Raw genomic sequence first — 57,671 nt, 5'->3', positions numbered from 1 at the left:
ATTGGTATCATTAAACGTGATTATCCCCCTGAAGCACCATTTATTACAGCAACCATGCGGGAAGTTGATGAACTAGTAGCCACAGGGGTTGAAGTTATCGCTTTGGATTGTACTTTACGCAAACGCCACGATGGTCTGAACATCAATGAATTCATTGCTAAAGTCAAAGAAAAATATCCACAGCAATTATTGATGGCTGATATCGCCACTTTTGAAGAAGGAAAGAATGCTTACGAAGCAGGAGTTGATTTTGTGGGGACAACTTTAAGCGGCTATACAGAAGAAAGTGTGAAACAAGCTGGTCCTGATCTCCCACTCATCCAAGAACTGATCCAAGCTGATATATGCGTTATTGCAGAAGGTCGGATCCACACGCCACAACAAGCCAAACAAGTCAAAGATTTAGGCGTAGCTGGCATCGTTGTAGGTGGCGCGATCACACGCCCTCAAGAAATTACTCAACGCTTTATCGAAGCATTAGATTAAGAGACTCCTTCATTTTTTCAGGAGAAATGCTTTTTCGTCCTTCTAACTAAATCAGCTAAATAGAACTAACCAAAAACAGCCAGAACGAGACTGAGCCAAACCTTGCCTCAACCTCATCCTGGCTGTTTTTCAGTTTATTATTCCAACTTTATTCACAGCCTCTGTCTCACCAGATTCTCAGATCCGCTTAAAATCGACATCAGATGACAGGGGGACCTACTGTTCAAAACAAAGACTATGACTCAGATCAACAGCTTAGAAAGATGATCCTCCCCCTCGTTTCTCAACAATAAATCATCAGATGTGAAGGAAGAACTTTTAGTGTGACAGGCAGCTTGACACCTTCATCACCATCCACATTTGTTGCCAATTCTTGGTCTTCATTCAAAGCAATCTGGATCGTTTCACAGGTTTGATAAGCCAGATGATCGGTAGAAGAATCAACACCTTTTAACAAATCAGGCAATGTTTTTAACGTATCTAACAATGAAGTGTCTTTTAAATAAACCAAGTGCAATTTGCCATCATTTACTTTAGCATTAGGTATCAACGTTTCAAAACCACCAATTGAATTAGTTAATCCTACCAGCAATGTACTACTTTCAATTTGTTTTTCCTGCCCATCAATGACTAACTGGAATTTATAAGATTGGGTTCCAGCCAATTGCTTGATTCCTGAGATAAAGTAAGCAAACTTACCATATTTTGTTTTCTTTTCTGGATCTACATCATTGATTGACTCAGGAATGGTTCCAATCGCCACGACATTCATAAAATATTGGTCATTGATTTTCCCAATATCTAATGGTTGCAACGCATCCATTGAAAGATGAGCGATAGCTTCTTCGGGTTCTAACGGTATGCCTAAAGCACGGGCTAAGTCGTTGACTGTCCCTAACGGAATAAAACCAAAATTTGGACGATGTGCTTGTTCAGCGATCCCATTGATTCCTTCATTAACAGTACCATCTCCACCCATAACAAACACGCTGTGGTATCTATCCACTGCTGCTTCTCGAGTAAAATTCTTGGCATCTCCAGCTTTTTTCGTATGAAGAACAACGACTTCATCAAACATCGTGGTTAACTTTTGATGGGCCAGTTTTTCATATTCTTGTGCTTGTTCTCCTCCAGAACTTGGATTAACGACCAACAACGCTTTTTTCATCCTGTTTCCCCCTTCGTTTCACAACATGACTTTGACTAAACTATAGCACAAAAAAACTCAGAACATCTAGTTTCAGACATTCTGAGCTACACCAGCTGATTGGCTATCTTATTTTACGAATCAAATAATAACCCACCGATCCGACGATCATCGTTCCCAGAAAGACCAGAATGGATGAGGAATGTTCATTTGTTTTTGGTAACTGTTCCGCTTCAGAATCAGTCGAAGATTCAGAAGCAATCTGGAGCATCGCCTCTTTTTTAGTTGTACTTGGTCCAGAGTTTCTTAAGTCGATGGCGCTTGATTCGGTCATACTTGATTCTGTGGTGCTTGGTTCCGTTGTGCTTGGTTCCGTTGTGCTTGGTTCCGTTGTGCTTGGTTCGGTCGTTTTTTTCGTATTCGTGATCACAAAAGAATTGCCATTATTGGTTACGGTACTCTCAAACTCATCAGGTACATTCACTTCCGCTACTTGATAAGTAAAGTCTTCTCCTTGATTATTGTATTTTGGTAAGACCGCTTTTTCGTTGCCCACTGGCAGTTCCTTGATCGTCGCTTGATAATTATCTTGTTTTCTTAAAGAAAGCACCGCTGAACTTTGCCAACTCGTAGGATCAACGACCGAACTCCTGCTAATCACATAGTCAATAGTCTCTGGGATCTCGGATGCCGCTACATTTTTCCATTTTTTTGCTACTTGGATTGTGGTTGTCGGTGCCTTGATTGAAGGGATTGGAAAATCAAGTAATTCACTTTCATTTGTTGGTGCTAACGTTGTCCGTCCATTACACAAATACCAAGTTTCGCCTTTAAAATGAGTATTTTCAGTGTTTAAACGGACTTGATAGGTACACGTAAGCCGTTCATTTTCCCCTAATGCAATATTTGCAATCGTAATCGTTTGGTTCGCTTCCGATACAACTACATCAGCCACTACATCATTGGCTTGTTCCCAATTTCCTTGTTCATTTTTTCGCCAACCGACTAATTGATAGGAGCGTTCATTAAACTCACCCGCTCCTTGGAGTAAAATGTCTTGCCCCATAGGATCAGTGATCGTACCATTAGGAATCGTTTTATCAATTTGGTTGGCGATCTCTGTTAAGGCAGAACCCAAACCGCTTAGATTTTCATCGGTTGTAAGGTATTGTTGCGGTTTAGAAGCTAAGTTTCGCCCAATATATTCCCCTCGAGCAGAAGGTGCTGTCGCTATCGAATAACAGGTAAAACCCGAATGCTTGAGAGAAACAATCGTTCCTAAGGTCGCATCTGTCACAATTGAACTACTAACAGAAATTGCATTGGGATCAGAAGGGTTACTGTTCGTCGTATAGTATTTGTCAGAATCAGTTTGAAAATCTTGAATATAACGATCGGTATGGTAGCCATTATAATCAATGATCTCTCCCTCATTTGGATACTCTTTCGCTCCTTGTACTGGAAGATAACTACGATTGGCACTGTCATCACCAATATGAATAAATAGTTTTTCCGCTTCTGGCCGACTTTTCTCCAATAATAACCGTTGCCCTGCTAATAATCCTTTTTGCATAAATGTTCCCGAATGTGACTCAGCGGTATATTTCAAGAAGTTCTCTAAGTCATTCATATTACTTGAAAAACCATTTGTTGAATAAACCTCTCGATTGTATGCTACAATCCCCACGCGGATATTCCCATTAGCTAACGAATCCGCTAATTCATTGCCAAATTGTTGTAATCCGATTAAAGCATTGGTTAATTTTTCGCCAGTCATGGAGGAAGAATAATCGATCACCAAAACTAAATCAATCGGTGTTCCGATCTGGTTGCCTTTCACATCTAACGTGACATCAAATAAACCTTGTGTCTCGCTATCTTCTTTGACACTCTTTTTTAAATATGCACGGTCGGCGTAATTAACATAATTTTCTTCGTCAAATACGGCTTCTGGTGCATGGCCATAATCATAATTATAGGTATTCCCTACTGCTGTTCCATTTGTTAAACGTTGTCCCGTAGAATCGGTATAAGCAAAATCAACCGTCTCCGCAAATGATTTTTGCATCCCTATTCCCAGTAAAATACTCATTAATCCTACGAATAAAATCACTATCTTGAAATAGCTGTCTTTTCTCGTTCTCATCATTTCTCTCCTTTTCTACCAACAGATTTCCCCATCCTTATTAAAACCCTAGAATTTTTTCAACAATTGCTAGTATAAATTTTCTGGAATCTTTTCTGAGCTAAAAAAATGTACATTTGGAATACATTAAAATCCTCTTTTTATGATAAGATGGCATCAAGTAACAGCTAAGAATCGAGGGGAATCTTTGGTTAGGAGTTATTTTATGGAAATATTCAATGATTTTTTTGGAAATGATGTCAAAAAAGAAATCGAACTTTTGCATTTTTTATATCATCAAAAGCGCTTTGTAACGATTGAAGAAATGAGCCAAGCCCTCAATATGGATCGGCGTTCGATCTACAAATATTACGATGTTCTAAGCAATCATTCCCTAATGACAGATGAAAGTCGTGAACCAATTTTTCATACAAAACATGGTCTCGGCTATAAATTCACAGGAACCAAAACAGACTATAAAACGTTGATTCGTAAAATATTACAAGAAAATCCTTTTTTCAATTTATTTGAAACTTTATTGTTGGAAAATGAAGTGAATCTAGTCAAATTCGCCTACGAGAATTATTTATCCGAATCTACTGTACGAAAGCGAAGCTATGAACTAGAAACGCTACTACAGCCATTGGGGTTTACCGTAAAAAAAAATAAAGGAACGCTCTATTTAGTCGGCGATGAACCTCGTATTCGCTATTTTATGGTTGCTTTTTTTTGGAAAAATTTTTCTGGTCTTCACTGGCCATTTCCAGGTATTTCTCAACAAAAATGTGAAATGCTCGCCCGACACTTTTATGAAATCAATGAAATTCCTTTCAATGAGATTGAACTAAAAATTACTACTTATGTACTAGCCGTGACGATTATTCGGTTTAGAAAAGGCAAAAAAATAACAGCTGAAATGATCACTTTAGCTCCTGATCTACCGCCTAAAGACCAAGAAATCTTCCAACAATTGACGGACCAGCATTCATCACTCTTAAAAAAACTGACAGATGAGTTGAGTGAACACTTCTTACTCGAAACAAAGGAGAGCCACTTTATTTTCTTGTGGCTACGATCAAATCTGGATCTCACTTTTTCTAAAGAGCAGTTAGCTAATTATTTTACCGCTCAAGAAGAAGGCGTACAAAATCGGTCTTACTTGCAAGCAATCATCCATTTGTTACTGAAAGATACAGACTCTCAACAATTGTCTACCAGAAAAAAGAACTTGATTTTGCGAACGATTCTTTCTGGAATTTTGTCCGTCGAACTATTTGGAGAGACGATCCATACCTTGACCGGCTATAATCTACAGCACTATGTCTCGCAGAATTTCCCCAACCTTTTGATGCGTTCTGAACAATTGTTAGATCAAATTGATCTTTACTCATCCTCAGATAGCAAACGAAAAGGACTTGCGTTACATGTAGCGGTTGCTTGGACCTTGGTTTCACCACCATCCACCTTTATGAAAAAAATCAACCTTAAACTCGAAACAGATTTACCTTTGGCACTTTCTTTAACAATCAAAGAACGTATCGAGTCTTCTTTTCAAAGCTACTACCATCTGGATATTCGCAGCCATTTCGAAAACGAAGACTATGATCTCTGCCTTAGTACCGCTCCTTTAACAGAAAGTTTTGAAACCGTCCCCGTTTTACTGATCAATGCCCAAGTCACATTAGCCGATCTGCTGGCAATCAAACAAGTACTTGAAGAGCTGGTGTAGTAAGAGCAGAAGAAATGGAATGTTCATTAATTGATCGGCGAATAACACTTCTTCGTTCGTATTTATACTTTTTAGATTCATAAAAATAGTCTAAGATTAGCGGAAAATAAAAACAAAAACTGGGACATTCTTCAGATTTATTTCTGATGAATGTCCCAGACTCTTAGTCAGTACTATATTTCTAAAGTTAAAGATCTTATTTTTTTAAAGCCAGACTAGGTGATAGGTTGACCAATCGATAATTAACAAAACCAGTTATGCCAAAAACTAATCCAATATTTACTAACAACAAAAGCATCCCTAGTTGGAAATTAAACTCTAGATTATAACCAAAGTTCTGGCTATATACAGTATTAAAAATAAGAAGCCATATACTACTAAATAAGACGGATAGTAGACAAAATAGAACGGTTTCTCTTCTCAATATCTTAGAGATATTTCTGGTACTATATCCTAAGCAACTTAGTATACCAACTTCAGAATATCTAGTGATAGAAATTCGATAGATTATAATAAAACTAACAGAGATAAATAGGAGTAAAAGTAAATTGGATAATATGGTAAACAACTTTATAGTATCAGCAAAACTATTTTTAAAAGCACGAATGTCTTTTTCCTTAGTGTATATATCGTACCCCTTACTTTTCAGCAGGCGATGAATTTTGGGAATGTCCTCAAAATTTTTCACACTAAACGCTATAGCAGAAGCCTCACCTCTAGCTACTTCTTTATAAATTTTCTTTTCCAGCTTCGTACTCATTGTAAAGTTATCAAACGTATCGTTTGAGATACCACTCACTTTCATTTTTATTTTATGTTTTTGTCCCTCCTTATCAAAGTATTCAAAGTCAACGTACTTTCCAACTAATTGATTAATATTCTTACTCAAAGACGAGGCAACACTTAAAGATAGACTGATTTCATTCCTATTATCTTTAGGCATGTCCCCATAAATCATCGAAAGATTGGAAGAAATCAACGTTGGCGATTTAATATCTAAGTGTTTAGTTGGTTCATCTGCTATGATTATTTCTGGATCTTTTACTAATGCTCTAGCTATCGCTACTCGTTGTTTTTGTTCGCCAGATAATTTTGCCACTTTCATTTTAGCTAATCCAGATATTCCTAGTTCCTCTAATACCTTTGCTACTTTCATTTTTCGTTCTGCTTTATTTAAGTTCGATAGGCTTAGAACTAAATCAATGTTACATTCTACACTTAAGTATTCTATCAATTGGTAATCTTGCCAGATAAAACCGATTGAATTGTAATAATAGTCGGATAGTTCTTTTTTCGTAAAACGTTTCATCGACTGATTGTTAAAATAAACATCTCCTTCAAAATTTTGATCCATACCACTAATGATATTTAATAGCGTTGTCTTCCCACTACCCGATGGACCGTAAATAAAATTGAGGCCTTTTTGGAAATCTCCTGATAAATGATTCAATACTATTTCATTTCCAAATACTTTTTTTATTTCGATTAAACTTAACATAAGAATCTCCTTTTATAACGAATTTGGGTTATTGCTCTGCTAGAATAAACTGTAACGTTACGTTATATTCAAGGAGGTAATTATGAATAATTATTTAACAATCAGTGAATTTGCAAAATACGTCAATTTAAGTAGAAGAACCTTAATTTATTATGATCAAATTGATTTATTCAAACCAAAAAAAATATCTACTCATGGTTATAGATATTATACTTGTGACCAATGCTTTGAATTAGACGTTATACTCACCTTGAAATTTCTTGATGTACCTTTAGAACAGATTAAATATTTTCTCGATAATCGAAACATGGATGACACGCTGACAGAATTTAAAAAGCGAAAAGAAATTTTAGATGAAAAAATCAATGACTTAAAACATATGCAGACGTTTTTAGAAAATTATATCGATCGGTATACAACATTGAAAAATATAAATTTTGATATAATTACTCATTCTTATAGAGAAGAAGAATCTTTTATTTGTTCTGATTTAATGCATTCTCATTACTACGACTCCATCGATTCTTTATCTAGTTATAGTGATTTTTATTTATCCTTAGATCAAAAAGATTTATTTAATGGCTATCCTATAAATTTTTTAGTAGAAGATTCTATTTTTTCTGACATTCAAAAAACTCCTTTTAGGTCACTAATTAAAATAAACAAGGAACAAAGTCATCTTTACGACGCAGAGAAAATTATAACCAGATCGAATGGAACATATGTCTCTTTCTTCATAGAAGATTCAAATTATAATAAGCAAGAAATCAATCAGAAACTACTGAACTATTTTCAAAAAAATAAATTTATTCCAGAAAGATTTTTTTGGAAAATATTATGGCAAGATGAAATTACTACCACGATTCCTGAAAAACGTGTATTTGAAATCTTGATACCTGTAAAAAAGAATTAATTGTTTACTGAAACTAAGAAAGTTCCTTATTTCCCCTTCTTAAAACAACCTCTTAAAAATGATTAAATTTGTATATATATGCATTATTGTTTTAAAATATACTTAAAAGGTACCTAGGAGAGATTTTTATGGGTTTGGGAAAACTATGAAAAGATCTCACCCACATCTGGCTTCCTCTAATGGTTGAATCACCAAGCTGATCGTCAGCTAATGATAGACAATGAAACAAAAAAAAAGAGATTGGGACAAAAGTTGTCTCAGTCTCTTCTAGTATCTCTAAAAACGAATAAACGGCCGTCATTGATCAGGTCAGTAATCGAATTTGCTGCTTTGGGCTTTGGTCAATTGTTCATGAGCAGCGTCGTCTAAAATTCCACCCAATGCGATGACAATTTTTAAGATAAGCCTCTACCTATCTTTGCGGTTGTTGTTGTGTGATACAGTGAATATTTCCACCACCGTATACGATCTCAACTGTATTTACGCCTACGACTTCTTTATCTGGAAAGAATTCTGCTATTTCCTCAAGTGCCAGCTCATCATTTTTATCTCCATACTGAGGAACGATCACACCGTTGTTCGTGATCAGAAAATTCATATAAGAAGCAATACAAATGTCGCCATCTTCACGTGGCATCGTTCCTTCTACGTAATCGATCTTGAAATCCCCATTGATCGTGACATTCTCTACTGGGCAACAAAGCTTATGAACTTTTAATTTGCGACCTTTGGCATCGGTCATTTCATTCAAACGCTTGTAAGCAGCTTGAGCCGCTTCATAAAATGGGCTGTTTTGATCTTCAGTATAGATACAAGCCACTTCTCCGGGACGAACAAAACATGCCACGTCATCCACATGCCCATTGGTTTCTTCCGGATCGATCCCGTCACCTAACCAAAGTACTTTCTCACAGTTTAAGTAGTCGCATAATTTTTGTTCGATCTCTTCTTTTGTCATATGAGGATTCCGACCTTCACTCAATAAACACATCTCAGTCGTTAGAACAGTGCCTTCTCCATCAACATGAAAGGAGCCCCCTTCTAAAATAAAATCCTCCGTTCGATACGAATCCACGTGCTCGATTTCACAGATCTTTTGTGCAATCAAATCGTCTTGATCCCAAGGGAAATACAAGCCATCGACTAATCCGCCCCAAGCATTGAATCCCCAGTCATTGCCTCGTAATTCACCATTGTCGTTGATGACAAATCTAGGACCACAGTCACGAATCCAAGCATCGTTGTTCGACATTTCATAGACAGTGATGTCGGCAGGCAATTGACGACGGCAGTTTTGATATTGCTGTTGCGACACGACCACATTCATTGGCGTGAATTTGCTGATCGCTTTTGCGACTTCGGCAAATGCTTCTTGAGCTGGTTTGCCTCCATCACGCCAGTTATCTGGACGCTCTGGCCAAATCATCCATACTTTCTCTTGTGGTTCAAACTCTCCAGGCATTCTAAACCCGTCTTGTTTCGGTGTGGTCTTTTCGATTCGCTTTGCCATGATACAGTACTCCTTCTTTTTTGATTTTTTTGATCCAGATAATGATTTCACCAACGAGGGCAAATATAATTGCTCCAATCGTGATTGGTAATTGCTGACTCAGCGATTCAGCATCAAACTGCAAAGGAATCGCTGTGAAAATCAATGAGATCACGATCATGATCATCGGTAGTGCGACTAATACCTTCAAGAACAAGTCGCTGCCGCTCACCTTGAAAGGTCGAGGTGTTTCTGGATCGATTTTGCGCAATTTATAAAACGCAGGAAAAACAGGTACATATGATAGTAGGAACATTACTAGATTCAACGAGAAAAATGCCCAAAATAAATCTTGATTTGGTAAAATTGGTGCGATGATGACAACGATAGAAGCAACAATACCATTCATAATCGCCGCACCAGTAGGCATGCCGTTTTTTTGCTGCGTTTGGCAAATACTTTCGGCATATCGTCATTTTCGGCTGCATAACAAGCAGTATTGTTAACCCCTAACGACCAAGAAATCATATTGCCAAACAATGTCAGTAAGAATAAAAAGGCCATCGAAATAATGAACCAGCCGCCTGTTGATCCTGTCAATAACTTAAAACTATCCATCAATCCGCTGCCTGTACTAATCTGATCCGTAGGAATTGCTACACCGATCCCGAATGCAGAAAAAATGTAAATGGCTGCAATCACCAGTCCACCGGCAATGATCGATTGAGGGATTTGCTTTTTAGGATTTTCCATATCATTCGCGAATGTACAAATCACTTCGAATCCTAATAAGTTAAAAATGATTACTGAAATAAAGGACAAACTATTTAAATTGAAACTTGGCAGCATGGAAGAAAGAGTAAACTCATTCGCCACACCTTTAGTAAGCGCAGTATAGAGACCTAAGCCACCGATCAAGATTGCCAGCAGCATTTTGATGACAGCTGCTCCATTCAAAATCCACACGCTGTCACTGACCGGATAAAAACTAATCCAAACGATGATCCATATAAAGATCAGTTCGATCACGATAGCAGCCGCTGTTGAAAATTCGCTGCCTGTGATCGTCATCAATAAATCAGGGCAGACTACTGCTAGAGAAGCTAACCACAGTGGATAATTGATCCAGTAATACCAAGAAACGCGAGATCCCCAGCGATGTCCGAAGGCTTGTGTCACCCAATCATAGATACCGCCATCACCGATATAAGTTGTTCCTAACTCTGACGAGATCAATCCATAGGGCAAAAGGAATGCAATCAATAAAAAGATCCACCAAAAAAATTGTGAATTTCCGATTGCTGCTACCGGTGCAGCCGCTTCTGCCACAAATACAACACAAATAACAGATAATATAGCACTCATCAAACTAAATTTTTTCTTTTCTCCCATTGTTTTCTTCCTTTCCGGTACAAGGAAATAAGGTTGGACCAACGATTGAACGATTCTTGTAACCTGCGGACTCACCTCGTATGATTCCTAGTGCGGCATAAAAGCTGCATTAGTGTGAGATCAAGATTCTGCTAGAAAGAATCGATTTTCAGATCGTTAGCCCCTCCTCTAGAACAGAGACAATCCTCACGCATCGTCATGATACGCAGATTATTTCCTTTCCTCATCTCTTGCGTCTAAAATGTTTCACCTAGCAAAGCTTCCAAGTCTTTTTTAGCCGCTGCTTTTTTGGTCTCATCGATTGGATTTTTTTCCGCATAATCCCGCATCAAGTACACTAAGAGACCGCGAATCGAAGTCAACCGATTTTCTGCTTCATCAAAACAGATCGAGTTCGGTCCATCCATGACTTCATCTGTGACTTCTTCCCCACGAGTGGCAGGCAAGCAGTGCATAAATTTCGCTTGTTCCCCAGCACGTTTCATCAAGTCCGTATTCACTTGGTATTTAGGATAAAAAATACGCATGCGTTCCTCTTCTGATAATTCAGCTTCATACAGTCCATACCAAACATCTGTATAAACAAAATCCGAACCTTCGATAACATCGATTTGATCGGATATCGTATAGGAGCCGCCAGAATCTTTGCAAATTGCGTCTAGTCGTGCGCGATGGTCTTCGTTTAACTGGAACCCTTCTGGTCCAAATTGAACGAATTCCATTCCCATTTTTGTTGCAATCAATCCTAAAGAGAAACAGACTTGTGTGGCATCTCCAATAAAGGAAACCTTGCAGTCTTCAATTTTTTTGCCTGCTGGAAGATGTTCGATCATGGTGCAAAGATCGCCAATTTCTTGCGTTGGGTGGTTGAAGTCAGACATCCCGTTAATAACTGGGATCGTGGCATTCGTTGCTAAGTCATACACACTATGATGACGTTCCACACGAGCCATCAAAATATCAACTAAACGAGAAAGAACTCGGCTCGTGTCTTCTATCGTTTCATGACCACCCAATTGAATTTGCCCTGGTGCTAGATATTCTGCGTGCCCCCCTAATTGTGTCATTGCTGTTTCAAACGAAACCCGCGTTCTGGTAGAAGACTGTTGGAAGATCATCCCTAACACTTTGTTCTTTAGCAAAGGAGGATAAAAACCATTCTTGATGGCCGCTTTGATTTTCAATGACAGGTCAACAATTTGTTGGATCTCTTCCTTCGTGTAATTTTCAGTTGTAATAAAATCTTTTTTTCCCATAATGAAACCTCCTAAGTAATTTGTTTGCTTTGCATCTTCACTTTAGGAAAAAAAGTGAGAGTTTACGATAAGCTATAAGTTGTAAACGTTATCATTATCATTTTATATGTGATACAGGCTGGTTTATTTTTGGATATAAACCATTTATTTTCCAAGGGTTTACAAAAGTTTAGAAGGAAGTTTATAGGAATTAAAAGTAAAGATAAAAAAAACGGTGTTATAATTAAGATAAGAAATTTAAGGTAAGGAAAAAAATGAAAGGGGATTCAATATGATAGCTATTTTTGTTTACAACATTCTATTGATCATTTTATATTCAATCACGATGACTTTTGCTATTTATGCTTATTTAAAAGAAAAAAACAACTTATTTCTCTGGATCAGTTTGTATTTGGCATTCTTCATTTTTGATAACACGATTATTTATATGACGGAGTTCCTCAATTCCTTTGCACAAAGTTATGATCAAGCATTTATGAGTGCGTCAGCAGTTAAAACGATTATTTTTATGGGAAACGCCTTTTTTTCCATTTCTATTCTTGCCGAACTACAAAAAGAAAAACTTTCCCCTCTCCATTATGCTTTACTGCTTGCTTTGGCTGCATGGATGATTACCATCCCATTGATGGATAATTCAGCCTTTAAAGTCTGGCTCTATTATCTGGGCAATCAACTCTTCCTGTTTTACCTAGGAATTTATTGTTGGCGAGGAACAAAAAAGGATGTACCTTTGCTGAACAAACACTATTTAAAGCAATTGATGTTCATCAATCTCTTCTTTAGTATTTTGATCATTATTGAAGATAGTTTCGTGATTTTCAATGTCGATCAATATAGCTCCTTAGTAACAAAAATTTATAATCGTAGTGTCTCAGAGGATATTTTTTCGATTGTTATATGTGTTTTATTACTGCACTTCTTTATCAAAAAATATCAACCTCAGAAAGAAAAAACACAAAATCAAGACACCTCTCTCTTGATTCAAGACTTTTGTCAGGATCACCAGTTTACTCAACGAGAAACGGAAATTTTTATATTGCTACTGTCACATCGAACCAATCAGGAAATTGCTGACCAGCTCTTTCTCTCATTAGGAACGGTTAAAACTCATGTCCACAATATTTTTATTAAACTTGACATTAAAAAGCGCACGCAAATTATCCCCCTTTTTTGAGAAGTATAAAGAAGCCATTGAGTCAACCGTTTAAAAAAGTCCTGGAAGTATCCCTTCCAAGTTCTCAGTCTGTAGACGAGTCTGGGACATTAATCAGAAAAAATCTAATGAATGTCCCACTTTTTTATGAGGTTAATCATAAAATAAAAAAATGGAGAATGAGACAAAAGCGGCATCCTCAAAAATTCGCTGAAATTTATAAAAAATTTGAGACACACCAAGTAGATAATAATCAACACCAAAAACAAGTATTTATGTTTCTTGTCAAATTTCGAAAATTCCTTCTTATTCCTTGATGCTGAACACTTTTTTCTCAATCTTTCACCAATCATTCTAGAATTTCTCTTTACCAACATCATTGGACAAAGGGTCTCTTTTTTGTCCAAAATTTTGAACAAAACTAGATAAAAAGACATTCCAAACTCAAATTACAAGTTTGAAATGTCTTTTATCTATAGTCTGATCAGAGAAATATTTCTTTGGCTTCATCACTCATATATTTTATCTTACTCATCTTCATCATCGTCATCACTGAAAATCCGTCCATTCACATAACAAATGTTACTTGTAGCAGATTCGATTAATGAAAGTTCTGTTCCAATTAATTGACTGTTAATGAAGTCAATCACCATTGGCATGTTCATGCCTGCGTATAAGTCAATTACTTGACCCTCGAGAATTATTTTTGAAACTACATTACACGGAGTGCCACCCATTAAATCTGCTAATACTACGAAATCATCTAAATTGGCAATTACTGTTTCAAACTTTTCACGAAAATCTTCCGCTGATTCAGAAGGAAGAAGGCTTACTGTGTGAATACTTTCCTGAGGCCCCATTATCATTTCTGTACTTTTTTTCAATTCTTCACAGAAAAGTCCATGACTAATTAAAACTAATTGTTTTCCCATTGAACCACTCCTCATCACTAATTGGAATCAGCCTGACTTATTTTGAAATCACGCCTAAAGCTGATAATGCTACACAAACCACTAATACTATGAAAATTGCCTTAGTAGAAGTCATATTCTTTTTGCCAAGCATCCAATAAATTGCTGCAACGATACCGGCTGGTAATAATCGTGGTAAAATCATATCCAGGTTGTTTTGCATGTTTAACGTCACATCACCAATACTTGGTGCCCAAGACAATTTTACATTAATCATGGTAGCGACCAACGCTCCAACCATGAAGACCCCTAACAAAGTTGCAGCATCTGTCAAGGCAGTTAAGCGATGTTGCATCGTGGTAACTAAAGAGATTCCTTCACGATAAGCAAATTCTAATTGTTTCCAACGGAAAATCATAACAGCGATTTGTGCGATAATCCAAATAAAAATTCCAGTTGGGTTGCCATTAATTGCCATATTGGCTGCTAAGGCTCCAAAAATTGTTGGAATTAACGCTGCGAAAATCGAATCCCCAATTGCTGCAAAAGGCCCCATCAACCCAGCTTTTAAACCTGAGACAGTGTCTTTACCATCAATACCTTCCTTTTCCTCAATAGCCAAGTCAATCCCGGTAACGATAGTATTGAAGAAGTTTGATGTATTAAAGAATTGTGTATGAGTTTTCATCATTTCTTTTAATTCAGGAGAATTATCACCATAAAGCTTGCGTAATTGCGGCAGAATTGTATAAAGATAGCCTGATCCTTGCATCCGTTCATAGTTCCAGCCTAATTGGAAAGTAAACAAGCTTCTGCGATTGATCTGCTTAAAGTCTTCCTTCGTTAACTTATAATTAGATTTCGTCATCTTCAATCTCTCCTTCATCTGAATCATTCGATGTAACATCTTTAGGGGCTGGCGAATGTGGTATCAGCTGTCCATTTTTGTAACTGATGGCTGCTAAAGAAAATCCAACTAGGGCAATTGCTAACATTGGAAGTGAATTAAATATTCCTTCGAAATTCTTCACAACTCCTGCAACACCCGTTCCTAAAACCTGCATGTTAGTAAAGACGGTTCCTAGTAATGCCGTTAATGTAAATCCTAAAATTAGGTAAGGGAAATGCTTTTTAACTGGCAAGTAACGTAGTAGAATAGCAAAACCGACAGCTGGTAAAACTGCTCCAGCTACTGATAATCCATCGCCTAACCACTTCAAATCACCATTTAGCACGGCTACCACTTGTTCTACTAGTCCTCCTCCAAATGCTAATGCTAGAAAAACGGGAATCATACGAGAAAGTGACCAAGAGAGGGCTCCCATTAAGAAATTACGTTCGATCCCTTTATAGTTCATATCTTCAACTAATTTATCAATGCGATGCGCAAAATACGTATTCGCAAAACGGGCTAATATATCTAATTGAATCATCAAGCTAGCTACTGGTACCGCAATTACGGCAATTGCTTGCTCTGGGTTCATTCCTAGCGCTACTGAGAAAGCTGTCGCTAAAATCGTTCCAGAGTTGGCATCAATTTTTGATGCCCCCCCAAAGGTACCAACACCAAGTACAGTCAATTGCATACTACCACCAATAATAAGTCCTGCTTTTAGATCTCCCATCACTAGACCAGCAAATAATCCGGCAAAAACGGGTGCACTCAACGATGAATAAATTTGTAACTCATCTAAAATTTGATACCCTGCGTATAATGTTAATAATAAGATCTGCCACCATAAGATATCCATTTATTTATCCTCCTATTTCGCTAATAAAGCCATAAAATTTTCTGCTTTATCACTTGGAACCATCTGCGCTACTAAGCGAACACCTTTAGCCTGTAATTTGTTAAATACTTCTACATCTTGATCAACCACATTGATTGATTTAGTAATGGACCGTGTTTCATTTGTCTGTGACATATTCCCAACATTAATTTCTTCAATTGGGACTCCTAATTCTACCAACTTCAATAAACGATCCGGCTCCCGAGCAATAATCAATAATCGTTGAGAATCATATTTTCCTGCTAAAATATTATTAGCAGCTTTTTCAATCGGCAATACACTTAATTTAACTCCTGGTGGAGTTGCCAGCTTTAATCCACTTTTTTCAATATCATTTTTTGCAACTTCATCATCTACAACCATAATCCGTGTGATGTTCAACTTGGTTGTCCATAAGTTGGCTACTTGTCCATGAATTAAACGTCCATCAATTCTTACTCCGATAATACTCATTGTTTATCCTTCTTTCATTTCTTTATATAGTGGTGCTTTTACTAATTGGATCTCTGGTTGGAAAGTTCCTTCTGTTTCAAAAATCACTATTTCATTGTTTCCTTTTTTAAATAAGCTTTTCGGAATATATAGCGAAAGTGTTGGCCCAACTTCCCAAAAACGTCCAATATTGGTCTGATTAACAAATACGACACCTTTCCCAAATTTTGATAGATCAATGAAGCTATCCTCCACTTCATCAAGTGTTACTTCATAGCGATAAAAACTTGGCTGGTTAGGATGCCATTCCTTTGAAAAATCAACTTTCTCACATGACTCTAGTGGTAAACAATACTGATTCCAATCAGTGATAAAATGTAGATCAGCCATGACCCCTGTACGAATTCCCTTTTTTTGTGTATCGGCTAATAATTTATGACCATAATTAACACGCCCCATATTTTCAATTAGAATATCTAATTGATTGTCTTCCTGAGGCATTGGAACAATGATATCTTCACCAATTTCTGTCTGATATTGTGTAGCTTGCAGTTTTTGATTTAAAAATAGTTGGCTACGGTCTCTTCCATCGATTACTCTCAGTCTTTCATGTTCTGCATCTTTTTTTATTGAGGTGCGATACAGAATATAACCTGTATTTTGTCCTAACATTTCCATCGTTTCTGGATATTTCATTTTTACTGATTGACTAATTGTATCTAATGTTGAAAATAAACTGACTTTATCAATTAATGGAATATCTTTCATTTCCATTGTGTCTTTTGTCAAAGGTTCCATTTGTTGGATATCAGGGAACGTTTCATGAATCATTGTCTGGATTGCATAATATTTTTCGGTTGGATTTCCTTGCTCGTCTAAGGGTGCTCCGTAATCATAAGAAGTAATCTGTGGCAAATCAATCACTCCTCTAGCTGAGCAACCATTCATAAATCCAAAATTTGTTCCTCCATGGAACATATACAGGTTAATACTTCCTCTCAGCACGACCTCTTTGATTGCCTCAGCTAATTCTTTTGCATCACGTTGTACAATCGGTTCCTTCCAACGATTAAACCAACCATCCCAAAATTCCATACACATTAAAGGCCATTTTTTCCCATGCTCATTGAAGAAAGCTTCCATTGAAGAAAAATTTTCTTCAGCCTTTGAACCAAAATTTCCAGTAACTAAAATATCTTCATCAATCATGCTGCCTGCTCTGAGTGTCGCACGCCATGGTCCATCCGAAGTGAAAAATGGCACTGTTATTCCTCTGTCCAACATTAAATCACGTATCGAACGTAAATAGTCTTTTTCTTCTCCATAAGAACCGTATTCATTCTCAATTTGAATCATTAAAATATTTCCACCATTTGTCAGCTGATGCGGCACGATTTTTTTTATTAAAACATCATAATAATCTGCCACATGGTTCAAATAAACGGTTTCATTTGTTCGGATCCGAGTTCCCTCATTAAGTAACCAAGCAGGAAAACCACCAAACTCCCATTCTGCACAAATATATGGAGATGGTCTAACAATCGCGTATAGTCCTAATTCCTCAGCAATGGACAAAAAATGTTCTAAGTCCAAAATTCCCTCAAAATGGAAATCTCCTTTTTTAGGTTCATGTAGATTCCATGGTACATAAGTTTCAACTGTATTAAATCCCAATGCTTTCAGATTATATAACGAGTGATACCAATCGGCTGAATCCACTCTAAAATAGTGGATAGCTCCTGAGAGTATCTTAAAGGGCTTACCGTTTAGAAGAAAATCTTCTTTAATCTCAAATGTGTTCAAAAGCTCCCTCCTTTAATAAAAGCGTTTTCAATATATTGATATATCAAATAATTTGAAATAGAAAGTCAACCCTATCCAACATAACAGAACGTGTTAAAATCAAATTATACATACAAAACCAAAGACTCTAACGAAAAGTTTAATTCTTTGATGTTGTTTGAAGGGTTAATTTAGACATCCCAAAATGGCAATAAACTTTATACAGAAGCAGAATTAATATAAATTTTTAACGTAAGCTCTATTACAGTCATTCGCTCCCTGAATGAATAAAGGATGGATTCATAATTCGTCATCAAGGTCGTGACTCATTTGTTTCACGTAAAGAAAAACTGGTCTGGTTTTCTGACATTGAATTATTCACTATCAGTAATGATCAAGTCCAAGTTTTATCAATCGCTCGAGGGAATGATCCACACTATTTAAACAAGCTTAAACTGCCAGCCTTAGCATTTTATGATTACATCAGACATTTACGAAAAACTAAAAAACTGCATATATCTATCAGCAAACTTATTTGCCCGAACAATATGTGGATCCTAATTCTCAAGAATTGTGTTATTACAATTCCAGCTGTCAGCGCTTTAAACAAGACTACAATATCCACATGAATGAGGAATATTTTACGGAAACAAATAAAATTATATTTCCAACTCCTTTAAATGTTGCGAAATTATTAAAGATTCTTACCGATGAAACGACCGTTCTGCAAGTCCGAGTGACGAAACGTAGAGGTTCACAACAACTACTGGAGTACGTTGAATCCTACAAAAAATGGAACTTCTACCAAATTGAGTTGGTCTCAAAAAATCATTGATTTTATCTAGATCGATTTTTTCACTCAATCTTTTTTACAGTTATTTTTTCAATATGCGATTGAATATTCACCGGTGAAACATGACCTGTTTGTCCTTCTTGTGCATTAGCCATACCAGTAGCCATACAAAACTTCAAAAGTTCTATTTCATCCATTTCTTGTGATAGGCCGTAGGCAAATCCAGCGACTGTAGCATCTCCTGAACCAACTGGGTTGACTGCTTTTATCGTAGGGAGCGTAACTCGATAAAAACAATCTTTATGTTTTGCGAGAGCTCCAGCTTTTCCTAGAGAAACAATGATCCATTCAATACCTGCGAAGATAGGTTGAATCAATTCTTCCTGGACTTCTTCTAATCGATCAATCGAAAATGAATGTCTCAGTAGTGTCGATAATTCCTCAAGATTTGGTTTGATTAAAAATGGCTTCTGTTTGCCAGCTAAAACCTGATGCAATCTTTCCCCAGAGGTATCGACAAGAACCTTTGCGGACTGCTCTTCTGTCAATTGGACCAACGTTTGGTAAAAATTTGATGGCAATCCTTTTGCAAGACTACCTGAGATTGTGACAATCTTTGCTTTTTTTATTAGCTCCTTGAAGTTTTCTAGGAAATTCTGCTGTTCTTCATAGGAAACTGTTGGTCCCGCTTCCAAAATCTCAGTTTGATTTCCTTCATGCAAAATAGCGATTGAATCCCGGCTTTCTTCTTTGATCTCTGTAAATTTCTGCTTAATACCGGCATGCTTTAATTCATCTGCAATAAACGCCCCATGATACCCACCGAGAACTCCTGTAGCGAGTACATTCCCCTTTAGTTCATGGATTACTCGGGTTACATTAAGTCCTTTTCCACCTGCTGTTTTACTAACTTGATCTGTTCGATTGACAGTATCCACATTCAAGGAAGCAAGCGGATAGGAAATATCAATTGACGGGTTCATCGTTACAGTTACTATCACGAGCTCTCCTCCTAGTTCACAGCTACTTCTTTTTCAACTTGGACTTTGTCATACCAAGAACTGGCTGTTTGTGCCAAAACGTTGTTCAAGCTTTCGATATTTTCACGACCTTCACTTTTCAGCCAGGCACGAGCAGATTCCTCACCTGATTTGATAAACGGCTTCACACCATTTTTCCAAGTAGCTCTGCCACAAAGCACACCATTAAAGGTCGAACCTGAATCTTTAGCAAAAAACAATGTTTGTTGGAATAGCTTCGTAGAAACACCGGCACTCAAGAAAATAAAAGGCAAATCTGTCGCTTGACTTTGTTCCAAGAAGTACTTTGCCGCCTCCTCTTTGGTATACGCTACTTCATCTGTACTGAAACCCTCTACAAAATTCATATTGACAGGAACTTCTACCTTTAAAACATCTACTTTGTACTGTGGTTTCGAAAATTCCTTCATCATGCTATTGACTTTATGCGGTTTTACTTTGGCATATTCAAGTGAATGAACATCTGAAATTTGGGTATCATATGATAGCAATTCTAAATAGAATGGCAAATCTTCTTCGGCACACTCGCTACCTAAACGTTCTACGAAGACATGCTTCTGATGATTGATTTCCGGATCTTCATCTACGTCATAATAAAGTAGAAACTTAATCGAATCGGCTCCTTGCTCTTTTAATCGTAAAACTGACCAATCTGCTAATAAATCAGGCAAGCGTCCTGGTGTTGTTACATCATAGCCGGTTTTTTCATAGGCCAACAACAAACCAGCATCTTCATGTCGTGCACTTGCAGCAGGAAGACCATATTCTGGGTCCAATAAAATAGAAGATGCATAAGGGGTTAATTCACTAGAAACTAACTCCTTGAAACGCTCAATCTGTTCATCATTTAATTCTACATTTAAGGCTTTGATCATTTTTTTTAATGCTCCGCGTTGATCAATCGCTAAGGCACTGATAATACCATCTTTTGTCGATAAACGATCCATTGCTGCTTTTTTTCCTCTGGTTAATGTAATCATGGTTCTTCCTCCCAGTTTATTTTTACTTATATTTGTGAATCGTTACACCTTTTACAACTCGGTTAACTGTTCCTGTTGGTGACGGTGTATCTGGTTTATTATTCACTTTAATCGATGATAACAAAGCGACTATTTGGGCAACCATGATATAGCTTAGTGCTAAATAGCCATCTGGCAGTAATTCGGCCTCAGTTGTAAACTCGAATTTATCGCCAGTGAAATTCCGTTGCCCTGGTTGAGTAATGGCGAACACTCCGGAAGCGATTTCATCTCCACGCACTTCTTCTAAGACATCCAAGTCGTAATCACGCGTGTAAGGATTATTATTAACAAAACCGAACATGATTGTTTTTTGATTAATAAACGACTTTGGACCATGGCGAAAGCCCATTGATGAATCAAAGATGGTAGCAATTTTTCCGGCTGTCAATTCCAGAATCTTCAATTGCGCTTCCCTTGTTAATCCAGCTAGACTTCCTGAACCAACATAAACAATGCGTTCAAAATCAAGCTGAACGATTTTTTCAATTTCATTTACTCGGGTAATTACTTCATTTCCTAAATTATTTAAAACCTTCAGGTATTGTTGTTTCTTCACTAATACTGTTTGATCGAATGTCAACAAAGCTCCTAAAGTCATGCAGGAAAAGCTACCAGTCATAGCAAAGCCACTATCATTGGAACGTGCTGGCATCAAGAATAAAAAACTATTGGAATCGGATTGACTAATTTGAGCTAGTTTTCCTTCTACAGCACACGTAATTGATAAATGATAGATCGTATCAACCACCTGATTTGCAATTTCAACTGCTGCCAAGCTTTCAGGACTGTTTCCACTCCTCGCAAATGATACAAGTAAAGTTGGTTCTTCTTTAATTAAATACTCTTCAGGTTCTGCGACAATATCAGTCGTTCCAATACTTTCAAAGCTAAATGCTTGGCGATCACCGTTCTTGCGCAAATAAGGAACTAATGTGTCTCCTACATATTGAGATGTTCCTGCACCAGTGAAGATTACACGTGTTCGCTGACCATTTGCCTTTTCTTTAACTATTGCAAGAAAATTATCTAATTCCTTTTGAACTGTTTGATAGTGATCAAGGGTTTCTTCCCAAAGTTCAGGCTGTTGGCGTATTTCGCGAGTCGTGATCTCAGCACCCAGCTGATCCAGTTTTTCTTTTCCTACTGTAAACATGTTTCGATTCTCCTAACTATTTCGAATATGGCGGATCTGATAATGAAATTGATCCGCACGGGCGACACTTAAAGTAAATTCGATAATTTCATTTTTCATATTATAGGTTTGACGTGCTAAATGAAGGACAGGTGCTCCTTCTGAGATTATCAGCTGTTTCGCATCTTCCTTTGAGGCAACACTTGCATATAGCTCTTCATCTGCCAATCGAACGGTCTGATTAAAATCCTCGGAAAAAAGATCATATAGAGGTTTGCTTCTTAAAAGCTGATCATTTAATGATAAGAAAAATTTGACTGGCAAATAGGTATCTTCGATCATAAGCGGTTCCCGATCAGCTATCCGCAATCGACTTAATTTGAAGACTACTTCTCCTAATGAAAGATTCAATTGTTTTGCAATAAATTTGTCCGCTTCAATTTTTTCAAAAGCTAAGATCCGCGTCTCAGCAGTTCTACCTAAACTTTTCATTTGTTCAGTAAAGCTATAGGTTCCTGCTAAATCTGCTACGTTCTTTTTGATATCGGATACAAATGTTCCTTTTCCATGTCTCCGATAAATATAACCTGTATTTTCCAACTCTTTCAAAGCTAATCGAACCGTTGTCCGACTAACTCCGTATTGAGCAGTTAATTCTCGTTCAGAGGGTAATTTATCATGGGGTATCATGTTACTTTCCATCTGATTTTTAAGTAAATCTACCAACTGATGATACAAAGCTTTGTTTTTAAAAGAATTTCCCATAGGTTTCTCCTTCTTTTAAACTGGTTATAACCACAAACTAATGGTAAGATGGTTTTTTTATTTTTGTCAACAAACAATCTGAAAAAAATTCTACAACCGTCTTAAATCGTTGATTTAGCAATAATTATTTTATTGAAATAATAAAACTATCCATTTTTAAGAAATTGTTCCTAGCGAAAATAACAGTCATAAGTGCTGAAATCTGATACCAGTTGAAAAAAATAGGAAATAGAAACCTACTAATCTTAGTATGTTTATTTGCTTAAAAAAGTTTTATCGTGACGAATCATGATTCGCCGTTTGAAATGATAAAAATTTCGTTTAAATACTTTGATAGGCTTGTTTAAACATTCTAGTAATCCGTTTGAGTAATTGTAGCGGAGGGCATTTCGGATCTGTGTCAGAAACTTTCTAAATGTTCGCAAAGTTGTCGTATAGGTTTCGGTTTCTCTGGTTAAATAGCCCCCAAATAGTGAATGATGTCTTTTCTATACCGTTTAAATCATAAAAAAATGTTGGCGAATTTCGCCAATATCAAAAAGTGTAGAATCTAAAAAAGTTTCTGCTTTCGTATAGGTAGTACAACTCTCCATCCAATCTATATATTCTTCCTATCTGTATTTAATCTAGAAAAAAAGAATCAATCCCTTATTCGTTGGGATTGATTCTCTATCCGTCTCTTTTTTAACTTCTGTAGGCAATTTTTGTTTTATACTCTGAATCTTTCAGCTAACCTCACATCAAAGAGCTCCCTTTTTCACTTTTTCTGACTAACTAAATTTGTTACAATTGATTCTCTGTATAATTCATTTCGATAAAATTAGCATTATGGTAGTTGGCATCTAATTTTCTTTGACATAAGTCAAAAAACTGGCGGTTATGGGTGGAAAAGATGATCTGTGTTCCTAGCTTAAATGCAAGGATTCTTAATAGATCAATAAAGGATAATTCATTAAGACTATCTAAGTGTTGGATTGGATCATCCATGAAAATCGTATTCACTTTGTCTGTATTCTCTAGAGCGGTTCCTAGAAAAATACTTAAAGACAATATATTTACTTGGGCAGAACTTAGATATAAAATCGGGGCATCCTCTTCGTCCTCTGTTCGTTTGCACATAATATCCAGTCCTAATTTATCGGGATTTGCTTCATTGATTTTAAAACTAATCTTACGAAAATCAGGGTGAGGTTCGATCATTTGAAAAATCTGATTGACGGTATCTAAGTTAAATGTACTTTTGATTTGCTTTTTGATCTCGGTTAATTTACTGTCTTTTAATTCTTTTAGTTCTTGTACTTTTCTACTTAAGTGGTCATAGATTTTTTTTACTTTTGCTTGTTCGCTTCTTTTCTCTTCGATACCTGTTTCAGAGATAAAATCACTGGTAAGCCCAGATAGTTGACCCAACAGTTGATTTTTTTCATTTAATTTGTAAATAGCTGTAGTCAACTTTTGCTTATTTTTTTCCAATTCTTCTGGTGCAATGATTACTTGGTCAAACAGTTGATAAGATATCTTTTCGATATATTTCCTCCGTACAACGAGCTGCCGAATCTGCTCTGCTTGGATTCGTTGTTCTTCTACTAATTCTGTTTTACTTTTCCCATTTACTTGTTCTAGTCGTTGGTTTTTTTCAGCAATAAGCTTGGTTTCTTGTTCATTGATTTTTTCTAACTCGCGTTTACATTGCCTTTTAAAATCAGAGATAGCAGAAATACCAAGCGCTTCATAAAACGCCTGTTCTTGCTGATAATATTGATACTGTTCGTTTCCTTTTAGATCATTTAAGCTTTTTTTCGCTTGTTGATAATGTAATTCGATCGTTTTGAGCGTATGAGTATTCTTGACATTCAGCTGTTCATTTTGATTGATTTTTTCTTTGATATTTTGGTACTCATTCGTTAATTTTACCAATTCCTCCTGTAGTGACTTTACTCTTTTCTGGGTTTCTTCAGCAATTTTTTCACCGTCAATCCCATATTTTTGGCTGTATTCATTTAACTTGTGCCAGTGTTTCTCATTGGTTAAATACGCTTCTTCTTGTTGTTTTAATTTTAAGGTTACTTGTAACAGATCTTGGTCAAGTTGGTTGATTTCAGTTTCCTTAATCGTTATTTGTATCTGAATCTGTTGTTTTACTCCAGAAACTACATCAGTTAACCGCCTAGTTGATTCATCGATCATTCCTTCTAAGTGGCTGATTTCCTTCGTCAGTTGCTCAATCGGTAAAAGATCTGTCGTACTAGCTTCAATTTTTTGGATGATATGTTGAAATTCTTGATGATCATGGAGACATAATGGACAGACAGACGAAGACGTATCCGTTACGATAGAATAACCTAATTATGATAGATGCCAAATATTCACTAAAATCATTCAAGCAACGAGGTAACAGCATGATGTCAAACTCTTCTAAAAAGAAAGCGGCAATATGTGCGATATGAATCCCTTCAACAATCCCTTGTCGCCCTTCTGACTGAAGTTTCGTAATAATCCCGATCAAAGAACACTTCTCTTCATCTTTACTTTCAACATACACACCTGATCCTGAGCAACCTCGTATGTTCTCATACTCCGTGTTGTTAGACGATCCTATTTCATTGTCCAGTACCAATTTAAAAATATCTGGCTTACTGATTTGAGTTGCCTTTCCTCGATAGTCTGCATCCTTTAGACTTAAATTGTAAGCGAAAACGTTTACGACTATATTATATTAACAGGAGGAATATCATGAAAAAAAAATCATCACTGGTCAGTTTATTAATAGGAATGGTCGCTTTAGCCATCTTTTTAATACCGACCAAAGCAGCACATGCTGACGTCACTGTAACAAACGATTGTACGGACTTTTCAAGTATTCAGGTTTCAGTTAGTGCAAATTCTACAGGAAAGGGTAACACCGACTACTTCAATATCACACCTGGTCAATCAGACTCTTGGAGCAGACTTTCTCGTAGTGGATTTATCTTGGCGATTGTCCATAACGGAATGCTTAGAACCTATTATACGCCAACAAGTGCTTCTTACTCTTATAAAGATGGTAGCCTTTATCAACGAAACAGCTCAACTGAAATCACACCACTGAAAAAAGTAGTCTACTCTGATACAAAAGGAACTAAAATTGTAAATATGGTCAATCTCTCTGATGGAACTGTTCAGGTTGCATTAAGCAAATGGAAAACTGGCGGATATGCAGATTACTTTGAACTTGCTCGTCCAGCTGTAGAGAGCTGGAGCAGAAACAATGATCCAAGAGGCTTTTTAGTTTCAATGAAAGCCAAAAGTGAAATGAATGAATACATATATTATTTACCTAGCATTGAAAATATCGGTGGAAATTATTTAACTATTAAAAACCAAGCAATCCTTGATTGGGATGAAAGAACTCCATTAAAACTTGTAAATGTTATTAAATATTAATTTATAAGCAAATAAACCAAAAGAGACTTAGCCAAAAATTGACGGCTCTATAATTTATGGGACTGAAGAATCAATTTTGATTCTTCAGTCCCATTTTCATTTTTGCTATTAAAAAACATATCGTTCTCTAGTATGATTAAATCATCATAACATAAACAACTGAGAGAACGATATGTTCTATGAATGATTTCAACAAAAAAATGCTAAAATTAATAGATAAAAATTTAACAAAATTCAAATAAAAACTGAGCTAGAATGATGGTCCTTTTGATCCAGATTTGATTTTGTATCATTCATAGTTTTTAAATAAAGAGTAAAAAAAAGCCAGTAAAACCTGCCATTAGATATTTCTAGCTAAAAAATTTTAATTTTTGCAGATTATTCCACATTAAAATACCTTCTCAATCAGTCTCATTAACCATCAAATCAAGTAATTAAGAGTCCATATAGTAGTTTAACGAGTTAATGGTTATCAAATTAAAATGATCAAAATCTGGTCATTTTAGATATGTTATTAGGAACAATACTTAATGTAAAAGTCTACTAAAATTGATCTTTTTTATTAACTTGAAGGTCTTTCCCCATATAAATTTTTGGTGTGAAATTATTTTCTAATATTGAACTATACCAATCAACAATCTTTAATTTTAATAGAATTGAACCTATTTGATTGAAGTTAAATTTCTTTTCTTCTGTCATCTTTACATATTTTTTTGTACTTTGTAACCACAACACTGAGGAAATCCTAGAATTTAAAATTTTCTCAATATTTTTTTCTGAATATGAGGAAATTTACCTTTATCTTCATCTGTAGATGCTTTTCTATCATTATATTTTAATAACTCTTCTTCTACATTAAACTCAGTAATATTTCTTAATAATTGAAGTGATAATATAGATTGCTCAAAGCTATACATACTATTTGATGTATCCATTCCTCTTTTGATTGCTATTAACTCCTTGGTATCCTTTTTGTATACATCTGCTATTTCTATTGGAACTCCGTTGTAATTAATGTTTCTTTGATGTAACTTTATATAATTTTTATTCTCACTTAGTTTTTCAATATACCCACCTTCTCCTTTTAGCCTTCCTTCACCAGAAGAATAGTATATATTAAACTCTTCATTATACTCAATAACTCTATTTATCTCTTCTAATTGTTTTTTTAATAACTCTGAAAATTTATCGTTAAAGTATCCCCAAAATCCTGAATCCAAAGTATATAACATATTATTATATTCTAATTCACAATAAATCCATTCTTTTAATAGACGATTTTCAATTACATGATGTTCATGATTAGTCACTCTAATTTTCAGATCTGTTAAAGAAGTTATTTTTTCATTGTATTTACGAATGTATTCCAGTATAGAACTGTCGTAAGGTTCTATCTCTTCTTTCGTTTCTTTCAAATGCTTACTAACATATATCTCTAAATGGTTATTCTCCGAATATATATTAATCGAATTATTTACTAAGTGTATTTTACTCACGTCCAAAGCTATACCAATTTCATTGACATCATTTACTATTCTTTCTATAACTTCTTCATCCAATGATCCTGATAATTGAGAACTTTTCGCAATCCTTTTCTTTCTAGGTAAAATCGATTTATTTTCTTTTAAAGTTAAAGCTTTATCTACATTTTTTAATAATTCAGATAATTGATCAAATCCTTCTTTACTATTTATATCAAAATTTTTCGGAAAAGATACACCAGTTCCACAGTCAATAGAATTTCCATAAAAACTAAAATCTGGTTTTCCACTTATATAAGCATAGCTTTCACTTGCTTTAGGAAATTCTCCTTGATCTTTCTTATAATTAGTGATACCTTTCATTTTATTTTTTTGAATATAACTCACATTTTTTAAAGTAATATGCTCATTTTTGATGGTCTTTTCAGCAAACTTCAAGCCAAATTCTTCGTCAATAAACTTTTCAAGAACTCTAAATCCTTGACTTAACGAATGTGCATATAAGTTATTCGGAGTTTTTAGTATAATAACTGCATTATATTGATATAAAGTATCATCTATAATATTATGCTCTTTATAGTCTGCTTTACCAACATTAAAGAAACGTAATAATTCAGAAAGCCATTCTATCTGTTTCTTTTCATGACTCTCAAAGAAAAAAAACAATTCTAAATTATTTTTTGGCTCAGTTCTACTTTCTCCTATTTGTATATAACCATTTTCATTAAGTATCCTAGAAACCTCAGAAAAATTATTTGTTCTACATTTAGATAGTATAAGCTTCATTTTTTCATTTCCTTACATCACTTTATTTATAAATATTAATTCCTATTTTTTAATACAAATATTTCCTTCCCCGAGGAACATCAAATTTCTTTCTTATATAACCCAATGTATTCTTGTAATATTCCATATTTCTTTCCTTTTCTATATTTTTTAAGATTTTTAATTCCAACTGCAGTAATGCTGACAAGTCTTCTTTATTTGATACACCGTAAAACCTCGAATTGACCAATTTCTTTCTCTAATCGGATTCGTCTTATATTGCTAACGATTACATTTTCTTTATAAATAATTTTCCCATAAACTGAGCAACTACTCATTTCAAATTAGGCACCACTCTTATTCATACACTCGTTTAAAAACTTTTTTGTTTTTCTCTCAATGTTTCCTTCAGTTGTCTTCAACCTAAGCAAAGGAATTTCAGCTTTTTCTAAAATAATATTTTTAAGCCTGTCACGTTCTTGCTGCACCTTATCATCATGACTACTTCCATCCACTTCAATCACTCCAATCGGAATCTTGCCGATCTTATAATAAATGACAAAATCACAGCTCGATTTTTGCTTCATGAATTCTATCTCTCTATCAGTAAATGAATTATTTTTAATGGAGACAAGTTGGATTAAATTGATCTGCATATGAAACGTCAAAGAAGCAAATTCATCTGTCCTTAAAATATCCCTCAACAAGGCAGCCATAATCCGCTCAGATTTGAAATATGAGTCCTTTAAATTTAATTGAGTATTTAATTTTTCCAGAGAACGATCATATTCCTTATATAATAAATCGAATGCAGAAATTACTGGACTATCATAGATGTATTGATCAGAGGCATAGTACTTAATATATCTAACTAAAGCTGCCAAACTTTTATTATTCTTTGTAAACACTTGATTACCAGTTACTAAAGTGAATTTATTGATGGCTCTAGAAACAGCTACATTCACCAAATGCGGATTATCAACAAAATCAATCGATGCTTGACTGCTTTTTTTCTTATCCAAAACTGTTGAAAAAATAATTTCTTTACATTCTCTTCCTTGAAATTTATGAATAGTTGCTCTAGCAAACTCTTCTGGTAGATACTTCCCAGCTAAATTCACTTGATTGTTATAAGGAGCAATAAATCCGATGTCTTTCTCATCTGACCAGCCAACTTCCACTAAAGACTCAATTTCCCGCAAATTAGCTCGTTTTCTTGTATGGTTTCCTTTAGATGTGATAATTAGTTCAATGGATGCTTCTCCTTCATCGATAGTCATAGGGATTAATTGATTATTGTAAAATTGCTGATTGCAAAATTGGATAATTTTAGGATGGCATCTATAGTGCTCTTTCAGCAAAGTAATCGGCACTTTCTCTTTAAATACATTGATAAAAGAATCCAGTAAACTATATTTTGTACATTCGTAATCATTAGAAGGCGCCTTGATTTCTGTCTTTTCAGGTATGTGAGGAAGTTGTTTGCGATCACCCACCACAATAATATTCTTTGCACAGCCCAGACTCAAAATCCCCGGAACGATATCTTGCTGTGATGCTTCGTCGATAATGATATAGTCTAATATCGCTCCCTCTGCTATAGAATTAATAATCGAATGTGCACTACTGCCAATCACTGGAAAACGTTTAATAAAATTACTGAACTCCTTTTTATAGCTATCTGCGGTAAAATTTGAATTAGATGGAATTGATTTTGATAATTGTTGCTTGAGAAATTGCATTGATTTATTCGTTAACTCTTCTAATAATTTTTCGAAATTATCCCTATTCAAATCGTTCTTATATTTTTGTAATTGCTGCTCTTTTTGTTGTAACGTTTTTTCATAATAATGAAATTGTAGAGAATAAATAAAATTTATTCGTTCAGTATAAGTATTTAAAAACTTAGTTCTAAATATTCTAAACCCTAGCAATAAGCGGAATCTCTCTTTAAAAGAAAATTTTATTTGAGAAAGATAATTCATATATGCAAGTAAATCAGAAGTTTTCTCTGGACTTAATTTGTATCTTTCGACATCCATTAACTCTACAAGTGTATTTTCTTCATGCCATTCTTCTAAGTACTTTTTCTCAACAAGCAGCTCGCTGATTTCTGCGGTCAATTGCGCTACTTTATTTTGTGTAGCCAGACTTGCTTTCACCTTCGCTAAAATATCATCAATTTCCTTTATAGGAGTAGCTGCAGAATTTGAATTATAACGAGGAACTTCTTTTACCCCTGCAAAGAATTCTGTCCTATTAGTTGAACACCCTAATTTCGCAATAAGGTAGTCTAGTTCTTTTTTAGCCATCTTCTCATACACATTTTCAACTGCTGGATTGTTATTTGAAACAATTGCAACAGATTTTTTATTTATTAAAATATTTGCAATGATATTTAAAATAGTTTGTGTCTTCCCTGTACCAGGAGGACCTTCAATAATACTAATTTGAGAGGAAAAAGCATTTTCAACAGCTTTTAATTGACTCTCATTCAATCCCAAGGGAAAAATCAAATGTTTCAAAGAATTTCTAGCCTCATTTTTACCATAGCAATACGAATGCAACGCTGTTCCTTTGTAAGGAGTGATTTTTTCCAATTGCCTTTCTATATTTTTGGTCATAGTTTTATTTTCTGGACTAGCATTACGAACACGCTCTTTTACAATTTCAGTAAAATAAGAAAATATATCCTCATTTTTCAAATCAGAACTCGAAATAATACTTACTTTTTCTGACTTCATGACATACTTTTTTTGGTCATTTGGATAGTTTACAACAATATACTTATTCCCGTATTCAGTGGCTTTATCTATTTGTTGATAAACATTTTCTTCTTTAGATAAAAGACCTGCATGTATCTCTTTTTGTGGTGTAATTTTACATAAATCTAATGGCTTCCAAAACGATTTACCTGACGGGAAATAAACAGTTACCATTAGTTTATTGTCTTTTTCCCAGAGCTTCCAATCAATTATTTGATTCGTTTTGTCTTGTCCATTCATAGATATGGAAAACATTTAGATCATACCACCTCAATTTCAGACTATATGCTTATTCTAGATTATTGGAAATAAAAGATTTAACTGGAATTCAGAGCCACTCAACTTTTCTGATAACCTATTCTATGGAACTTGAACTATATTTCATTTTTTCAAGTTCAAATGCTTCCATCTCTTGTGCATGTTGTTCTGCTAGACATTTTATACTAATAATAATTGCATTTATTTCATTAATATCTTCTAAACTGATTGAATTTACTATCAATCGTTCATAGGACATCTGGCTTAACGCTGAAAGACAGCTACTTAAACTATATGAATCAGCTACTAATTTATCGAGATCTACATTTTTTTCCATGAGAAATACTCTCCATTCTTTTATCTAGTTAAGGAACGAAACATCATTATAAATTTATATTAGAGCTGTTGCTTATCTTAATTAACTAATTCGGTATTAAAGCTATTGAATTAAATCTTTACTATTAAATAACTGTATAAGCTATCAACTTACGTTTATATAAATGATTAACGTAAGTTGATACTAGTTCGTATTAAGTGACTTTCTCGTAGAATTCAGAAATATTAAGTTATATGGATACTTTTCGTTCATGTTAGCATATTCCCCTCAATTATTTTCCTCTTTTTTCAGCTTATTTCATTCAATTTTCTATTTTATCTTGCAAATAATTGATAAAATATTTCATTTTTTCTATAGCATTTACCTTTTAAATCTATCTTCTTTGCAAAGATGACTGAACAAACAAAAAAGCTAGAAACACCCTAAAAAGGTATTTCTAGCTTATGGTATTCATTTAACCCACGGAACCTTCCATCTCATAACTAATCAAACGGTTGAGTTCGACTGCGTATTCCATTGGGAGTTCTTTGGTGAATGGTTCGACGAAGCCCATGACGATCATTTCGGTGGCTTCGGATTCGGTTAGGCCTCGGCTCATAAGATAATAGAGTTGTTCTTCTGAGATTTTTGAGACTTTGGCTTCGTGTTCCAAAGAGACTTGGCTGTTGTGGATCTCGTTGAATGGGATCGTATCGGATTTTGAGTATTCGTCCATGATGATCGTGTCGCATTCAATGTGAGAGATGGAACCGGCGCTGTTTTTAGCAAAGGTTACTTGTCCTCGATAATTAACTTCTCCACCGTCTTTTGAGATTGATTTGGAGACGATGGAGCTTGACGTGTTTGGTGCGTTATGGATCATTTTTGCCCCAGTATCTTGGATTTGGTTTGCGCCAGCAAATGCAATGGAAAGCATCGTGCCACGCGCACCTTTGCCGTCTAGGTAAACACTTGGATATTTCATCGTTGTTTTAGCTCCTAGGTTGCCGTCGATCCATTCGACTGTGGCACCTTCGTAAGCTTTGGCTCTTTTGGTTACTAAGTTATAGACATTGTCTGACCAGTTTTGAATCGTGGTATAGCGACAATAGGCGTCTTTTCGGGTGAAGATTTCAACGATTGCTGCATGAAGACTGTTACTTGAATACGTTGGTGCTGTACAGCCTTCGACATAATGGATGCTGGCTCCTTCGTCAACGATGATCAATGTTCGTTCAAATTGTCCGGTATTTTCGGCATTGATCCTAAAGTATGTTTGTAATGGAACGTCGACTTTTACCCCTTTAGGTACATAAATAAATGTTCCTCCTGACCAAACAGCTGAATTTAAAGCAGCAAGTTTGTTGTCAGTGGGTGGGACTAATTTGGAAAAGTATTCTTTGAATAACTCAGGATATTCTTTCAATGCAGAATCAGTATCGGTGAAGACGATCCCTAATTTTTCAAATTCGTCTTTCATGTTGTGGTAAACGACTTCTGATTCATATTGAGCAGAAGCACCTGCGAGGTATGCACGTTCTGCTTCAGGAATCCCGATTTTTTCAAAGGTTTCTTTGATTTTATCAGGTACATCTTCCCAATCTCGGGCAGGTTTATCACTTGGTTTTTGGTAATATTTTATGGCATTGAAGTCGATGTCTGACAGGTCTGGTCCCCATTTTTGCATGGGCATTTTATTGAATGTTTCTAAGGATTTCAAACGAAAATCTAACATCCATTCAGGTTCACCTTTGATTCGAGACATTTCTCGAACGACTTCTTCAGTTAAGCCTTCTCCTGTACTGAAAACTGGTTCCACATCATCGTGAAAACCAAATTTATATTCTTCTAATTCTGGTACACCCATGTTCTCACTCCTCTTCCTGATGCACGTGATGGAAGGTTGCAGTGCCGTTTTCTTCCATTGCTTTTTCTAAGGCTTTCCAGCCTAATGTGGCACATTTGATTCTTGCGGGAAATTTGGCTACGCCACTGAGCATTGCTGCATCGCCTAATTGGTCGATGGCTTTGACATCTTTTCCTTGGACTAATTGCGAGAAATCAGTGATCAATTGTTGTGCTTCTTCAACAGATTTTCCCATGACAGCATCGGTCATCATGGATGCACTGGCTGTACTGATGGAACAACCGTTACCGTTGAATGCGATATTCTTGATGATTCCTTCTTTGACTTCGACTTGTAATTCGATGACATCGCCACAGGTCGGATTATTCAATTCGATTCGACTGGTTGATTCAGTCAACGTGCCTCGATGATGAGGATGCGAAGAATGATCAAGTATGACCTGGCGATAGAGATTATCTAGTTTAGAGAGTGCCATGTTGGAAAAACTCCTTCGTTGCAAGAATTGCTTCGACTAAACGATCTGCATCTTGTTTCGTATTATAAAAATAAAAGCTTGCTCGTGCGGTCGCTGAGACTTCTAAATAGTTCAATAAAGGTTGGGCACAATGATGACCTGCACGAACAGCGACACCTTCCATATCTAAAGCAGTGGCTACATCATGAGGATGCAAGCCATCTAGATTAAAGGCGATGACCCCTGTACGAGTAGCGGGATCTTGTGGACCATAAATGGTCAACCCATCGATTTGTTGTAGTTTAGGTAAGACATAGGCAATTAATTCTTTTTCATGATCATGGATATTGTCCAACCCAACATTTTCGAGATAATCAATTGCTTGACCTAGTGCGATGGCTCCAGCGATATTAGGTGTGCCGGCTTCGAATTTCCATGGAAGTTCTTTCCAAGTACTATCGTACAAGTCGACAAAGTCGATCATTTCGCCACCAAATTCGACTGGTTCCATTTGTTCTAACCATTTTCGTTTGCCATATAAGACTCCGATCCCAGTCGGTCCACACATTTTGTGTCCGCTAAACGCAAAGAAATCACAGTCTAATTCTTGGACGTTGATTGGCATATGAGGAGCGGATTGTGCGCCATCTACGACTAGTACCCCACCTTGCTCATGGACAAGTTTTCCTAGTTCTTTGACGGGATTGATCACACCTAAGACATTTGAAACATGAGCAATCGATACGATTTTTGTTTTGTTAGTGATCAATTGTTTTGCTTGTGCCATGTCTAAAAATCCGTCGGTAGTCAAGTCAATATATTTTAATGTTGCTCCTGTCTTTTTGGCTAATTGTTGCCAAGGAATGACATTGGAATGGTGTTCCATGTAAGAAATTAAGATTTCATCCCCTGCTTGCAGAAACTGTTCACCAAAACTGCGAGCGACCCAATTCAAACTCGTAGTAGTGCCACGAGTAAATAGGACTTCAGCAGTTTCAGCTGCATGGATAAACTTTCTGACCTTTTCCCGAGCGCCTTCATAGGCAAATGTTGCTCGTTCGGCTAAGGTGTGGACTCCTCGATGCACATTGGCATTATCTTGTTCGTAGTATTTTTTTATTGCTTCAATTACTGCTATTGGCTTTTGCGTAGTGGCTGCATTGTCTAAATAAACGAGCGGTTCATCATTGACTTCTTGAAATAATATTGGAAAATCTTCGCGAATGGTTTCTTTCAGAATCATACATTCAACTTCCCTTCAATAACCTCCACTAACTCTTTTCGGACTGCTTCTACTGGAATTGCTGTTAACACAGAGCCAAGGAAGCCTCGAATAACCAATCGTTCTGCTTCTTCTTTATGAAGACCACGGCTCATCAAATAATACATTTCTTCAGGATCGACCCGACCAACACTGGCAGCGTGTCCTGCAGTGACTTCATTTTCATCAATGAGTAAGATCGGATTGGCATCTCCTCTTGCTTTATCTGAAAGCATCAATACTCGACTTTCTTGTTGGGCATCGGCTCCTTTTGCGCCTTTTAAAATATGTCCGATCCCGTTGAAAGTCAACGTCCCTTTTTCTCGGATCACACCATGTTGTAAGATATGTCCGATCGTATGAGGCGCTTTGTTCGTGACACGCGTATCAATTCCTTGGATTTGTTTTCCTGAGCTAATGGCAACGATTTTCACTTCTGCATGGGCGCCTTCGCCAACTAAATCAGAATCAAAATCAGCAATTACATGTCCATCATTCATCACGCCGATTGCCCAATCTACAGAAGCATCACGTAAAATATGACCTCGACGATTGATATAAGAAGTGATATTTTCTCCTAATTGATCGACAGCTGAATATTTGATTTTTGCTCCAGCTTTAGCGATCACTTCGACAATGATATTACCAGAAGCTTTTTGGATTTTCTCTTTGGTCGATTGGAATCGTTCCAAGTAAGAAAACTCACTATGTTCCTCTGCGACGATCAAGACATGTTTAAAGAAATGCTGTGCTAACTTGCCATCTTGGATGAATAAGCTCTCAATTGGCTCATTGATCACGACATTTTTAGGAACATATAAAAACACTCCGCTGTTCATGAAAGCAGCATGTAAAGCGGTCAATTGATCTTCATCCATTTTCACTGCTTTTTCCATATAGTATGGTTTGATTAAATCTGGATGCTCTTGGAGCGCTGTGAAGATATCTGTAAAGATCACGCCTTTTTCCATGAGTTCCACTGGTAATTGTTCAAAGATCGTATTTGTTCCTTCTTGCACCAACACAGGGTTATCTTTCATTACGTCAAACCCAGCTACATTTCCTGTTTCACTAAAGTGGTCTGTGAACTCATGGATATCGAATAATGGCCAGCGATGGAATTTTACACGATCGATCTGAGGAAGTGGTAATTGATTGGCTTTTTCTAACGCTGCTTGACGTAATTGGGTCATCCATTCAGGTTCCCCTTTGCTTAAAGAAAAATTGGTAACTGCGTCAAGTTGGTCGAGCCAGTTCGTTTCTTTCATTTTCCGCTCCTCCTTACGCTTCTTCTTCTTTATAGTCGATTCCTAGTTCTTTGCTGATACCAGCATACCCTTCTGCTTCAAGTCGTTTTGCTAGATCTGCATTCCCAGTCATCACGACACGTCCTTCCATCATGATGTGGACGACATCCGGAGTGATATAATTCAATAATCGTTGGTAGTGGGTGATGATCAATGCGCCAAAGTTTTCGCTACGCATTTCATTGACCCCTTTTGCTACGACTTTCAATGCATCGATATCTAATCCAGAATCAATTTCATCTAAAATGGCAAAAGTTGGTTCTAACATCAATAATTGTAAGATTTCATTTCGTTTCTTTTCGCCACCAGAAAAGCCTTCATTCAAGTAACGTTCGGCCATTTCTTCTGGCATATTTAACAGCGCCATTTTTTCATCTAATTTTTTCAAGAAAGTCAAAACAGACATTTTATCGTCTTCATCACGTTTGGCATTGATCGCTGCACGCATAAATTCTGCATTCGTGATCCCAGGAATTTCGCTTGGGTATTGCATCGCTAAAAATAATCCTAGACGTGCCCGCTCATCGACCTCTAAATCTAAGATATTTTTTCCGTCAAATAGGATCTCGCCTTCAGTGACTTCATAGTTTGGATTCCCCATAATAGCGGCTGACAGCGTCGATTTCCCTGTTCCATTTGGTCCCATAATGGCATGGATCTCGCCTGTTTTCATCGTTAAGTTTACGCCTTTAAGAATTTCTTTCTCTTCAATTGAGACGTGTAAATTTTTTATTTCTAAGACAGACATGCAAATTCCCTCCAGATTCTGTTTCGTTCTCACTTATTTTAGACTAATTGAGAATAGAGCGCAATGTTATAACCCACTAAAATCAAAACTTTTTTCACGAGTTATCATTAAATCAATATTACTAGATAATAATATTTATAAAGAAACTTCTGTTTTTAGCATTCATAGATCACTGGTTATGTTGATTTGTTTTATGTAAAACGATAGGTAAACGTTGGCTTGCAGAATGATGTCAGTACGCATCTCTTGATTACCGCTTATCTGTTCTTAATAAATGCTTCTTGAAAAATGCCATAATAAAGAGAGTTCTCTATTGGTTACATAGCTAATTTATTCACTATTCACTCTACAAAAAAACATCAAAGCTAGTAAAATCAACTAACTTTGATGTTTTTGATGACTTGATTATTTTTTAGATGAACATTTGATTTTGTTCAACTCTATTTTTTGAAGTGCTTATTTGGCATCAGCTGCGACAGGTTTGACTGAACCGCCCCATTTGTCTTCGATCCATTTTTGAACGTCTTCACGGTGTAAGACTTCAAGTAATTTTTCGATTTTTTCGCTATTTTCATCACCTTTACGTGTGGCAATGATATTCACATATGGTGAGTTGTCTTCTTCTAATAAGACAGAATCTTTCAATGGATTCAAACCAGCACCATAAGCAAAGTTTGCATTGATCGCTACTAAGTCACCTTCATCATTTTGATAAGTAGAAGCTAATAAAGAAGGATCAATCGAATGATTGAATTTTAAGTTTTTAGGGTTTTCAGCGATGTCATCAAACGTAGCTGTTTCTAGATCTACGCCATCTTTTACCTTAACTAAGCCAGCATTTTGTAAAATAGTGATGATTCGTCCCCAGTCAGATTCTGAATTTGAAGTAATCACTGTTGCGCCGTCTTTTAAATCAGCAATGTCTTTGATTTTCTTTGAGTACAAGCCCATTGGTTCAATATGGACAGCACCCGCATTGACAAAATCATAGCCTTTTTCTTTGATTTCTTTATTTAGATAAGGAATATGTTGAAAATAATTGGCATCGATATCGCCTTCTGCTAAAGATTGATTTGGTAAAATGTAGTCATCGAATTTCACGATCTCTAAATTAATGCCTTCGTCTTTCAATAGCGGTTGGACGTGTTCCAAGATTTCTGCATGAGGTGTTGGTGATGCGCCTACTTTTAAAGTTGTATCGTCACTTTTTGATGAAGCACCTTTACTATCGCTATTATTGCCACAAGCTGCTAACCCTACAGTCAGCAAGACCGCTGCTGCAAATCCAAAAATTTTCTTTTTCATATCCTTTATCCTCCTATTTCTTCTTATCTTTTATCTGTTTTCTTTGTTAAAAAGTCCCCGATTCCTTGAACAATAAATACAATGACTAGTATCACTAACGTTGCCACAAATGTCACGGTCAGATTACCACGTTGGTAACCTTCTTGCCAAGCAAGACCTCCCAAACCACCAGCTCCGATCGCACCCGCCATCGCAGTAAAGCCGATCATCGAAATGGTAGTAACTGTCAATCCGGAGATCAGTGCAGGCACGCTTTCTGGTATCAAGACTTTCCAAATGATTTCCCAGTAGCTGGCACCCATCGCATCCGCCGCTTCTAAAACTCCAGGACTAACTTCACGAAAAGCAATTTCAACTAGACGAGCATAAAATGGGGCAGCTGAAAGTACCAAGGCAGGAATAGCAGCTTGCGCCCCTAGCATGGTTCCGACGATTGCTTTCGTGAAAGGAATGATCAAGACCATCAAGATCATAAATGGCGTAGATCGAAAGATATTACTAATAATCGAAACAATGCCATAAATGATTCGTGCATAAGGTTTATTTTTTCGTCCAATCGAATACAGGATCAAACCTAGTACCAAACCAATGATGGTCACTAATACCATGGACACCAACGTCATATACAGCGTATCGATGAATGCTTGTTTCATCGTTTCCATGTTGATTTGACTAAAATCTAAATACGTTTCTGCAAAGCTTTTATCCACGGTGGATCACCTCCACTCCAACACCTTGTTCTTTAATAAACCGCTCTGCTTGATCCAATTCGTTCTCTGACCCAGTCATCAGTGTCGTTAAGGAACCAAAAGAACCTTCTGCTGTTTGTTTGATTTTACCGTAAACGACATTGATGTCGACGTTATACTGACGAATGGCTTGAGAGATGACTGGCTCGTTAGCATTTTTTTCGTTGAACACTAATGTCACTAATCGACCTTTTGGATTTTCTTTGATCAATTCAGCCAATAATTCTTTTGAGTCTGCTTCTGGTTCGATATCTTGTTGCACGAAACGTTTTGTTACTTCTTGTTTTGGATTTTTGAAGACTGTCAAAACATCGCCTTCTTCCACAACTTTTCCTCGTTCCATCACAGCTACCTTGTTACAGATTTTACGAATCACGTTCATTTCGTGCGTGATCAATACGATCGTTAAATGTAATTTCTTATTGATAGCTAATAAAAGATCCAATACTTCTTCAGTGGTTTGTGGATCTAGCGCACTGGTTGCTTCGTCACAAAGTAAGATCTCGGGATCGTTTGCTAACGCTCGAGCTATTCCAACTCTTTGTTTTTGTCCTCCTGAAAGTTGAGAAGGATAGGCATTTCCTCTACCCTCTAATCCGACTAATCCAAGCAATTCTTCCGCCCGTTCTTTGCGTTGGGCTTTAGGTACGCCTGCTAATTCTAATGGTAGTTGGATATTTTCTAAAACTGTCCGTGACCATAACAAATTGAAATGTTGGAAAATCATACCGATTTTTTTACGAAATGTTCTCAGTTCTTTATTTTTTAGTTTGGTAATCTCTTGGTCATTCACAACAACCGTTCCGCTAGTAGGTAGCTCTAATCCGTTCAATAAACGGACAAGTGTACTTTTACCTGCTCCAGAATAGCCAACGATGCCGTAAATATCACCCTTTTCAACAGTTAATGAAACATCATTTACCGCTTGGATCGTTCCATTTCTGCCACCAAATGTTTTCTCAACATTGGTTAATTGGATCAATGACATATTGCTCACATCTTTCTTTTATTTTTTACATGGAGATCAAGTAGGAAACAAAAAAGCTTCCGCCCCCTTGCTTTAGCAAAAGGACGAAAGCTGAAACTTCCGTGTTACCACCTTGATTTGCTGCTATCTCACAATAACAACCTTTACCAGTACTTGGGTCATCGTTCTTTCATCATAATCCTGCCCGTATACCGTTGTGCTGTAACGGGCACCCCCGTAGTAAGTTTGCAAGGCTCACCTACTCTGCTCTAAGACCATCTTCCATCTCATTTCCGTTACCCTTTTTCAGCAATCAGGGCTCTCTTTGAACGTCTGTGACATGTACTCTTCTTTTCAAAGCTTTATTTATGATTGTTCTGATTATAGCAGTTGGAAAATAACGTGTCAACATTTTACCGGTTACTTCTTTAAAATTTTCTGAAAATTGCTAACTCTTATAATTTCTCAAATTCTGTTGGATCGACTTCTTTAAAGCTTAAAAGCCAAGCATTCATTTCATCTTGATCATTTAAGACATTGATATCTTCATTGATTTTTTCATTCACGGAAGAAACCGTACCGCTTAACGGGCTAGCAAATTCACTGACCGCTTTTTCAGCTTCCACTTCGATCAAAGGCTCCCCAATTTGATAAGACTGACCAGCTTTTGGCAAATTGGCAAATGTGATATCACCTAATTCTTTTTGTGCTTCATTAGTTAAACCGACACAATATTCTTTCCCATTAAATAAGATCCAAAGGTTATCTTTTTTCTTCAAGTGTTTCCCAGCCATTTTATATCAATACTCCTTCGTATATTTTTTCATTAAAACCGATTGCGACGAGTTGTTTGCCTTTGACGATCAGGGGACGTTTGATTAACATCCCATCACTTGAAAGAATGCGACTAGCTTCATTGATCGAAAAATCAGCCACTTGGTCTTTTAGCCCCATTTCCCGATACTTCATGCCACTCGTATTGAACAGACGACGTAATGGAATCTCATTATGTTCCAACCAGTCTGTGATCATTTCTTCCGATGGTGGACTAGCAATCATATCAATTACTTGATAATCAACATGATGCGCATCCAACCAAGCTTTCGCTTTTTTGCAAGTGGAACATTTCGGATACCAATAAAAACGATACAACAGTGTTACCTCCTAGAAGTTTTCGCAGGCGCCTCATTTTGATACCTCATGGATAATATCAAACCGATACCGATCATATTTCCAAGGATCGATGATCCACCTTGACTAATGAATGGCAGGGGAATCCCTGTTAATGGTAAGAGTCCAATATTAGCACCAATATTTTCAAATACATGGAACAAGAGCATCATGATCAAGCCGCTGGCGATATAAGCATAAAATTCATTGTTCGTATCAAAGCAGACACGAATCATACGATAAATCAAAATAAAATACAAGAAGATGACGAATGCGCCACCGATAAATCCAAAATTCTCACCAATCACGGTGAAAATCATATCTGATTCACGAACAGGTACATAGATATTACTTACATTAAATCCTTTACCTAATAATCCACCAGTTCCTATTGCAAGCAACCCTTGTGCTGGCTGATAGCTCATCCCAGTCGTGTCATGGAATGGATCAAGCCAAGAATCGATACGAGCAAACTGGTAAGATTTAAACCCGATTTTATATAATAAATCTCTTCCGCCTTCTGTGGTAACTAAAAAGATCGTCCCAGCACCGACAATCACTGCCAAAGCAATTACGGGCACGATAATGCGCCAAGAGATACCAGACATTAAGAAAACTCCACCAAAAATTGCTAAGAATACCAGCATGGTCCCAAAATCATCTTGTGCCATAATCAAGGCTAAAACCGGGAGCGTCACAATCAACATCTTGGCGATCAACCAAAAATCTGATTTGAGCGTTCGTTCCTTCATCTGAGTATTATGTTTTGTCACGATCAACGCCATCATTAAAATATAAGCAATTTTCATTAACTCTGCTGGCTGAAACGTCAAGGAACCAAAACTAAACCAGTTTTTGGAACCGGTCGACTGGGCGAGGTTGCGGTCATAAAACTTTAACAAGAGTCCCATTACAATTAGACCAAAACCATAGAGATAAGGTGTTAATTTCCAGATCCATTTGGAATTCAAATGCATAATCACGACAATAGCAATTGAGCCCACGATATACCAAATCGCTTGCATCCCAACACCTCTTACTACCGAAGGGTGGTTAGGATCATGACTCAGCGCGACATATAAAGAAAGCAATCCAATCAAACATAATAAGAAGACTGGTAATATGACGCCATAATCAATGCGATTATCACGATTATTATTAGAAGCTTTTATTTTTTTTTCCATGTTTCATCCCTTTTCTTAAAAACCATACTGTTCTATATTATAGCGGTCTAGCGGCATAATTGAAAGCCAAAGCAAATACATTTGGGAAAACTTAAAATTATTCTTATCTAATCATCTGCCTTGCTGCTCTTCAGTCAGACCCATCATCGAGATAACAGATAACGTTCTGACGAATCATTTTTGATAGCGTTCATTATATCTCAAGATCTCTTTACCAATCGCTTGTAAATTCTCTGAAACTAAATTTGTTCGCTGGATCAAATAAAAATTTCGATGATACGCTAATTTCTCGGTTGGTACTTCTGGTGGCACCGCACGTTTTGATAAAATCGAACGTCCTACTCCTTCCTTTAAAAGAGCGACAATGACTTCGTTGCTTTTTACTAACAACTTTTTCCCATGGATATTTTTTTCTTCAAAATACCGTTGCGTATAATGAAAAACTCCAGAAGTTGTTTCTCGAACTAACCATAACTGACTGTCAGGATCCCCCGCGATCACTAGTTCATCCTCCATCAATGAAAATCTTTGAACACCAGAAGTTTCTAAAGGTTTTTCGATAAAACCAAAGTCAGCCTCGTGTTTTGCTACTTGTTCCAACGCATCATGAGAATTGGCATAGGCAATCACAAAATTAATTTTAGGATATTTCAAAAGCAAATCTTTCAACAATTTTGGTAACAGATAGACGGCAAAAGTGTGAGAAGCAACGATTCGGCAAACTTCTTCTTCATTTTGTTCATCTAGTAATTGTTGTTGTGTTTCTTGCCACTCCTCTAATAAAACTAACGCTCGTTCGTAGAGTAGATCTGCTTGTTTTGTCGGCTTCATTTCTTTCCGACCATTTCGCTCAAAGAGAATCACTCCTAATTCTCTTTCCAGCTGTTTGATTTGATTGGAGACAGCAGGTTGAGATAAGAAAAGTAATTCGGCTGTTCGAGAAAAATTTCTTGTTTCGTATACGACACGAAAAGTTGTTAACAATTTCAGCATGCGATCACTTCCATAATTTTTTATTATAGTAACTATATCAACTATTTGATTTAAATATACCACGAAATGACTATAATAGTAAATGTAACGCACAATATATGAGATTGAAAAGCAACGAATGTTTCAATCTCGCTCAGACATAAAAAGATCGTTACTTGTATTCTTAATGATCAGTCAGGGCTACCGATTTGTTTATTTCCCAATAAATAGTCATTCATAATTATTTATGCAACCTACTATCAACCTTTCCACCTGACTGATCATTTTGTTCTGAGCTTTAGACAACACACTCATCTTATGAAAAGGAGAATTCAATTAATGAAGAATTTTTTAAAACTTATTCCTGTCCCGATTTGTGGGCTCATTCTAGGTTTAGCTTCGCTAGGTAATCTGTTTAAAGAATATCATTGGATTCATCTAGGGAATATCATTGGTGGGATTAGTATGATTCTCATGATCCTAATGTTTAGCAAATTGTTCCTATTATTTGAACATACGAGACAAACATTACATGATCCAATCATTGCCTCGGTTTCACCGACTTTTACGATGTCATTAATGGTTATTTGTACTTACTTTGTACCATTTACGCACCTTTTACCAATCGTTCGGATCATCTGGCTTGGCGCTGTCCTGCTACAAGTGATTTTAGTTGTTTACTTTACTTACCATCATGTAATCAAAGCAGACTTATCACTGGAAGTCATTTATCCAAGTTGGTTCATTATTTATGTTGGTTTCGGGGTAATTACAGTAACTGCTGGAAACTTTTTCCCATTCATTGGCCAACTATTCTTTTGGTTATCTCTAGCTTGTTACGTTTTCTTATTGCCAATCATCATCCATCGGGTGTTTTTCGTGAAAAACATGGCACATCCTACACTACCATTGATCACAATCGTTGCAGCTCCGGGATCGCTTTGTTTAACTGGCTATTTGAAAAACTTTGCGCAACCTTCCTTTTATTTAGTCGTTGCCTTATTTATCCTTTCGCAAACTTTATATTTTATCGTGCTATCTCTTTTACCACGATTACTTAAACTACATTTTTATCCAAGCTACGCTGCTTTTACCTTTCCACTAGTTATTTCTGCAACTGCTATGTTTTGTGCTGTAAATTACTTTCATTCATTAGGGATCGCTACTGGCTTTTTAACGGTCTTGAAACTGGCTGAATTAGTAATCGCTACTGGAATGGTGCTTTATGTATTAGGTCATTATATCCGCTTCTTGTTCAAAGAACATGGAAACACAAATAAATATGTCCCTAAAGAAATTTAATTAAGATGTTATTCTTCTGTCTTTTTCAAATTTAGAAAAAGGCAGAAGATTTTTTGCGTTTTTAAACTTTGTCAATCAAAACGAATAGTGCTACTATTATCAAGGATATTCTTGAGTTCAGAGTCGTCGTCCTCTAAATACGAGTACCCGTTTTTCAACTCTGAAACATGCGCACAGATAATGAAAGGAATTTTTAGAACATGAATCTACAAGTAACCATTAATCAATTTAAAAATCAAGGCTCACGAAGAATCTTGCCTGGATTACTTCTTGCTTTTTCAGTAGCAGTCATGAGCAAACTTCTCGCATTGTTGCTCCCACAGCTTGGTGCTGCCACGATCGCCATTTTATTAGGGATCTTGTTAGGTAATACTTTTTTCAAACAACCTTCTTTAGCCATTGGAACGAAATTCGCTGAAAGCAAATTATTGGAATGCTCCGTTTTCTTATTGGGAGCAACGGTTACGGCTCAAACGATTGCTCAAATCGGCATTAAAGGGATTGCCTTCGTCTTGTTGCAAATGAGTGTGACGATCGTCGGTGCCTATTGGATCGGCAAAAAATTGTTGTTTAGTGATACAGCTTCCTTGATGATGGCAGGAGGAAATGCTGTTTGCGGTTCTTCGGCTATTGCAGCGATCGCTCCAGTGATCCATGCTGAAGAGGAAGAAAAAGGACAGATCATTACATTAGTTAATTTATTAGGAACGATCATGATGCTTTCTTTACCTTTTCTTGGCTTACACTTATACGGAGATCACTTAATTGAAAAAAGTGCCCTTTTAGGTGGAACACTTCAATCTGTTGGACAAGTAGTCGCTGGCGCCAGTTTGCTTGATGCTTCAGTTGTTCAATTTGCCATGCTCTTTAAAATTTTAAGGATCATGATGTTAGTTGCTGTTGTCTATTTATTTGAAAAATTTATCCAAAAAAAGACAGCTTCTGCTGAAACGATTTCGTCTGACAGTCCCAAGAAAAGAAGATTCCCATTACCATGGTATGTTTTAGGCTTTTTAGTTTTCTGCTTGCTCAACAGCCTATTTACGCTCCCAACTTTTATCGACAAAGGGGCTCACTTTATTAGTAATTGGTTTGAAATCACTGCTTTAGCCGCAATTGGTTTACGTTTAGATTTCGCTAAATTCATGAAAGAAGGACCTCGATTCTTATCTTATGGTCTAGCAGTTGGTTTACTGCAAACTGTTGCTGCGCTGCTATTCATTTGGTTAACAACACTATAACTACCGGATTCCACTGGTATAAGCGGTCTGCCTTTGTTGGCTTCATAAAATCCCCAGACTTAAAACCACCTCTTCGTCCCAAAATAGTCACTTCTATTTCAGGGCGAAGGGGTGGTTTTTAGGTCAAATAATTCCAGTTCTTTTTTATTCAGATAGTGCTTTTTCTAATACAAGTAGTTGACGTTTGATCAATAAGCCAGCTTCCGCATTTCCCATATAACCGGTTAATTGACCGTTTTGTCCAATCACTCGATGACATGGAATCACGATTGGTAATGGATTCATGCGATTCGCTTGTCCGATTGCTCGGACCGCTTTGGGATGATCAATGGTTTCTGCTATTTTTTTATATGTGCGTATTTCTCCATAAGGAATCTCTTGTAATGCTTGCCAAACCTTTTGTTGAAAAATCGTGCCTGTGTTTATTGATAACGGAAGTTGAAAGTCCTGCCGGTTTCCCTCAAAGTACTCAGCCAATTGACGTTCTGTTTCAAGTAGGATTTCTTGTTTCTTTCCTTGATCCTGTGCACCATTTACCGCCATTTCTTCAATCGGATGAAACGAAACCTTCGTCAACCCATTCTGATCTGCATCTAACCATAGTTCTCCAATTGGCGTATTTATTTTCATTTTCATCGTCTAATCCTGAATGAACTAGACTTGCCCTCCTCTACCGTTCTACTATTTTATTTATCTTGTATTATTTTAGCTAAAAATGCAATTTAAAGTTTTATTAAGTGTCAGCTTAATGATAAACTAAAAATGATGATTACTTAAGTAACAGAAAATACAGTTTATTTACTATTCTGTTCGAACAAATAATATTTGCTTGAAAGGATTTATCATATGAAAATATCAATTGTTGTCCCTTGCTATAACGAAGAAAAGACTGTACCGCTTTTTTTCGATGAAGTAGAAAAATTCAAAGACGGACACGAGTTTGAATACTTGTTTATTGATGATGGCTCCTCAGATGGTACGCTACAAGCCATTAAAGCATTAGCGAGAAAATATAAATATGTGAGATTCGTTTCTTTTTCTCGAAATTTCGGAAAAGAAGCTGCCCTCTATGCGGGTTTACAAGCTTCGACTGGGGAGCTAATCACAGTAATGGACGTTGATTTACAAGATCCTCCAGAATTACTACCACTCATGATTGAAAAAATCACGACAACTGACATTGATTGCGTAGGAACGAGACGCTCAACAAGAGAAGGAGAACCAGTGATTCGGAGTTTCTTCGCTAAACGGTTCTATCAGTTGATCAATAAAATCAGTGACACAGAAATGGTAGATGGTGCAAGAGATTTCCGTTTGATGACTCGACAGATGGTTGATGCTGTTTTAGAGTTAACCGAGTACAATCGTTTTTCAAAAGGATTATTTAGTTGGGTCGGTTTCAAAACAGAGTATCTTTCTTTTGAAAACCGTGAACGAGTGGCTGGTGAAACCTCTTGGTCCTTTTGGAAATTATTCAATTATTCGATTGATGGAATCGTCAATTTTTCAGATGCACCACTAACGATCGCCTCTTTCACTGGCGCTCTTTCTTGTATTGGTTCGGGAATTGCTATTTTATTTATCATTGCACGAGCCTTATTATTTGGTGACCCGACAGCCGGCTGGCCTTCAATGGTATCGATCTTTTTATTTATCGGCGGCATCCAATTACTATGCCTAGGGATCATTGGCAAATACATTGGTAAAATTTTCCTTGAAACCAAACAACGCCCCGTTTATATCATACGTGAAACAGAACAAACCATCGTTTCTCGTGAAAAAGAATAAGTCGTGAGAATAACTATTTCTATTTCGAGATTTTCTCCCTTCGTGCCAAGGTTTTCTCTATAAAAAAACACCTGAAATGAGCGTTTGATTTCAGGTGTTTTTTTATTTTTCTAGTTAGCAAATACATTACTTCTAAACATAACAATAACATTCCGATAAAGCTATTGAATGAATCTCTGTCACATTATAGGCAGGTAAAGAAAAAAGACTAGCTGGTAGAGGAAACATTGGACGTTTCCTTTTGATTTACGACATTTTTTTCGCTGATGCATTGTTTAATTTGTTTAATTAGTTCTTGCCAATTATGATTGTTGGGCAATCGTTGCCATAAGATATGGGTACATTGAAGGTTTCCTAAATGAAAGTCAGAAATATAGATATCCATTTTCGAAGAAATAACTTTTTCAATGACTATTTTTCCAGCTAAGGAATATTGGAGATGTTCTGCAATAAACTCTTCATACGCTTTTCCATAAGAAAAATCCAACGTAATATAAACAGCTTCTTCAACTGCTTCTAAGGGAAAATTTTCAATCAATTCCATCATATAGTACATGTATAAATCTGCTTTTTCTTCTTCATTAAGTAAAATAGAACGAGCTGTTTCCATAATGGTTTCATTGACTTTCTGATCAAATAAAGGATATTCTTCTCTTAAAAATTGAAAATTATGGATATTTCCAAAACGATGATGGATATCGGGCATAAATAACAACCGTTCATGTAGCGGTTGCACATTTTTCAATAACACTTTAAACAGACGTTGATCAACAAAAGTTGAATCAGCAATACCTTTTAGCATACTTGAATAATTATTGTTAAAAATTGACAGTGTCGGATCTAGTTCAGAAAAATCTAGACAAGACTTCTTATCAATGATCCGATTAACATATAAATAGGCATACAAGACTGAAGCTTCTTTTACTGCTACTGTATCTGATATTTGGTACTCTGTCTTCAATTTTCCTGCAAGTTTTTGAACCAATATTGAGGTCTGATCAACTTTGATCGTCAGATGTGCTTCATCCAAATACGCTTTTCTCTGAATCCGAAGCGCACTGATTGATAGAAATAAAGATAATTTATAACGTAAACTATTACGGATTCTAATCCTAAAAAATTGTTCGATCCAAAATACAAGCCGGTCACTTTGATTTTTTTGTTGCTCAGTAAAAGGGGAATCAATCCCATTCAAATTATGGAGAATGCCATATCCTACCGAGCGAATCTTCCATTCATTCCCTACTATCTTATTTTTCTTAATAATGAGATGATCTTTTTCTAACAATTTATTGATTCGTTTTTTATAAAGATATAAAGAAGAATTTGAAATGTAATGATCGGTCGTAAATTTATTAATCGGTCGGTTTGAAAACAGCAGGAAAATAAGCAGCTGATAAGTTAGCGAACTATTTAAATAGTGCTGACGTAATTTAAGAATGTTCTCATCACAAATAAAAGAATATACTTGAACAACGCCCCGCTTTACGACAAAAAAATCATTTAAGCATAATTTCTGTTCTAGCTCCATTTTCAACTCATGAATTAATTTACTTAATTTAAATTTAGATATACCTGTTTTCTGCGCTAAAAAAGAGATTTCTACTCTTTCACCAAGTTTTGTCTGAATAAGTTCCAGAAGTTTAATTTTCATTTTTGAGTTTTCATCTAGCAACTGAACGATATCCATTTCGCCATTCCTTTCCCTAATTACTTCCAGTAGATGAATTCAATACACTAGAAGTATGTTAATTATTCAGTTTTGCTCTTTTTCCAAAAGACCTGATAGTTTTCAAGAGCATTGAATCCTATTCCAAACATTTCGAATCAGAGGCTAGAAAGGTTCTTTTCGTTCGTTTTTGACAAACTTCGTTGTTTTATTTGTTGCTGTGTAGTTGGTTTTATTTGTTGTTTTATTTGCTGTTTTATTTGCTGATGAACTTGATAAACGATCTGTTTTACTTCATTTTTATTTATATTTTGAGTTTCAACAAGCTCTTTATTTTGAAGTTGACTAGGAATTTTAGGCGCTTCATTTATCGTTATTTTATGGTAAACATAAGTAACTGGTTGATACTGATCATTCAATGCATCCATACGCTCATCTGAAAACTTGCTCTCATCCAAAAGATTTCTTTCAAGTGTCGCTGCGTAAGCAAATGTTGTCCCGTTAGTAAGAACCTGACCAACAACTAACCCCATCACCAATACCTGATAATTTTTTTTCTTTTTCATTTTTCCCTCCTAATTTAAAATAAATTCAAATATATAATTAGAATAGAGTGTTTTTTATTGAATAAACACCAATTTTTTCCGTTTTTTTCTATTTTTTTCACTTTTAAAATAAAAAATAATAGTATTATGAAGGTTTGCTGATGTTTGCATATAAATATGAAAAATAAATAACTAATTTCAAGTGAATTTTTTTTGATCGTCAAATTTCTTCAACTTTTAAATCAGAAGGTCATGAAGCAAGATCATACAGACCATCGTTTATTTCAATATAAAAATACAACTACAGAACTAGTTTGCTATCATTAATAACGACAAATAAATAACCAATAAAAAAATCGGTATAACATTTTAAAAATTAGCAATCTATATTTACAGTGAAAAAAAAGGCGACTTAGATAGCAAAAAAAGGAATAATGTGCCAAATAATTGACTTGATTTAAGAAAAAAATCATTTCCTATCCGCTTTTTTCCTATCCATAATTTTACATTTATTAGAAATCCCACTTAGTTTTTTTATAAAAAAGAACGAAACCTCTAGTTGTGCCAAACTCCTTTAATTTTCAACAGTTTTATGATTCCATCTGTTTTAGCACTTGATGGCTGTCATTTGTTCAACAAAAAAACATCAAAACTAGTAGAATCTACTAATTTTGATGTTTAAAAAATTGGTTGAAGAACCAGATCTTGATGCTTCTTCGCAGTTATTGAATAGTAAAACAGATCCAGAATCGACATCCCCGTATCCGCTATTTTTAATGATGTTCCTTCCTCTTCTTTTCAAATTCCTTACGAAAAAAAGCAACGATCTCAAAATAAAAAATCTTTGAGATCGTTGCTTTTATAAATGATGCCAGCTGCAGGGATCGAACCTGTGACCTACGCGTTACGAGTGCGTTGCTCTACCAACTGAGCTAAGCTGGCGTTTCCATATGAAATTATATACGTATTTTAAAAATTTGTAAAGGCACAAGTGTAAATTTCGTTCTATTTCATGATTTTTTTCATAAAACGTGGTATAATTGATATGAAAGGCAGGTTTTATGAAAATGGCAACGTTTGGAAAATTTGATACAACTATCGTACCGTCAGAATTTGGGGAAAAATTTACGATCGACACTCACGTGACATTTATGATTCATGGAACACCGCAAACTGGAACAATTTCAAAACAACTGAAAAACTCGGCTGTGGTTGAAATTGACAAAACAGATGAAAATGCCAATTTAATGACACAAAGCAAAGGTGTAATCATCATCAATTACAAAGAATTGAAGAAAATTTAACACTGACCATCTCTGCGTTTTTTGGGATGGTTTTTTTATTTGAAAAATTTCATCAACTATCTAGGATCACTTATTCCATTCATGGCATCATAAACGTGCCTATTGTTCTCTCTAACTTAAAAATAGTTTTTTTTCTCACATCAATAAAGACTTATGAGATGTCAAAAACTATCCTCTATTCTTTTGCTGTTCCTCTTGTTCACTTAAGATTCTGCAAGACTCCATCCGTTTTTTCAAATTCCGTATATTCTTTGATCCATCTTCTTGCAGCTATTCTTTGAATAAACTACTTTCTATCAAAACCATGATAAATTACTAGAATTAATAACAAACAAAAAACCATAATAGAATAAGAAATCCTACTATGGTTTGGTGCCTTAGCGTTTATTATTTTTATTTCGTACCAAATAAACGGTCCCCTGCATCGCCTAGACCTGGAACGATGTAGCCGTGTTCATTCAATTTTTCATCTAATGCAGCTGTGTAGATGTCAATATCTGGATGTGCTTCTTGTAAAGCTTTTACACCCTCTGGAGCAGCTACTAGACAAACAAATTTGATATTTGAAGCGCCACGTTCTTTTAATGCATCGATCGCCATGATCGCTGAGCCACCTGTCGCTAACATTGGGTCAACAACAAATAATTGTCGTGCATCGATATCTTCAGGTAATTTTACGAAATATTCATGAGGTTCAAATGTTTCTTCGTCACGGTATAACCCGATATGTCCGACTTTCGCAGCTGGGATCAATTCTAAAATACCGTCAACCATCCCAATACCTGCTCGTAGAATCGGAATGATCGCTACTTTTTTACCAGATAACGTTTTTTGAGTTGTTTCTGTAATCGGTGTTTCGATTACGATATCTTCTAATGGCATGTCACGTGATACTTCATATGCCATCAACATAGCAATTTCGTCGACAACCTCACGGAAAACTTTTGTTCCACAGTCTTTGTCACGAATAATAGTTAGTTTATGTTGGATCAATGGATGGTCGATTACTTGGAATTTGCCCATTTTTCTGGTCTCCTTTGTTCTGTCGTTTCTTTTTAATTGTAAAACAAAAAGACCCAATTGACTAGTCAAACCAACAACTTTTCAAAAGAAAATAAAATAAATAAAACAACAGTAATCAAAAATAAAAAAAAGCAGTAAAAAATAACAAAAAAGCTTTGAACAATGAGTTTTTTTGTTATTTTTACTGTCTTTTAGTCAGATTAATATTACATATATCTGGTTATATAAATAGGATCATCGATCCTGCTGTAACCACTGAGTCGCTAAAAGCATCGCTGCTCTGGTAGCATTGGTTTGGTCCAATGAATTGACCATCACAAAATCGTGGATCATCCCTTGAAAACGAACCTGGGTGACTGCCACACCTACATCACGTAACTTCCGAGCATAAGCTTCTCCTTCGTCTCTTAAAACATCCGCTTCACCAGTTAAAATCAAAGCTGGTGGTAAGTCTGCCAAGTCTTCAGAAGTCGCTCGTAATGGTGATGCGGTGATTTCTGACCGCTCTGAATCATCAGTTGTATATTGGTCCCAAAACCATTTCATTCCTTCTTTTGTTAAAAAATAGTTTTCGGCAAATTCTTGATAAGAATCAGTAGTGAAATTGGCATCCGTCACCGGATAAAACAAAAGTTGTTTTTGGATCGGCAACCCTTGGCGTTCTTTGGTTAAAATAGTCATTACAGTTGCCATATTACCTCCAACTGAATCGCCCGCTACCGCTAATTCAGTTAAATCTAACCCTTTTGATTCCGCTAGTTCACTTAGCTTTTGTAAGACTGCATAGCTTTGTTCGATCGCTGTTGGATATTTTGCTTCCGGCGAACGGCTGTACTCTGGAAAAACGACGACCGAGTTCGTGCGAACGGCTAATTCACGAATCAACTTGTCATGAGTTTGTGCGCTACCAAAAACCCAACCAGCTCCATGAATATAGAAAATCACTGGTAATTTATCAGTATTTCCTTCTGGACGGACAAAACGAACGTTGATGGACCCCCATTGACCAGTATCAACCTTTAAATCTTCAATGTCGACTGGTAGTTTATCAACGGGCGATTCTTGGACTTTTTCTAATAGCGCTCGTCCTTCTTCAGGTGGTAATTCGTAGATTCTTGGGTGGGGAGCATTTGCATCACTAAATTCGATTGCTGATTTTTCTAATGAGATTCGTTCGGTCATCATGGTTCCTCCCTAGATTATAATAAAAAGCCAAATTACACCTCATATACTAGTGAGCCCCAATGAAAAAGTCAAAAAATCAGTTTGTTTGTTTTCTCTCAAACTCAGTCAACATAAGCATTCCCCATACTTCCCCCAGTACCTCCGTCTTAGTTTATCCCTTCATTAAAACAAAACCTCAACACTTCCATACCTAATCCATCTCAGTCCTATATCTCAGGCTATTTTAAATAGATTTCACCAATGTATTCGTGCTGCATCGATAGAAGAAAACTTTTGCCTAAATAAAACTAAAACACCCAAAAGAAGCGATTCCAACAACTTTCCCTTGAAAAAGTGTCCACACACAATAAGCCATTTCAAAAAATAATCCAAAGAATTCCAAAAACAGGAGAAGCGATTTTGGATTCTTCGGATTATTTTTAATATACAATAAATTTTAGCAAACTAAGAATTTTGAAACAGTTGCTTTTTTATGTCTGCTGATGGTACTTCTTGCGTTAAGCGACTCGTTTTGTAGTGATTATTCCTTTTATTTATTATATAAAGGATATTTTTCAGTCAATTCACGCACACCAGCTTTGACTTCAGCTAATTCGGCTTCATTCTCTTTGGCTTGTAAAGCTTTGACGATCAATTCCGCCACCTTCACAGCATCTTCTTCTTTGAAGCCTCTTGTAGTAATTGCTGGAGTACCGATACGGATCCCGCTAGTCTTGAACGGGCTAAGTGTTTCAAATGGAATTGAATTTTTGTTAACCGTAATATTCACACTATCTAAAATACTTTCGGCTTCTTTCCCGTTTAACTCTAATCCACGGACATCGATTAAAACTAAATGATTATCCGTTGCGCCAGAGACCACTCTTGTACCGATTGCTTGATTGAAGACTTTTGCCATCGCTTTGGCATTAGCAATAATCTGTTCACTGTATTCTTTAAATTCAGGTGTCAAAGCTTCTTTGAATGCTGCTGCTTTCCCTGCAATGACATGCTCTAGTGGTCCACCTTGGATGCCAGGGAAAACTGCACTATTGATTTTTTTCGCTAATTCTTCATTATTGGTCAAAATCATACCACCACGTGGTCCACGTAATGTTTTATGAGTGGTTGTCGTAGTAATGTCCGCATAAGGGATTGGACTTGGATGGACACCAGCTGCAACTAAGCCAGCGATATGTGCCATATCAACCATTAATTTCGCACCTACTTCATCAGCGATTTCTCTAAATTTTTCAAAATCAATGATTCTACCATAGGCACTTGCTCCGGCAACGATCAATTTTGGTTGATGTTTTCTAGCTAAAATCCGCACAACATTGTAATCAATGACTTCTGTTGTTGGATCAACACCATAGGCTACAAAATGGTACGTTTTTCCACTAAAGTTCACAGGAGAACCATGAGTCAAATGTCCACCTGCTGAAAGATCCATCCCTAAAATCGTGTCACCAGGTTCTACTAAAGCAAGATATGCTGCCGTGTTCGCTTGTGAACCAGAATGAGGTTGAACATTGACAAATTTTGCACCGAATAATTCTTTTGCACGATCGATCGCTAAACTTTCGACGATATCGACAAATTCACAGCCACCATAATAACGATGCCCAGGGTAACCTTCTGCATATTTATTTGTCAAGATACTTCCTTGAGCCGCCATCACTGCTTCAGAGACAAAATTTTCGGAAGCGATAAGTTCCAAATTATTTTCTTGTCTTTCTTCTTCTTTTGCGATTGCTGCCCATAAATCTGGGTCAAACGTTTTGTAGTCTACCACACACAACAGCTCCTTCTTATTGTTTACTAAGAAATCATGAATCAACTAGCAATCTATGCACGATCAGCTAAAATCCTTAACTGGTCATTCAGATCGCTGTAAAAAGCTACATCTCACGAATGATTGCTGATTCTTTCTCTTTTGAACATGATCTCTCAGTTTTATTCAAGTTTATTCAAGTAGAGTTTACTTTATTGCATTGTATCATAATAAAGTATGGGTACAAGCTACCTACGTTCTTTTTTCAAAATATTTTTGTCCCGCTGATTTTTTTAAGCGATTCATATAAGCATTTCCCAGACCTTCTTCTGGAAATACTGCAACAAAGATCATATCAAGTCCAAGGTTCTTCTCATCTAACCCACGTAATCCTGCAAATAATCCTTTCGTAGCGGCTTCTACTGAATCATCAAAATACATGTAGACTGCTGCTACATCAAAACGAACAGCTTCAGCAATTTTAGGACCTGCAATTACTCCAACACGCAAATGTTCTTCTTTCGCCCATTTTACAGCGCCTTCCCAATCATTTTCTTGGACCATCATGACTTGCGTATCAGGCGAATAGTGCTTATATTTCATTCCTGGTGATTTAGGTGTTTCAGTGCTTTGGACTAAATGACGATCAACGGCCACCTTTCCACCGATCACTTTTTCAAGCTGTTCTTTGGTCACCGCTCCTGGACGTAAAATCATGGGTTCACGATCCGGATCACTGAGATCGATCACGGTTGATTCCACACCAATTCGGGTTGCACCATCATCAATGATCCCATTGATTTTTCCTTTTAAATCATGGTAGACATGTTCCGCAGTCGTTGGACTAGGTTTTCCCGAAGTATTCGCACTAGGACCAACAATTGGTATACCAGCTAATTGGATGACTTCAAGCGTTTTTTTGTTATCTGGCATACGAAAAGCAGCTGTGGATAACCCACCTGTTACAATAGGTGGTAAAGACCCTTTTTTGATCTCAAAAATAAGTGTTAAGGGACCTGGCCAGAAATGATTGACGATTTTTTCCGTTAAAGGATGAAAGTTATCCACAAATTGTTTTACTTGCTCAAACGATGAAACATGGACAATCAAAGGATTATCTTGTGGACGACCTTTGACCGAAAACACTTCGGTTACCGCTTCAGGCAAAAGTGCATTAGCGCCTAGTCCATAGACAGTTTCAGTTGGAAAAGCAACGAGTTCGCCACTTTTTAATGCTTGTGCTGCTTCTGATAATTGTTCTTCATGATAATAGTTTGTTTCCACAGTCTATCCACACCCTCATTTTTCAATATGCTTGATTTATTCTACTTTATCCTCATGTTATCAACAGAGTGTTGATAACTATTTTGTCAATAGTGGATAAGTATGTTGATAAGTCAATAACTCGTTTTCATCCTTGTAAAATCAATGTTTTTTTATGATAAAAAAACATAAAAAATATTTTTCATCCACAATCAGCTCATCACAGAAACTATTCGTTCATTTCCAAATAAATCTTTATGAATACTTACTTGTTTATTGGGGAATGCCGTTTGAAAGATTTGTTTCACGATCTCCCCTTGGCTAAATCCTATTTCCAAAAATAGTTTTCCCTCTGGTTTCAAATATTGTTTTGCTTCTTTTGCTATTTTTTTATAGATGGCTAATCCTTCATCTTCGGCAAATAATGCCATTTTAGGTTCAAATGTCCGAACACTTTCATCCATCAATTCCCATTCATCGAAACGAATATACGGCGGGTTGGAAATAATGACGTCAAAGGTTTGATCACTGACCGGTGCCAGTGTATCTCCATGATAAAAATGGATCGCCAGTCCAGCTTGTTGCGCATTCTCTTTCGCTACTGAGAGAGCTGCTGGAGATAGGTCCACAGCCGAAACGTCCCAGTTCTTTCTTGCAGCTTTTAAACTGATCGCAATTGCCCCTGTTCCTGTTCCAATATCTATGACCTTCAAGTTTTGTTCTGACGTTTCTTGCAAACATCGTTCAACTA

The 57,671-nt window shown here is 36.3% G+C and carries 49 protein-coding genes, 1 tRNA gene, 2 pseudogenes and 1 other annotated feature (2 of these 53 running past the window's edge); of the genes and pseudogenes, 9 read left to right on the top strand and 43 right to left on the bottom strand.

The genetic code is table 11. The annotated features are described in order from the left end of the window. Window positions 1-486 carry the 3' portion of an N-acetylmannosamine-6-phosphate 2-epimerase gene (locus tag IGK91_RS02615; protein ID WP_010738354.1) on the top strand. 204 nt of this gene lie to the left of the window's left edge, so 486 of the gene's 690 nt are visible here — the last part of the coding sequence; the start codon falls outside the window, past its left edge; the stop codon is at window positions 484-486. A gap of 283 nt (window positions 487-769) precedes the next feature. On the opposite strand, the gene IGK91_RS02610 is transcribed toward IGK91_RS02615, so the two are convergent. Further along, the gene (locus IGK91_RS02610; RefSeq protein ID WP_010738355.1) at window positions 770-1,654 is read right to left on the bottom strand and encodes a diacylglycerol/lipid kinase family protein; all 885 of its coding nucleotides are present in this window, start codon (window positions 1,652-1,654) and stop codon (window positions 770-772) included. 103 nt (window positions 1,655-1,757) lie between these two features. Then, window positions 1,758-3,779, bottom strand: a complete 2,022-nt coding sequence (locus tag IGK91_RS02605; protein WP_181934187.1) for a VWA domain-containing protein — start codon at window positions 3,777-3,779, stop codon at window positions 1,758-1,760. 205 nt (window positions 3,780-3,984) lie between these two features. Between IGK91_RS02605 and IGK91_RS02600 the strand changes: the two genes are divergently transcribed. Beyond that, window positions 3,985-5,487: a helix-turn-helix domain-containing protein gene (locus IGK91_RS02600; protein ID WP_081122987.1), complete on the top strand. Its 1,503-nt coding sequence runs from the start codon at window positions 3,985-3,987 to the stop codon at window positions 5,485-5,487. Window positions 5,488-5,683: 196 nt separating this feature from the next. On the opposite strand, the gene IGK91_RS02595 is transcribed toward IGK91_RS02600, so the two are convergent. Then, complete coding sequence (locus tag IGK91_RS02595) at window positions 5,684-6,985, bottom strand: ATP-binding cassette domain-containing protein (RefSeq protein ID WP_081122986.1); 1,302 nt, start codon at window positions 6,983-6,985, stop codon at window positions 5,684-5,686. Between the two features lie 82 nt (window positions 6,986-7,067). On the opposite strand from IGK91_RS02595, the gene IGK91_RS02590 reads away from it, so the two are divergent. Further along, on the top strand, window positions 7,068-7,898 hold the full coding sequence (locus tag IGK91_RS02590; RefSeq protein WP_010719950.1) for a MerR family transcriptional regulator: 831 nt from the start codon (window positions 7,068-7,070) through the stop codon (window positions 7,896-7,898). A 412-nt stretch (window positions 7,899-8,310) separates the two neighbouring features. Here IGK91_RS02590 and aguA read toward each other — a convergent pair whose 3' ends face one another. The 3 genes and pseudogenes from aguA to ptcA all read right to left on the bottom strand — a co-directional run bounded on the left by aguA (window position 8,311) and on the right by ptcA (window position 12,035). Next, window positions 8,311-9,408: an agmatine deiminase gene (gene aguA, locus IGK91_RS02585; RefSeq protein WP_081122984.1), complete on the bottom strand. Its 1,098-nt coding sequence runs from the start codon at window positions 9,406-9,408 to the stop codon at window positions 8,311-8,313. Continuing rightward, a pseudogene (locus IGK91_RS02580) lies at window positions 9,362-10,779 on the bottom strand (APC family permease). The gene aguA and the pseudogene IGK91_RS02580 overlap by 47 nt, the downstream one beginning before the upstream one ends. Before the next feature lie 236 nt (window positions 10,780-11,015). Then, the gene (gene ptcA, locus IGK91_RS02575) at window positions 11,016-12,035 is read right to left on the bottom strand and encodes a putrescine carbamoyltransferase (RefSeq protein ID WP_034866258.1); all 1,020 of its coding nucleotides are present in this window, start codon (window positions 12,033-12,035) and stop codon (window positions 11,016-11,018) included. A 271-nt stretch (window positions 12,036-12,306) separates the two neighbouring features. Here ptcA and IGK91_RS02570 point away from each other — a divergent pair, with 271 nt between their 5' ends. Next, window positions 12,307-13,209: a response regulator transcription factor gene (locus IGK91_RS02570; RefSeq protein ID WP_181934186.1), complete on the top strand. Its 903-nt coding sequence runs from the start codon at window positions 12,307-12,309 to the stop codon at window positions 13,207-13,209. 506 nt (window positions 13,210-13,715) lie between these two features. Here IGK91_RS02570 and IGK91_RS02565 read toward each other — a convergent pair. From IGK91_RS02565 to IGK91_RS02510, 12 genes and pseudogenes are all read right to left on the bottom strand, one after another. Beyond that, window positions 13,716-14,120, bottom strand: a complete 405-nt coding sequence (locus IGK91_RS02565) for a PTS sugar transporter subunit IIA (protein WP_010719955.1) — start codon at window positions 14,118-14,120, stop codon at window positions 13,716-13,718. A 37-nt stretch (window positions 14,121-14,157) separates the two neighbouring features. Next, window positions 14,158-14,967: a PTS system mannose/fructose/sorbose family transporter subunit IID gene (locus IGK91_RS02560; protein WP_010719956.1), complete on the bottom strand. Its 810-nt coding sequence runs from the start codon at window positions 14,965-14,967 to the stop codon at window positions 14,158-14,160. Further along, window positions 14,954-15,850 carry a PTS mannose/fructose/sorbose/N-acetylgalactosamine transporter subunit IIC gene (locus IGK91_RS02555; RefSeq protein WP_010719957.1) on the bottom strand — a complete coding sequence of 299 codons (897 nt, stop codon included), beginning with the start codon at window positions 15,848-15,850 and terminating at the stop codon, window positions 14,954-14,956. Before IGK91_RS02555 ends, IGK91_RS02560 begins: the two co-directional genes overlap by 14 nt. 12 nt (window positions 15,851-15,862) lie before the next feature. Beyond that, a complete protein-coding gene (locus tag IGK91_RS02550; RefSeq protein ID WP_010719958.1) occupies window positions 15,863-16,342 on the bottom strand; it encodes a PTS system mannose/fructose/N-acetylgalactosamine-transporter subunit IIB in 480 nt (159 codons plus the stop codon). Window positions 16,343-16,345: 3 nt separating this feature from the next. Then, complete coding sequence (locus tag IGK91_RS02545; RefSeq protein ID WP_010738366.1) at window positions 16,346-18,124, bottom strand: glycoside hydrolase family 35 protein; 1,779 nt, start codon at window positions 18,122-18,124, stop codon at window positions 16,346-16,348. An 834-nt stretch (window positions 18,125-18,958) separates the two neighbouring features. Next, window positions 18,959-19,897: a hexose kinase gene (locus IGK91_RS02540; protein WP_181934185.1), complete on the bottom strand. Its 939-nt coding sequence runs from the start codon at window positions 19,895-19,897 to the stop codon at window positions 18,959-18,961. Window positions 19,898-19,908: 11 nt separating this feature from the next. Next, window positions 19,909-20,916, bottom strand: a complete 1,008-nt coding sequence (gene lacD, locus IGK91_RS02535; RefSeq protein ID WP_010738368.1) for a tagatose-bisphosphate aldolase — start codon at window positions 20,914-20,916, stop codon at window positions 19,909-19,911. 22 nt (window positions 20,917-20,938) lie between these two features. Then, on the bottom strand, window positions 20,939-22,111 hold the full coding sequence (agaS, locus tag IGK91_RS02530) for an SIS domain-containing protein (protein ID WP_010738369.1): 1,173 nt from the start codon (window positions 22,109-22,111) through the stop codon (window positions 20,939-20,941). A 12-nt stretch (window positions 22,112-22,123) separates the two neighbouring features. Continuing rightward, window positions 22,124-22,855 carry a GntR family transcriptional regulator gene (locus tag IGK91_RS02525; protein ID WP_010719963.1) on the bottom strand — a complete coding sequence of 244 codons (732 nt, stop codon included), beginning with the start codon at window positions 22,853-22,855 and terminating at the stop codon, window positions 22,124-22,126. 254 nt (window positions 22,856-23,109) lie between these two features. After that, a pseudogene (locus IGK91_RS02520) lies at window positions 23,110-23,298 on the bottom strand (transposase); the annotation flags it as partial. 340 nt (window positions 23,299-23,638) lie between these two features. Next, the gene (locus IGK91_RS02515) at window positions 23,639-25,042 is read right to left on the bottom strand and encodes a hypothetical protein (protein ID WP_325810240.1); all 1,404 of its coding nucleotides are present in this window, start codon (window positions 25,040-25,042) and stop codon (window positions 23,639-23,641) included. Window positions 25,043-25,142: 100 nt separating this feature from the next. Further along, entirely contained in the window at window positions 25,143-25,361 is a 219-nt protein-coding gene (locus IGK91_RS02510; protein WP_220378659.1) for a hypothetical protein, read from the bottom strand. Between the two features lie 227 nt (window positions 25,362-25,588). Here IGK91_RS02510 and IGK91_RS02505 point away from each other — a divergent pair, with 227 nt between their 5' ends. Continuing rightward, the gene (locus IGK91_RS02505; protein WP_010719971.1) at window positions 25,589-26,278 is read left to right on the top strand and encodes a hypothetical protein; all 690 of its coding nucleotides are present in this window, start codon (window positions 25,589-25,591) and stop codon (window positions 26,276-26,278) included. Between the two features lie 543 nt (window positions 26,279-26,821). Here the strand turns inward: IGK91_RS02505 and IGK91_RS02500 are convergent. From IGK91_RS02500 to IGK91_RS02425, 16 genes are all read right to left on the bottom strand, one after another. Beyond that, window positions 26,822-27,013, bottom strand: a complete 192-nt coding sequence (locus tag IGK91_RS02500; RefSeq protein WP_258924955.1) for a hypothetical protein — start codon at window positions 27,011-27,013, stop codon at window positions 26,822-26,824. A gap of 17 nt (window positions 27,014-27,030) precedes the next feature. Next, a complete protein-coding gene (locus IGK91_RS02495) occupies window positions 27,031-28,545 on the bottom strand; it encodes a DUF6119 family protein (protein WP_223603238.1) in 1,515 nt (504 codons plus the stop codon). A gap of 323 nt (window positions 28,546-28,868) precedes the next feature. After that, window positions 28,869-31,544, bottom strand: a complete 2,676-nt coding sequence (locus IGK91_RS02490) for an AAA domain-containing protein (protein ID WP_081122976.1) — start codon at window positions 31,542-31,544, stop codon at window positions 28,869-28,871. A gap of 100 nt (window positions 31,545-31,644) precedes the next feature. Next, window positions 31,645-31,884 carry a hypothetical protein gene (locus tag IGK91_RS02485; protein ID WP_010738376.1) on the bottom strand — a complete coding sequence of 80 codons (240 nt, stop codon included), beginning with the start codon at window positions 31,882-31,884 and terminating at the stop codon, window positions 31,645-31,647. A 454-nt stretch (window positions 31,885-32,338) separates the two neighbouring features. Next, window positions 32,339-33,730: a Fe-S cluster assembly protein SufB gene (sufB, locus tag IGK91_RS02480; RefSeq protein ID WP_010738383.1), complete on the bottom strand. Its 1,392-nt coding sequence runs from the start codon at window positions 33,728-33,730 to the stop codon at window positions 32,339-32,341. A gap of 4 nt (window positions 33,731-33,734) precedes the next feature. Then, window positions 33,735-34,205, bottom strand: coding sequence for a Fe-S cluster assembly sulfur transfer protein SufU (gene sufU, locus IGK91_RS02475; RefSeq protein WP_010738384.1), 471 nt, complete (start codon window positions 34,203-34,205; stop codon window positions 33,735-33,737). Further along, the gene (locus tag IGK91_RS02470; protein WP_010738385.1) at window positions 34,192-35,427 is read right to left on the bottom strand and encodes a cysteine desulfurase; all 1,236 of its coding nucleotides are present in this window, start codon (window positions 35,425-35,427) and stop codon (window positions 34,192-34,194) included. The genes sufU and IGK91_RS02470 overlap by 14 nt, the downstream gene beginning before the upstream one ends. Next, window positions 35,424-36,713 carry a Fe-S cluster assembly protein SufD gene (gene sufD / locus IGK91_RS02465; RefSeq protein WP_010738386.1) on the bottom strand — a complete coding sequence of 430 codons (1,290 nt, stop codon included), beginning with the start codon at window positions 36,711-36,713 and terminating at the stop codon, window positions 35,424-35,426. The genes IGK91_RS02470 and sufD overlap by 4 nt, the downstream gene beginning before the upstream one ends. A 13-nt stretch (window positions 36,714-36,726) precedes the next feature. Then, entirely contained in the window at window positions 36,727-37,500 is a 774-nt protein-coding gene (gene sufC, locus IGK91_RS02460; protein ID WP_010738387.1) for a Fe-S cluster assembly ATPase SufC, read from the bottom strand. A 456-nt stretch (window positions 37,501-37,956) separates the two neighbouring features. After that, the gene (locus IGK91_RS02455) at window positions 37,957-38,805 is read right to left on the bottom strand and encodes a MetQ/NlpA family ABC transporter substrate-binding protein (protein WP_081122975.1); all 849 of its coding nucleotides are present in this window, start codon (window positions 38,803-38,805) and stop codon (window positions 37,957-37,959) included. A 23-nt stretch (window positions 38,806-38,828) separates the two neighbouring features. Beyond that, window positions 38,829-39,515, bottom strand: coding sequence for a methionine ABC transporter permease (locus IGK91_RS02450; protein WP_010719980.1), 687 nt, complete (start codon window positions 39,513-39,515; stop codon window positions 38,829-38,831). Then, the gene (locus IGK91_RS02445; RefSeq protein ID WP_010738389.1) at window positions 39,508-40,542 is read right to left on the bottom strand and encodes a methionine ABC transporter ATP-binding protein; all 1,035 of its coding nucleotides are present in this window, start codon (window positions 40,540-40,542) and stop codon (window positions 39,508-39,510) included. Before IGK91_RS02445 ends, IGK91_RS02450 begins: the two co-directional genes overlap by 8 nt. A gap of 76 nt (window positions 40,543-40,618) precedes the next feature. Then, window positions 40,619-40,888: a binding site (T-box leader), on the bottom strand. Window positions 40,889-40,976: 88 nt separating this feature from the next. Beyond that, window positions 40,977-41,315 carry a glycine cleavage system protein H gene (locus IGK91_RS02440; RefSeq protein WP_010738390.1) on the bottom strand — a complete coding sequence of 113 codons (339 nt, stop codon included), beginning with the start codon at window positions 41,313-41,315 and terminating at the stop codon, window positions 40,977-40,979. A 1-nt stretch (window position 41,316) separates the two neighbouring features. Then, window positions 41,317-41,673 carry an arsenate reductase family protein gene (locus tag IGK91_RS02435; protein WP_010719983.1) on the bottom strand — a complete coding sequence of 119 codons (357 nt, stop codon included), beginning with the start codon at window positions 41,671-41,673 and terminating at the stop codon, window positions 41,317-41,319. Between the two features lie 5 nt (window positions 41,674-41,678). Further along, on the bottom strand, window positions 41,679-42,875 hold the full coding sequence (locus IGK91_RS02430; RefSeq protein WP_010719984.1) for an FtsW/RodA/SpoVE family cell cycle protein: 1,197 nt from the start codon (window positions 42,873-42,875) through the stop codon (window positions 41,679-41,681). A 174-nt stretch (window positions 42,876-43,049) separates the two neighbouring features. Beyond that, window positions 43,050-43,868 (bottom strand): LysR family transcriptional regulator, encoded by an 819-nt coding sequence (locus tag IGK91_RS02425; protein ID WP_010738391.1) that lies wholly within the window; start codon window positions 43,866-43,868, stop codon window positions 43,050-43,052. A 318-nt stretch (window positions 43,869-44,186) separates the two neighbouring features. On the opposite strand from IGK91_RS02425, the gene IGK91_RS02420 reads away from it, so the two are divergent. Both IGK91_RS02420 and IGK91_RS02415 read left to right on the top strand, forming a co-directional pair. Next, complete coding sequence (locus IGK91_RS02420; protein WP_010738392.1) at window positions 44,187-45,149, top strand: TDT family transporter; 963 nt, start codon at window positions 44,187-44,189, stop codon at window positions 45,147-45,149. Window positions 45,150-45,349: 200 nt separating this feature from the next. Then, the gene (locus IGK91_RS02415) at window positions 45,350-46,390 is read left to right on the top strand and encodes a YeiH family protein (protein WP_034866233.1); all 1,041 of its coding nucleotides are present in this window, start codon (window positions 45,350-45,352) and stop codon (window positions 46,388-46,390) included. A gap of 144 nt (window positions 46,391-46,534) precedes the next feature. Here the strand turns inward: IGK91_RS02415 and IGK91_RS02410 are convergent, their stop codons facing one another. Further along, window positions 46,535-47,020: a methylated-DNA--[protein]-cysteine S-methyltransferase gene (locus IGK91_RS02410; RefSeq protein WP_025480548.1), complete on the bottom strand. Its 486-nt coding sequence runs from the start codon at window positions 47,018-47,020 to the stop codon at window positions 46,535-46,537. A 216-nt stretch (window positions 47,021-47,236) separates the two neighbouring features. Between IGK91_RS02410 and IGK91_RS02405 the strand changes: the two genes are divergently transcribed. Continuing rightward, a complete protein-coding gene (locus tag IGK91_RS02405; protein WP_010738395.1) occupies window positions 47,237-48,178 on the top strand; it encodes a glycosyltransferase family 2 protein in 942 nt (313 codons plus the stop codon). A 208-nt stretch (window positions 48,179-48,386) separates the two neighbouring features. Here the strand turns inward: IGK91_RS02405 and IGK91_RS02400 are convergent, their stop codons facing one another. The 3 genes from IGK91_RS02400 to IGK91_RS02390 form a co-directional block, all read right to left on the bottom strand. Next, complete coding sequence (locus IGK91_RS02400; protein WP_430605321.1) at window positions 48,387-49,868, bottom strand: helix-turn-helix domain-containing protein; 1,482 nt, start codon at window positions 49,866-49,868, stop codon at window positions 48,387-48,389. A gap of 137 nt (window positions 49,869-50,005) precedes the next feature. Further along, window positions 50,006-50,413: a hypothetical protein gene (locus IGK91_RS02395; RefSeq protein ID WP_081122970.1), complete on the bottom strand. Its 408-nt coding sequence runs from the start codon at window positions 50,411-50,413 to the stop codon at window positions 50,006-50,008. An 848-nt stretch (window positions 50,414-51,261) separates the two neighbouring features. Then, window positions 51,262-51,334: transfer RNA gene (locus IGK91_RS02390), tRNA-Thr, on the bottom strand. Between the two features lie 119 nt (window positions 51,335-51,453). Between IGK91_RS02390 and IGK91_RS02385 the strand changes: the two genes are divergently transcribed. Further along, window positions 51,454-51,696 carry a hypothetical protein gene (locus tag IGK91_RS02385; RefSeq protein WP_010719992.1) on the top strand — a complete coding sequence of 81 codons (243 nt, stop codon included), beginning with the start codon at window positions 51,454-51,456 and terminating at the stop codon, window positions 51,694-51,696. Between the two features lie 393 nt (window positions 51,697-52,089). Here IGK91_RS02385 and upp read toward each other — a convergent pair whose 3' ends face one another. The 5 genes from upp to prmC all read right to left on the bottom strand — a co-directional run. Further along, complete coding sequence (gene upp / locus IGK91_RS02380) at window positions 52,090-52,719, bottom strand: uracil phosphoribosyltransferase (RefSeq protein WP_010719993.1); 630 nt, start codon at window positions 52,717-52,719, stop codon at window positions 52,090-52,092. Window positions 52,720-52,953: 234 nt separating this feature from the next. Beyond that, window positions 52,954-53,901, bottom strand: a complete 948-nt coding sequence (locus IGK91_RS02375; RefSeq protein ID WP_010738398.1) for an alpha/beta hydrolase — start codon at window positions 53,899-53,901, stop codon at window positions 52,954-52,956. A gap of 532 nt (window positions 53,902-54,433) precedes the next feature. Next, entirely contained in the window at window positions 54,434-55,678 is a 1,245-nt protein-coding gene (gene glyA, locus IGK91_RS02370) for a serine hydroxymethyltransferase (protein ID WP_010738399.1), read from the bottom strand. A 231-nt stretch (window positions 55,679-55,909) separates the two neighbouring features. After that, window positions 55,910-56,941 (bottom strand): L-threonylcarbamoyladenylate synthase, encoded by a 1,032-nt coding sequence (locus IGK91_RS02365; RefSeq protein ID WP_081122966.1) that lies wholly within the window; start codon window positions 56,939-56,941, stop codon window positions 55,910-55,912. A 191-nt stretch (window positions 56,942-57,132) separates the two neighbouring features. After that, a protein-coding gene (gene prmC / locus IGK91_RS02360) for a peptide chain release factor N(5)-glutamine methyltransferase (protein ID WP_181934182.1) crosses the window boundary here: on the bottom strand, window positions 57,133-57,671 show its 3' portion. It continues 301 nt past the right edge of the window; only the last 539 of its 840 coding nucleotides appear in the window; its start codon lies off the right edge, out of view; its stop codon occupies window positions 57,133-57,135.

This window comes from Enterococcus sp. DIV1208 (assembly GCF_050530455.1).
Taxonomy (GTDB): domain Bacteria; phylum Bacillota; class Bacilli; order Lactobacillales; family Enterococcaceae; genus Enterococcus_B; species Enterococcus_B hirae.
This window is presented reverse-complemented; position numbering and strand designations above follow the sequence as displayed.

Coding starts and splice junctions, on each gene's coding strand:
- IGK91_RS02415 (WP_034866233.1), top strand. CDS start 45,350: ATGAATCTACAAGTAACCATTAATCAATTTAAAAATCAAGGCTCACGA.
- IGK91_RS02600 (WP_081122987.1), top strand. CDS start 3,985: ATGGAAATATTCAATGATTTTTTTGGAAATGATGTCAAAAAAGAAATC.
- IGK91_RS02560 (WP_010719956.1), bottom strand. CDS start 14,967: ATGACGAAATCTAATTATAAGTTAACGAAGGAAGACTTTAAGCAGATC.
- IGK91_RS02375 (WP_010738398.1), bottom strand. CDS start 53,901: ATGACCGAACGAATCTCATTAGAAAAATCAGCAATCGAATTTAGTGAT.
- IGK91_RS02430 (WP_010719984.1), bottom strand. CDS start 42,875: ATGGAAAAAAAAATAAAAGCTTCTAATAATAATCGTGATAATCGCATT.
- IGK91_RS02405 (WP_010738395.1), top strand. CDS start 47,237: ATGAAAATATCAATTGTTGTCCCTTGCTATAACGAAGAAAAGACTGTA.
- IGK91_RS02420 (WP_010738392.1), top strand. CDS start 44,187: ATGAAGAATTTTTTAAAACTTATTCCTGTCCCGATTTGTGGGCTCATT.
- IGK91_RS02525 (WP_010719963.1), bottom strand. CDS start 22,855: ATGGGAAATTCTTTTAAAAACAAAGCTTTGTATCATCAGTTGGTAGAT.
- IGK91_RS02515 (WP_325810240.1), bottom strand. CDS start 25,042: ATGATCGATGAATCAACTAGGCGGTTAACTGATGTAGTTTCTGGAGTA.
- ptcA (WP_034866258.1), bottom strand. CDS start 12,035: ATGGGAAAAAAAGATTTTATTACAACTGAAAATTACACGAAGGAAGAG.
- sufD (WP_010738386.1), bottom strand. CDS start 36,713: ATGAAAGAAACGAACTGGCTCGACCAACTTGACGCAGTTACCAATTTT.
- agaS (WP_010738369.1), bottom strand. CDS start 22,111: ATGTTTACAGTAGGAAAAGAAAAACTGGATCAGCTGGGTGCTGAGATC.
- IGK91_RS02445 (WP_010738389.1), bottom strand. CDS start 40,542: ATGTCATTGATCCAATTAACCAATGTTGAGAAAACATTTGGTGGCAGA.
- IGK91_RS02400 (WP_430605321.1), bottom strand. CDS start 49,868: ATGGATATCGTTCAGTTGCTAGATGAAAACTCAAAAATGAAAATTAAA.
- sufU (WP_010738384.1), bottom strand. CDS start 34,205: ATGGCACTCTCTAAACTAGATAATCTCTATCGCCAGGTCATACTTGAT.
- sufC (WP_010738387.1), bottom strand. CDS start 37,500: ATGTCTGTCTTAGAAATAAAAAATTTACACGTCTCAATTGAAGAGAAA.
- IGK91_RS02605 (WP_181934187.1), bottom strand. CDS start 3,779: ATGAGAACGAGAAAAGACAGCTATTTCAAGATAGTGATTTTATTCGTA.
- sufB (WP_010738383.1), bottom strand. CDS start 33,730: ATGGGTGTACCAGAATTAGAAGAATATAAATTTGGTTTTCACGATGAT.
- IGK91_RS02590 (WP_010719950.1), top strand. CDS start 7,068: ATGAATAATTATTTAACAATCAGTGAATTTGCAAAATACGTCAATTTA.
- IGK91_RS02550 (WP_010719958.1), bottom strand. CDS start 16,342: ATGAGTATTATCGGAGTAAGAATTGATGGACGTTTAATTCATGGACAA.
- IGK91_RS02485 (WP_010738376.1), bottom strand. CDS start 31,884: ATGGAAAAAAATGTAGATCTCGATAAATTAGTAGCTGATTCATATAGT.
- IGK91_RS02385 (WP_010719992.1), top strand. CDS start 51,454: ATGAAAATGGCAACGTTTGGAAAATTTGATACAACTATCGTACCGTCA.
- IGK91_RS02470 (WP_010738385.1), bottom strand. CDS start 35,427: ATGATTCTGAAAGAAACCATTCGCGAAGATTTTCCAATATTATTTCAA.
- IGK91_RS02425 (WP_010738391.1), bottom strand. CDS start 43,868: ATGCTGAAATTGTTAACAACTTTTCGTGTCGTATACGAAACAAGAAAT.
- lacD (WP_010738368.1), bottom strand. CDS start 20,916: ATGATTACATTAACCAGAGGAAAAAAAGCAGCAATGGATCGTTTATCG.
- IGK91_RS02565 (WP_010719955.1), bottom strand. CDS start 14,120: ATGGGAAAACAATTAGTTTTAATTAGTCATGGACTTTTCTGTGAAGAA.
- IGK91_RS02495 (WP_223603238.1), bottom strand. CDS start 28,545: ATGAAGCTTATACTATCTAAATGTAGAACAAATAATTTTTCTGAGGTT.
- IGK91_RS02595 (WP_081122986.1), bottom strand. CDS start 6,985: ATGTTAAGTTTAATCGAAATAAAAAAAGTATTTGGAAATGAAATAGTA.
- IGK91_RS02570 (WP_181934186.1), top strand. CDS start 12,307: ATGATAGCTATTTTTGTTTACAACATTCTATTGATCATTTTATATTCA.
- IGK91_RS02440 (WP_010738390.1), bottom strand. CDS start 41,315: ATGGCTGGGAAACACTTGAAGAAAAAAGATAACCTTTGGATCTTATTT.
- aguA (WP_081122984.1), bottom strand. CDS start 9,408: ATGGCAAAGCGAATCGAAAAGACCACACCGAAACAAGACGGGTTTAGA.
- IGK91_RS02490 (WP_081122976.1), bottom strand. CDS start 31,544: ATGTTTTCCATATCTATGAATGGACAAGACAAAACGAATCAAATAATT.
- IGK91_RS02410 (WP_025480548.1), bottom strand. CDS start 47,020: ATGAAAATAAATACGCCAATTGGAGAACTATGGTTAGATGCAGATCAG.
- IGK91_RS02610 (WP_010738355.1), bottom strand. CDS start 1,654: ATGAAAAAAGCGTTGTTGGTCGTTAATCCAAGTTCTGGAGGAGAACAA.
- IGK91_RS02455 (WP_081122975.1), bottom strand. CDS start 38,805: ATGAAAAAGAAAATTTTTGGATTTGCAGCAGCGGTCTTGCTGACTGTA.
- IGK91_RS02395 (WP_081122970.1), bottom strand. CDS start 50,413: ATGAAAAAGAAAAAAAATTATCAGGTATTGGTGATGGGGTTAGTTGTT.
- IGK91_RS02555 (WP_010719957.1), bottom strand. CDS start 15,850: ATGGATATCTTATGGTGGCAGATCTTATTATTAACATTATACGCAGGG.
- upp (WP_010719993.1), bottom strand. CDS start 52,719: ATGGGCAAATTCCAAGTAATCGACCATCCATTGATCCAACATAAACTA.
- IGK91_RS02505 (WP_010719971.1), top strand. CDS start 25,589: ATGAAAAAAAAATCATCACTGGTCAGTTTATTAATAGGAATGGTCGCT.